This is a genomic window from Nitratireductor pacificus pht-3B (genome assembly GCF_000300335.1).
In the GTDB taxonomy this organism is placed as follows: Bacteria; Pseudomonadota; Alphaproteobacteria; order Rhizobiales; family Rhizobiaceae; genus Nitratireductor; species Nitratireductor pacificus.
In genome coordinates, this window is the sequence record NZ_AMRM01000002.1 from 229,283 (window position 1) to 285,142 (window position 55,860).

Annotated in this window: 56 protein-coding genes and 1 tRNA gene (2 of these 57 only partly in view); 27 read left to right on the plus strand and 30 right to left on the minus strand. The window is 65.0% G+C overall.

Translation table 11 applies throughout. From position 1 onward, the window contains the following. A protein-coding gene (locus NA2_RS02545; protein WP_008593829.1) for a polysaccharide deacetylase family protein crosses the window boundary here: on the plus strand, positions 1-833 show its 3' portion. The gene continues 94 nt to the left of window position 1, outside the view; 833 of the gene's 927 nt are visible here — the last part of the coding sequence; its start codon lies beyond the left edge, outside the window; its stop codon occupies positions 831-833. A gap of 14 nt (positions 834-847) precedes the next feature. Here NA2_RS02545 and NA2_RS02550 read toward each other — a convergent pair whose 3' ends face one another. The 4 genes from NA2_RS02550 to NA2_RS02565 form a co-directional block, all read right to left on the minus strand. After that, positions 848-1,480: an HAD family hydrolase gene (locus tag NA2_RS02550; protein WP_008593831.1), complete on the minus strand. Its 633-nt coding sequence runs from the start codon at positions 1,478-1,480 to the stop codon at positions 848-850. Further along, on the minus strand, positions 1,477-2,961 hold the full coding sequence (locus NA2_RS02555) for an FGGY-family carbohydrate kinase (protein WP_008593833.1): 1,485 nt from the start codon (positions 2,959-2,961) through the stop codon (positions 1,477-1,479). Before NA2_RS02555 ends, NA2_RS02550 begins: the two co-directional genes overlap by 4 nt. Positions 2,962-3,152: 191 nt before the next feature. Then, a complete protein-coding gene (locus NA2_RS02560; protein WP_008593835.1) occupies positions 3,153-3,953 on the minus strand; it encodes a BtpA family protein in 801 nt (266 codons plus the stop codon). Positions 3,954-3,989: 36 nt separating this feature from the next. Further along, positions 3,990-4,811 (minus strand): DeoR/GlpR family DNA-binding transcription regulator, encoded by an 822-nt coding sequence (locus tag NA2_RS02565; RefSeq protein ID WP_040676567.1) that lies wholly within the window; start codon positions 4,809-4,811, stop codon positions 3,990-3,992. Positions 4,812-4,928: 117 nt separating this feature from the next. Between NA2_RS02565 and NA2_RS02570 the strand changes: the two genes are divergently transcribed. From NA2_RS02570 to NA2_RS02590, 5 genes are all read left to right on the plus strand, one after another. Further along, positions 4,929-5,729, plus strand: a complete 801-nt coding sequence (locus tag NA2_RS02570; protein WP_008593838.1) for an SDR family NAD(P)-dependent oxidoreductase — start codon at positions 4,929-4,931, stop codon at positions 5,727-5,729. Positions 5,730-5,829: 100 nt separating this feature from the next. Then, positions 5,830-6,945 (plus strand): ABC transporter ATP-binding protein, encoded by a 1,116-nt coding sequence (locus NA2_RS02575; RefSeq protein WP_008593839.1) that lies wholly within the window; start codon positions 5,830-5,832, stop codon positions 6,943-6,945. A 5-nt stretch (positions 6,946-6,950) separates the two neighbouring features. Beyond that, on the plus strand, positions 6,951-7,748 hold the full coding sequence (locus NA2_RS02580; RefSeq protein ID WP_008593841.1) for a carbohydrate ABC transporter permease: 798 nt from the start codon (positions 6,951-6,953) through the stop codon (positions 7,746-7,748). Between the two features lie 59 nt (positions 7,749-7,807). Then, entirely contained in the window at positions 7,808-9,094 is a 1,287-nt protein-coding gene (locus tag NA2_RS02585; RefSeq protein WP_008593843.1) for an ABC transporter substrate-binding protein, read from the plus strand. Positions 9,095-9,281: 187 nt separating this feature from the next. Beyond that, complete coding sequence (locus NA2_RS02590; RefSeq protein ID WP_008593845.1) at positions 9,282-10,139, plus strand: carbohydrate ABC transporter permease; 858 nt, start codon at positions 9,282-9,284, stop codon at positions 10,137-10,139. Between the two features lie 100 nt (positions 10,140-10,239). Here NA2_RS02590 and gcvA read toward each other — a convergent pair whose 3' ends face one another. Then, a complete protein-coding gene (gene gcvA, locus NA2_RS02595) occupies positions 10,240-11,124 on the minus strand; it encodes a transcriptional regulator GcvA (protein WP_008593847.1) in 885 nt (294 codons plus the stop codon). Between the two features lie 193 nt (positions 11,125-11,317). Here gcvA and NA2_RS02600 point away from each other — a divergent pair, with 193 nt between their 5' ends. Further along, complete coding sequence (locus tag NA2_RS02600) at positions 11,318-12,724, plus strand: amidase (RefSeq protein ID WP_008593848.1); 1,407 nt, start codon at positions 11,318-11,320, stop codon at positions 12,722-12,724. Positions 12,725-12,736: 12 nt separating this feature from the next. Next, positions 12,737-14,002 (plus strand): MFS transporter, encoded by a 1,266-nt coding sequence (locus NA2_RS02605; protein WP_008593850.1) that lies wholly within the window; start codon positions 12,737-12,739, stop codon positions 14,000-14,002. 388 nt (positions 14,003-14,390) lie between these two features. Here NA2_RS02605 and NA2_RS02610 read toward each other — a convergent pair whose 3' ends face one another. From NA2_RS02610 to NA2_RS02620, 3 genes are all read right to left on the minus strand, one after another. Beyond that, a complete protein-coding gene (locus NA2_RS02610; protein ID WP_040676486.1) occupies positions 14,391-15,689 on the minus strand; it encodes a dicarboxylate/amino acid:cation symporter in 1,299 nt (432 codons plus the stop codon). Positions 15,690-15,846: 157 nt separating this feature from the next. Then, entirely contained in the window at positions 15,847-16,992 is a 1,146-nt protein-coding gene (locus tag NA2_RS02615) for a threonine synthase (protein ID WP_008593854.1), read from the minus strand. Beyond that, complete coding sequence (locus NA2_RS02620; protein ID WP_008593856.1) at positions 16,989-17,375, minus strand: RidA family protein; 387 nt, start codon at positions 17,373-17,375, stop codon at positions 16,989-16,991. Before NA2_RS02620 ends, NA2_RS02615 begins: the two co-directional genes overlap by 4 nt. A gap of 124 nt (positions 17,376-17,499) precedes the next feature. Between NA2_RS02620 and NA2_RS02625 the strand changes: the two genes are divergently transcribed. Then, positions 17,500-18,126, plus strand: coding sequence for a helix-turn-helix transcriptional regulator (locus NA2_RS02625; RefSeq protein ID WP_192814156.1), 627 nt, complete (start codon positions 17,500-17,502; stop codon positions 18,124-18,126). A 141-nt stretch (positions 18,127-18,267) separates the two neighbouring features. Here NA2_RS02625 and NA2_RS02630 read toward each other — a convergent pair. The 6 genes from NA2_RS02630 to fumC form a co-directional block, all read right to left on the minus strand. Continuing rightward, positions 18,268-18,344: transfer RNA gene (locus tag NA2_RS02630), tRNA-Arg, on the minus strand. Between the two features lie 167 nt (positions 18,345-18,511). After that, positions 18,512-19,966 carry a sensor histidine kinase gene (locus tag NA2_RS02635; protein WP_040676576.1) on the minus strand — a complete coding sequence of 485 codons (1,455 nt, stop codon included), beginning with the start codon at positions 19,964-19,966 and terminating at the stop codon, positions 18,512-18,514. Between the two features lie 151 nt (positions 19,967-20,117). Further along, positions 20,118-21,545 (minus strand): dihydrolipoyl dehydrogenase family protein, encoded by a 1,428-nt coding sequence (locus NA2_RS02640; protein ID WP_008593866.1) that lies wholly within the window; start codon positions 21,543-21,545, stop codon positions 20,118-20,120. A gap of 74 nt (positions 21,546-21,619) precedes the next feature. Beyond that, the gene (locus tag NA2_RS02645) at positions 21,620-22,360 is read right to left on the minus strand and encodes a TVP38/TMEM64 family protein (protein WP_040676578.1); all 741 of its coding nucleotides are present in this window, start codon (positions 22,358-22,360) and stop codon (positions 21,620-21,622) included. 248 nt (positions 22,361-22,608) lie between these two features. After that, positions 22,609-22,992, minus strand: coding sequence for a DoxX family protein (locus tag NA2_RS02650; protein WP_008593871.1), 384 nt, complete (start codon positions 22,990-22,992; stop codon positions 22,609-22,611). Between the two features lie 156 nt (positions 22,993-23,148). Then, positions 23,149-24,540, minus strand: a complete 1,392-nt coding sequence (gene fumC / locus NA2_RS02655) for a class II fumarate hydratase (protein ID WP_008593873.1) — start codon at positions 24,538-24,540, stop codon at positions 23,149-23,151. Positions 24,541-24,877: 337 nt separating this feature from the next. Between fumC and NA2_RS02660 the strand changes: the two genes are divergently transcribed. Continuing rightward, entirely contained in the window at positions 24,878-25,969 is a 1,092-nt protein-coding gene (locus NA2_RS02660; protein WP_040676580.1) for a calcium:cation antiporter, read from the plus strand. 85 nt (positions 25,970-26,054) lie between these two features. On the opposite strand, the gene groL is transcribed toward NA2_RS02660, so the two are convergent. The 3 genes from groL to NA2_RS02675 form a co-directional block, all read right to left on the minus strand. Continuing rightward, complete coding sequence (groL, locus tag NA2_RS02665; RefSeq protein ID WP_008593879.1) at positions 26,055-27,701, minus strand: chaperonin GroEL; 1,647 nt, start codon at positions 27,699-27,701, stop codon at positions 26,055-26,057. A 60-nt stretch (positions 27,702-27,761) separates the two neighbouring features. Continuing rightward, positions 27,762-28,058, minus strand: a complete 297-nt coding sequence (gene groES / locus NA2_RS02670) for a co-chaperone GroES (protein WP_008593881.1) — start codon at positions 28,056-28,058, stop codon at positions 27,762-27,764. A 176-nt stretch (positions 28,059-28,234) separates the two neighbouring features. Continuing rightward, positions 28,235-28,873, minus strand: coding sequence for a DNA-3-methyladenine glycosylase I (locus tag NA2_RS02675; protein WP_040676488.1), 639 nt, complete (start codon positions 28,871-28,873; stop codon positions 28,235-28,237). A 267-nt stretch (positions 28,874-29,140) separates the two neighbouring features. On the opposite strand from NA2_RS02675, the gene NA2_RS02680 reads away from it, so the two are divergent. Beyond that, the gene (locus NA2_RS02680; RefSeq protein WP_008593885.1) at positions 29,141-29,950 is read left to right on the plus strand and encodes a L,D-transpeptidase; all 810 of its coding nucleotides are present in this window, start codon (positions 29,141-29,143) and stop codon (positions 29,948-29,950) included. Positions 29,951-30,120: 170 nt separating this feature from the next. On the opposite strand, the gene glcF is transcribed toward NA2_RS02680, so the two are convergent. From glcF to NA2_RS02710, 6 genes are all read right to left on the minus strand, one after another. Continuing rightward, a complete protein-coding gene (glcF, locus tag NA2_RS02685; RefSeq protein WP_008593887.1) occupies positions 30,121-31,449 on the minus strand; it encodes a glycolate oxidase subunit GlcF in 1,329 nt (442 codons plus the stop codon). A gap of 35 nt (positions 31,450-31,484) precedes the next feature. Next, on the minus strand, positions 31,485-31,865 hold the full coding sequence (locus NA2_RS02690; protein WP_008593889.1) for a DUF4870 family protein: 381 nt from the start codon (positions 31,863-31,865) through the stop codon (positions 31,485-31,487). A 41-nt stretch (positions 31,866-31,906) separates the two neighbouring features. Next, positions 31,907-33,115: an FAD-binding protein gene (locus NA2_RS02695; protein WP_008593891.1), complete on the minus strand. Its 1,209-nt coding sequence runs from the start codon at positions 33,113-33,115 to the stop codon at positions 31,907-31,909. Further along, on the minus strand, positions 33,112-33,702 hold the full coding sequence (locus NA2_RS02700; protein ID WP_008593893.1) for an ASCH domain-containing protein: 591 nt from the start codon (positions 33,700-33,702) through the stop codon (positions 33,112-33,114). Before NA2_RS02700 ends, NA2_RS02695 begins: the two co-directional genes overlap by 4 nt. A gap of 2 nt (positions 33,703-33,704) precedes the next feature. Beyond that, positions 33,705-35,201 carry an FAD-linked oxidase C-terminal domain-containing protein gene (locus NA2_RS02705; protein WP_008593895.1) on the minus strand — a complete coding sequence of 499 codons (1,497 nt, stop codon included), beginning with the start codon at positions 35,199-35,201 and terminating at the stop codon, positions 33,705-33,707. A gap of 104 nt (positions 35,202-35,305) precedes the next feature. Continuing rightward, on the minus strand, positions 35,306-36,664 hold the full coding sequence (locus tag NA2_RS02710; RefSeq protein WP_008593897.1) for a DUF3422 family protein: 1,359 nt from the start codon (positions 36,662-36,664) through the stop codon (positions 35,306-35,308). A gap of 213 nt (positions 36,665-36,877) precedes the next feature. Here NA2_RS02710 and NA2_RS02715 point away from each other — a divergent pair, with 213 nt between their 5' ends. The 5 genes from NA2_RS02715 to NA2_RS02735 are packed head-to-tail and all read left to right on the plus strand — an operon-like array spanning position 36,878 to position 41,336. Beyond that, a complete protein-coding gene (locus tag NA2_RS02715) occupies positions 36,878-37,666 on the plus strand; it encodes a FadR/GntR family transcriptional regulator (protein WP_008593899.1) in 789 nt (262 codons plus the stop codon). Positions 37,667-37,711: 45 nt separating this feature from the next. Further along, complete coding sequence (locus NA2_RS02720) at positions 37,712-38,485, plus strand: (Fe-S)-binding protein (RefSeq protein WP_008593902.1); 774 nt, start codon at positions 37,712-37,714, stop codon at positions 38,483-38,485. Then, entirely contained in the window at positions 38,485-39,924 is a 1,440-nt protein-coding gene (locus NA2_RS02725) for a LutB/LldF family L-lactate oxidation iron-sulfur protein (protein ID WP_008593903.1), read from the plus strand. Before NA2_RS02720 ends, NA2_RS02725 begins: the two co-directional genes overlap by 1 nt. Continuing rightward, positions 39,921-40,592: a LutC/YkgG family protein gene (locus tag NA2_RS02730; RefSeq protein ID WP_008593905.1), complete on the plus strand. Its 672-nt coding sequence runs from the start codon at positions 39,921-39,923 to the stop codon at positions 40,590-40,592. The genes NA2_RS02725 and NA2_RS02730 overlap by 4 nt, the downstream gene beginning before the upstream one ends. Positions 40,593-40,595: 3 nt before the next feature. Next, positions 40,596-41,336 carry a metallophosphoesterase family protein gene (locus NA2_RS02735; protein ID WP_008593907.1) on the plus strand — a complete coding sequence of 247 codons (741 nt, stop codon included), beginning with the start codon at positions 40,596-40,598 and terminating at the stop codon, positions 41,334-41,336. 8 nt (positions 41,337-41,344) lie between these two features. Here the strand turns inward: NA2_RS02735 and NA2_RS21740 are convergent, their stop codons facing one another. Further along, complete coding sequence (locus NA2_RS21740; protein ID WP_086005949.1) at positions 41,345-41,485, minus strand: hypothetical protein; 141 nt, start codon at positions 41,483-41,485, stop codon at positions 41,345-41,347. A 150-nt stretch (positions 41,486-41,635) separates the two neighbouring features. Here NA2_RS21740 and NA2_RS02740 point away from each other — a divergent pair, with 150 nt between their 5' ends. Then, the gene (locus NA2_RS02740; RefSeq protein WP_008593909.1) at positions 41,636-42,262 is read left to right on the plus strand and encodes a hypothetical protein; all 627 of its coding nucleotides are present in this window, start codon (positions 41,636-41,638) and stop codon (positions 42,260-42,262) included. A 10-nt stretch (positions 42,263-42,272) separates the two neighbouring features. On the opposite strand, the gene NA2_RS02745 is transcribed toward NA2_RS02740, so the two are convergent. Next, complete coding sequence (locus NA2_RS02745; RefSeq protein WP_008593910.1) at positions 42,273-43,529, minus strand: Hsp70 family protein; 1,257 nt, start codon at positions 43,527-43,529, stop codon at positions 42,273-42,275. A gap of 238 nt (positions 43,530-43,767) precedes the next feature. Between NA2_RS02745 and NA2_RS02750 the strand changes: the two genes are divergently transcribed. The 6 genes from NA2_RS02750 to yidC all read left to right on the plus strand — a co-directional run bounded on the left by NA2_RS02750 (position 43,768) and on the right by yidC (position 49,575). Further along, positions 43,768-44,505: a 16S rRNA (uracil(1498)-N(3))-methyltransferase gene (locus tag NA2_RS02750; RefSeq protein WP_008593912.1), complete on the plus strand. Its 738-nt coding sequence runs from the start codon at positions 43,768-43,770 to the stop codon at positions 44,503-44,505. A gap of 129 nt (positions 44,506-44,634) precedes the next feature. Continuing rightward, positions 44,635-46,008, plus strand: a complete 1,374-nt coding sequence (locus tag NA2_RS02755) for a glutamate--cysteine ligase (protein ID WP_008593913.1) — start codon at positions 44,635-44,637, stop codon at positions 46,006-46,008. Between the two features lie 113 nt (positions 46,009-46,121). Beyond that, positions 46,122-47,027 (plus strand): DUF937 domain-containing protein, encoded by a 906-nt coding sequence (locus NA2_RS02760; RefSeq protein ID WP_008593914.1) that lies wholly within the window; start codon positions 46,122-46,124, stop codon positions 47,025-47,027. A gap of 216 nt (positions 47,028-47,243) precedes the next feature. Next, positions 47,244-47,378, plus strand: coding sequence for a 50S ribosomal protein L34 (gene rpmH, locus NA2_RS02765; protein ID WP_008593916.1), 135 nt, complete (start codon positions 47,244-47,246; stop codon positions 47,376-47,378). Positions 47,379-47,401: 23 nt separating this feature from the next. Then, entirely contained in the window at positions 47,402-47,767 is a 366-nt protein-coding gene (gene rnpA / locus NA2_RS02770; protein WP_008593917.1) for a ribonuclease P protein component, read from the plus strand. Between the two features lie 8 nt (positions 47,768-47,775). Further along, positions 47,776-49,575 (plus strand): membrane protein insertase YidC, encoded by a 1,800-nt coding sequence (yidC, locus tag NA2_RS02775; protein ID WP_008593918.1) that lies wholly within the window; start codon positions 47,776-47,778, stop codon positions 49,573-49,575. A 43-nt stretch (positions 49,576-49,618) separates the two neighbouring features. Here the strand turns inward: yidC and NA2_RS02780 are convergent, their stop codons facing one another. Further along, positions 49,619-50,257 (minus strand): TetR/AcrR family transcriptional regulator, encoded by a 639-nt coding sequence (locus tag NA2_RS02780; RefSeq protein WP_008593920.1) that lies wholly within the window; start codon positions 50,255-50,257, stop codon positions 49,619-49,621. Positions 50,258-50,364: 107 nt separating this feature from the next. On the opposite strand from NA2_RS02780, the gene NA2_RS02785 reads away from it, so the two are divergent. The 4 genes from NA2_RS02785 (at position 50,365) to yihA (ending at position 53,381) form a co-directional block, all read left to right on the plus strand. Beyond that, positions 50,365-51,246 (plus strand): NAD-dependent epimerase/dehydratase family protein, encoded by an 882-nt coding sequence (locus tag NA2_RS02785; protein ID WP_008593923.1) that lies wholly within the window; start codon positions 50,365-50,367, stop codon positions 51,244-51,246. Between the two features lie 35 nt (positions 51,247-51,281). After that, a complete protein-coding gene (locus NA2_RS02790) occupies positions 51,282-51,770 on the plus strand; it encodes an anthrone oxygenase family protein (RefSeq protein ID WP_008593926.1) in 489 nt (162 codons plus the stop codon). 200 nt (positions 51,771-51,970) lie between these two features. Further along, positions 51,971-52,609, plus strand: coding sequence for a CatB-related O-acetyltransferase (locus NA2_RS02795; protein WP_008593928.1), 639 nt, complete (start codon positions 51,971-51,973; stop codon positions 52,607-52,609). 166 nt (positions 52,610-52,775) lie between these two features. Continuing rightward, a complete protein-coding gene (gene yihA / locus NA2_RS02800; RefSeq protein ID WP_420798689.1) occupies positions 52,776-53,381 on the plus strand; it encodes a ribosome biogenesis GTP-binding protein YihA/YsxC in 606 nt (201 codons plus the stop codon). A 23-nt stretch (positions 53,382-53,404) separates the two neighbouring features. On the opposite strand, the gene msrB is transcribed toward yihA, so the two are convergent. The 4 genes from msrB to NA2_RS02820 form a co-directional block, all read right to left on the minus strand. Next, positions 53,405-53,914, minus strand: a complete 510-nt coding sequence (msrB, locus tag NA2_RS02805) for a peptide-methionine (R)-S-oxide reductase MsrB (protein ID WP_008593932.1) — start codon at positions 53,912-53,914, stop codon at positions 53,405-53,407. Positions 53,915-54,105: 191 nt separating this feature from the next. Continuing rightward, positions 54,106-54,660, minus strand: a complete 555-nt coding sequence (locus NA2_RS02810; RefSeq protein WP_008593935.1) for a fasciclin domain-containing protein — start codon at positions 54,658-54,660, stop codon at positions 54,106-54,108. A gap of 130 nt (positions 54,661-54,790) precedes the next feature. Further along, a complete protein-coding gene (locus NA2_RS02815; protein ID WP_008593937.1) occupies positions 54,791-55,528 on the minus strand; it encodes an anti-sigma factor in 738 nt (245 codons plus the stop codon). Next, positions 55,525-55,860: the 3' portion of a sigma-70 family RNA polymerase sigma factor gene (locus tag NA2_RS02820; RefSeq protein WP_008593940.1), read on the minus strand. It continues 204 nt past the right edge of the window; 336 of the gene's 540 nt are visible here — the last part of the coding sequence; the start codon falls outside the window, past its right edge; the stop codon is at positions 55,525-55,527. Before NA2_RS02820 ends, NA2_RS02815 begins: the two co-directional genes overlap by 4 nt.

Below are 55,860 nucleotides of genomic sequence, written 5' to 3' on the forward strand. Positions count from 1 at the left end.
AAAGTGAGCTTTCCATTCGTGGCTACGACAGGATCGCCCGTGAGTACGGTTTCCCCGTCACCTATTTCCAGCATCCGGAAGTAGCTCTTGCCCATGCGGACCTGATGCGTGAGTTGGAACGGGGCGGGGCGTGCATCGATGGCCTGCACCTGCATCCCTGGAAGTTCGACCGCGAACGCTACAACGCCCATTTCGGTGGCCTGAGCGCCAGCGACCAGTGCGCGATCCTGTCCGAAGGGAGCGCGCTGTTCCGGCATGCCATGGGCAAGCGCCCGAAATATTTCCGCCCTGGCACGTTCTCGGCCAACGACGACACTTTCCGCATCCTGAGCGAACTGGGCTTCGTCGGCGGTTCCGTTTCCGCGCCTGAACGCAACTTCGTCAGCCTGAACGCGATCTGGAACGGCGCGCCGAGGGACCCGCACCGGCCGGACGCGAATTTCCGGCAGAGAATCGGGGCCCTGCCATTCGCCAATGTGCCGCTGACCAGCGACTTCTCCTCGCTCGGGGAGCTCAATGGCCGCGCATACTTCCGCGACCTGCGCCCCGACTATGACGATACGCCTGAGGGTTTCCGCCGCGTTGTCGCAAATGTCATAAGCCAGGTGCGTGAGCGCAAGCCGCTGCTGCCGGTGGTCAATATGGTCACCCACAACGACAATCCCTACTCGGACCCGGACAATCAGGTCACCCGGAACTACCGGACCATTCTCGAGGCCATACACGCCATATGCGAGGCTGCGGGCGTTGTCGTGAAAGGCGTTCAGTTTGATGACATCTGCACGCAGTTCTTCGCCACCGGCGTGGCGAGACCGGAGGCCGAGCTGGCATAGAGCTGGCCTGCCGTTCAGGCGAACCAGTCGAGCAGTTCATCAAGCCGGCGGATCTGGCGGTCGGCGCCTGGAAGAGCGCCGCCGTCGGGAACAAACCCGGCCGTGGACAGGCCGGCGGCGCGGGCCGCCGCCAGGCCCGTGCCGCTGTCTTCGACGGCGAGGACAGCCTGCGCCGGCACGCCGAGGCGCTGCGCCGCGAGGAGATATCCCTCCGGGGCCGGCTTTCCGTTGGTAAGATCGTCCAGCGAGATCGCGCCTGCGAGGAACGGAGCAATGCCGAGGCGCGCGATGTTCGCGTCCACGACAGCCCGTCCGGAATTTGAAACGCAGATCTGCGGCACGCCCAAGCCTGACAGCGTCTCGATGACCCGCCGAGCGTTCGGCATGGGCTCGAGCGAGGACGCCGCCTCGCAATAGAAGCGGTTGATCGCCGTCTGCCAGCGCTCCCGGGAGAGGGATGGCGGGTAGAGTGGCTGGAGGGCCGTCCAGACGTCGTTCATATGCACCCCGACGAACCGATCCTTCGGATCGCCGGAGAGATCCACGCCGTGGGCGGTGCTTGCCGCAAGCAGCGCCCGGTGATGCAGGGGTTCGCTGTCGATCAGCGTGCCGTCGATGTCCCAGGCCACCGCCAGAAGACCCTTCATTTGTGAAAGCCTTTCAGGCGCTTGTAGAGCGCGCGGTAGCGCCGGTAACCGTCCTCGTAGACATCGCGGTGTGCAATGTTCGGCGCGATCGGTTCTTCCCTCGTGGTGAAGGCGGTGATGCCGTCCCAGTCGGTCAATCCTGCGCCGACCGCTGCCGTCCAGGCGGCGCCAAGGCAGGAGCCGGGATGCCCGCCCAGCCGCTGGAGCGGCGCGTCAAGAACGTCCGCGACGATCTGCATCCACACCGTGCTCGCGGCGCCGCCATCCGAGACGGTGAAATTGGTCACCGAATGGCCGATGTCGCGCAGCACTTCTACGTGGTGCAGCAGTGCGTAGGCATAGGCCTCGAGCACCGCGCGCCACAGGTCGCCAAGCGTGTGGGAGAGGGTCAGGCCCTCGATGACCCCGCGTGCGTCGGGATCGTGGATCGGCGTCTTCTCGCCGAGAAAGTAGGGCAGCACGAGCAGGCCGTTGGCCCCGGCCGGGCTTTGCGCCGCCTGTGCGTCCAGCCAGGCATGCGGCGAACCGTCGGCGCCGACGCGGTCCTTGACGAAGGTGTCGACGAACCAGTTCAGCACCGAACCGCCGGTCGACATGCATCCATTCGGCATGAACAGGCCGGGCACGAGGTGATAGTCGAGATAAAGGCGCGGATCGGGAACCACGCGACGGGTCGCGGTAAGGATATCGACCGCCCCGCCGAACTTCAGCAGCACGTCGCCATCGCTGATCACGCCGGCACCCAGAGCGGATGCGACCATGTCGGCGGCGCCGCCGACGACGGGCGTGCCTTCGGCCAGCCCGGTTTCCTCCGCGGCTTCCGCCGTGACATGGCCGAGGATCTCGTGCGAGCGCACGAGGGGCGGCAGGAGCGCCGGGGGGATGCCGGTTGATGCCGCTAGGTCGGGCGCCAGCGCGTCGGCCGCGACATCCACCACGCCGGCCTCCAGCGCCCAGTTCTGCTCGATGGCCCGGACGCCCGTCAGGCGCCAGTTGATGTAGTCATAGGAGCCGAACACCGTTCGCGCGCGGGCGTGGTTTTCGGGCTCTTGTTCGGCGATCCAGCGCAGCTTCGCGCCGACCAGCTGCTGGTTGATGCCGTTGCCCGCGCGGGACAGGAAGGCGCTCTCGTCGATCTCGCGGCGCATCTGCGCCACCTGCTGGCCGCAACGGCCATCGCTCTGCTGTATCGATGGGCGGACGAGATCGCCATTCTCGTCGAGCAGGACCACTGCCGGCAGCATGCCGGACACGCCGATGGCGGCGATTTCCGTGGCCTTGCGCCCTGACTCAGCCAGAAGGTCCGGCACGATGGCGGAAACGTTCTGCCACCATTGCTGCGGGTCTTCTTCCGCCCAGCCGGGGCGAGGCGAGGAGAGCCTGACCGGCCGGCTCGCCGTGGCGAGGACGCGATCGGGGAGTTCGATCAGGATGCCAATCGTCGAGGTTGTACCGATATCAAGCCCGAGTATGAGGGACATGCGTTTCCTTCCGGGTTCGCGCCTGCTTCAGCCGCCGTCGGGCATGGGAAGGAGGGGCGGGCGGGTGAACTAATACGGGTCCAGGCCGAAGCCTGGACTCGCCGTCTTGTTGAGACCTCAAGAGGTCCAAAGTGTTTCGCGGTAAGGTGAAATCACCGCGCGTCCGCGAAAACGTCGATGGCAGGCGCGGATCAGCGCAGCCCCTCGACCTTCTCCATGAAGCGGTTCACCCGGTCGGCATCGACGGCGTTCCAGGTGTTGCCGTCGACCTTGAAATGAGTGCCGATGATGCAGCCGTCCGCCACCGAGAAGATGTCGGCGATGTTGTCGATGTTCACGCCGGTATTGGCGAACACCGGCACATCCGGGAGCACCTCGGCCACCTTCCGCAGGTTCGATGCGTCGGCGGGCTGGCCGGTGATCGGGCCGGAAACGAGGATCGCGTCGGCGAGCGACGAGAAGACCGCGCTCTTGGCGCGCAGTTCGATCGGGCGCTGGTCGAGCGCATGGGCGAACTCGGCGTTGATGTTGAAGAACATCTTCATGTCGTCGCGGCGCAGATTGTGGCGCAGCCGCGATGCGCTGGCGCAGTCCGGCTCCCATATGCCCATGTCGGACGCGAACACGCCGGTGAATATCTCGCGTACGAAGCTCGCGCCGGTGACGGCGCCGATGGCGACCGAACTGACGGGATCCCAGAGATAGTTCACGCCGAAGGGAACCTTCAGCATCGGCTTGATCGCCTGGACGACGGCCGTCATCGCCGCGATGCTCTCGGGCGATCCCTTGAAGACATAGGGCCGGTCGTTCTCGTTGCCGAACATGATAGCGTCGACGCCGCCGGCCTGCAGCTTCTCGACATCGGCGGCAACGCCCTCGATCAGGCCGTCCAGGCCGCGGTCGGCATCGTAGAGGGGCGACCCTGGCAGTGCGCCGATATGCGCCATCGAGACCACGGCCTTGGATTTGTTGCCAAAGAAGTCAAAGATCATTCGTATCTCCTGCGAACTACAGACAAGAAAGGGACATCAGACCGCCGGAGCGATCTGCACATCGACCCGGGCCGCAGCCAGGGCCGATGCGATGTCGGAAGGGGGAGGGGCGTCGGTGATCAGCGTGTCGATGTCCTGGAAACCGCCGATGCGGACCAGCGACATCCGGCGGAACTTCGAAGAATCGCACAGGACCACGCGGTGCGCGGAGCGCTGCAGGTAGACCTGCTTCATCTGCGTGTCCTCGATTGAGTAATCGAACATGCCCTCGACCGTGAGGCCGGACAGGCCGATCAGCGCGACGTCGAAATAGAGCTGGCTGAACTGTTCCACCGCGATCGGACCCATCACGGAGCGCTCGTCTGGCCGCACCCGGCCGCCCGGGACATAGACCTCCAGATTGGTGGACGACATCTCCTCGGCGATGCGCAGACTGTTGGTGAAGACGCGGATATGCGCCAGGTCGCGCAGGCGCTGCGCCGTTAGGAACGTCGTGGTGCCGACATCCATCGCTATGGTGCGATGGCGCGAGACGATGGAGGCGGCGAGGTCGGCGATCCGGGTCTTCGCATCCTGATTGTGCCGCGAGCGGGCCTCGAAATTCGGCTCCACATCATCAAGCAGGCTGAGCGGTCCGCGCGACGGGGGAACCGCGCCGCCATGGACGCGCTCCAGAAGGCCGTCGCGCTCCAGCTCGGCCAGGTCGCGGCGCACCGTCATGTCCGAAACGCCGAACATGCGGGCGAGTTCGGTGACTGTGACCGCTCCGCCGTCATGCAGCCGCTCGAGGATTGCGGCCAGGCGCGCCTGAGCGTGCGGTCTTTCCTTCTCGATTGCCGATTTGCTGATGCTGGACATGGTTCCGACCGGTTTCTGCGGCTTGTTCACTTTCCTGCATAGACCGCACTTGCGACAAAATCAAACATGAATATCATAAGATTTGTTTGTTTTTGTTCATATGCGAAGGATGGTGTGATGAAACCGGATCAGTTGGCTGAGCAGAGCTACCCGGATCTGCGCGGCAAGCGGGCGCTTGTAACCGGCGGCGCGTCAGGCATTGGGCTGGCGATGGCGCGCGCGATGCATCTGCAGGGTATCGGCGTCGCGATCGCCGACCTCGACGGAGATGCGGCGGCGCAGGTCGCCGGCGGGCTGGGCGGGGATGCGATCGGCCTGCGCATGGATGTGCGCGACCGCGCCTCGGTCGAAGCGGCCACGGCGCAGGCGATCGAGCGTCTGGGCGGGCTGGAGATCATGATCGCCAATGCCGGCGTCTCTTCCATGCGTCCGGCGCTGGAACTGACGGATGACGACTGGAATTTCAACATGGACGTCAATGCCCGTGGTGTTTTCTACGCCAACCAAGCGGCGGCGCGGCACTTCGTGAAGGCCGGTACCGGCGTCATCGTGAATACGGCTTCACTGGCGGCCAAGGTCGGCGCACCGCTTCTGGCGCACTATTCGGCCAGCAAGTTCGCGGTGGTCGGCTGGACCCAGGCTCTGGCGCGGGAACTGGCGCCCAGGGGGATCCGCGTCAATGCGGTCTGCCCGGGCTTTGTACGCACCTCGATGCAGGAGCGTGAGGTGGCATGGGAGGCGGAGCTGCGCGGGATGACGCCCGACGAGGTGCGCGCCGACTATATTGGCCAGACGCCTCTTGGCCGGCTGGAAACCGCCGAGGACGTGGCCGGCGTCGCCGTTTTCCTGTGCTCCGGTGCCGCCCGTTTTATGACGGGTCAGGCAATCAACGTAACCGGTGGTGTGTACACGACGTAGCGTTTCGGATTATTCGAACAGAAAAATGTTTGAATTTTCTCTTGATAAGTTCTGAAATGTTCGTCTAGGCTAACCCTCCCAGCCAACAACGGACCCGCATATGGCCAGCATTACCCTCGAAAACGTCAGCAAGGACTACGGCTCCGGCGTTGTCGGGGTGAGGGACATGAATCTGACGATCGAGGATGGGGAGTTCATGATCTTCCTCGGTCCGTCCGGCTGCGGCAAGTCCACGACGCTGCGTATGATTGCCGGTCTGGAGGACATCAGCACCGGCAGGTTGCGCATCGGCGAGCGCGACGTGACGCGCGCCGCGCCGCGCGAGCGCAACGTGGCCGTGGTCTTTCAGAGCTACGCGCTCTATCCGCATATGAGCGTCCGGCAGAACATGGAGTTCGGCCTCAAGATGCGCGGCATGGCCCCGGCCGACCGGGCGGCCCGCATCGAAGCGGCCGCCGACATTCTGGGTCTCCAGCCCTATCTCAACCGGCGTCCCGCCGCCCTGTCCGGAGGGCAGCGGCAGCGCGTGGCGCTGGGCCGGGCGATGGTGCGCGAGCCGGACGTTTTCCTGATGGATGAGCCGCTGTCCAATCTGGACGCCAAGCTGCGCGCCGAGATGCGCCTCGAGCTGATCAAGCTGCATCGCCGGCTGGGGCGCACCACGGTGTTTGTCACACATGACCAGGTCGAGGCGATGACCATGGGCGACCGGATCTGCATCATGCGCGACGGCAATCTGGTGCAGGTGGGCAAGCCGCTCGAGGTCTATGCAAACCCGGTCGATACCTTTGTCGCGCAGTTTCTCGCCTCACCGCAGATGAACCTTGTTGAGGCGCGGTTGAACGGCAATGCCGGGGCGATCGAGCTGACGAGCGACATCCTCTCTTTCACGCTTCCCCGGTTTCTGCACGCCGCGTTCGCAAAGGCGCTGGGCCGCGCGGTCATCTTCGGCCTGCGCCCGGAAGACATTCACGCCGAGCCGAGGCCCGGAGCCGTTCCCTTCGAGGCGTCCGTCGTCGCCATCGAGGCGCTGGGCATGGAGAACATCGCCATTCTCGCCCTTGACCAGAGCGGCAAGCGCGAGCTCTCGGCGCGGCTGGGGCGTGATTTCAGCGCCTCCATTGGCGACCGGCTGACCTTTTACGCCGATGTCGCCCGCATGCATCTGTTCGATGCCGAAACGACGCGGGCCTTTCCGCGCGGCCGGATGGAATAGACGCCATGCTGCGTGTTCTGAGCCATCTCGGCCTTTGCCTCGCATGCCTGATCGTCCTGCTGCCGATCCTCTGGGTCTTGCGCACCAGTCTCGTGCCGGAAAGCCTGTCCTACAGCACGTCGATCCTGCCGGCCGTCACGTTCGAGAACTATGCGAGCCTGTTTGCGGACAACCGCTTCGGCACCAACTACATGAACTCGATCATCGTTGCTGCGGGCTCGGTCATTCTGGCGATGCCGCTGGCAGCGCCGACGGGTTACGCCTTTGCCCGGTTCCGCACCAGTGGCCGGGCCGGGCGCTTTGCTGTGCTTGCCACCCAGATGCTGCCGCCCGTCGCGCTCGCCCTGCCCATCTTCATGCTCTATCGCAGCCTCGGCCTGACGAACTCCCTGTTCGGCCTGACGCTCGTCTATACTGCCATCAATCTTCCCTTCCTGACATGGATCCTGATGGGCTTCTTCGAGGCTGTGCCGCGCGATCTCGAGGGCGCGGCGATGACCGATGGCGCGACGGCCTTCGGCGCATTCGTGCGCGTCGTGTTGCCGGTGGCCGCACCGGGCATTGCCGCCGCCGCCGTGCTGGGCTTCATCATTTCCTGGAACGAGTTCCTGTTCGCCCTGATCCTCGGCGGGCCGCGCACGGCGACCGTTCCCGTCGCGCTGGCGGCGCTCCAGACCTCGAACGGGGTGGAGATATCCAAGGTTTCGGCGGGTGTGTCGCTCGCCATCCTGCCGCTCATGCTCGCGTCCCGTTTCATCCAGAAATACCTGGTGCAGGGCCTGTCGTTCGGCAGCGTCAAATGACGTCACATCATCCGTAAATCCGGAAAGCCAAGCCGGAAAGCCAAGAAGGAGGAGAAAAAATGAGACAGACTGCAAAAAGGGGCCATCTCGCCGCCGGCGTCGCGCTGGTCGGCCTGCTGGCAGGAGCATCCGCCGCCATGGCGCAGGACATCACGCTGCATGCGTTGATGGAAGATGTGCCCGAAACACAGATCATCGAAAGCCTGCTGCCGGAGTTCGAGAAGGAAACCGGTATCAAGGTGGAATTCGAGAAGGTCGGCTATGGCGACATGCATGACAAGTTGGTGACCCAGCTCGTCAGCGGCGAGAGCTTTTACAACGTCCTGTCGGTCGATTTCCTGTGGGCGGGCGAGTTTCCGGCGGCAGGCTGGTTGACCGATCTGAAGCCGATGATCGACGAAAGCGGCTTCGACCTGAAGCCCTTCCTGCCCTCGATGATGGATCTTCTGGGCAGTGGCGGCGAGGCAGTGCCGATCCTTCCGATGTACAACTACTCCATGGGCCTGATCTACCGGACCGACCTGCTGCAGGACGAGAAGCTTGCCGCTCAGTACGAGAAGGAGATGGGTAAGGCACTCGCCCTGCCGGAAACGCTGGAGGACTACGTCGCGCTCGCCCGCTTCATGAAGGCCAATGCCGGCGTCAACGGCGCGGCGATGCAGGCGCAGCGCGGCGATCCCAACTCGATGGAGTTCTCCAACTACCTGTTCTCCGCCGGTGGCGCCTATCTGGACGACGAGCGCAAGGTGGTCCTGAACTCCGACGCGGCCCGCAGCGCGCTCGGCCTCTATGCGGACGCCGTCCAGAATGCGGCGCAGACCGGCGCTCTTTCGGCCACGCTCGACGACACGATGCGCCTGATGTGCAGCGGCGAGGCGTTCAGCATGATCACCTATTGGTGGATGCTGCCGCAGCTCGACGATGCCTCCAAATGTCCCGCCGTCGCCGGCAAGCTGGGGCTCGCGGTCATGCCGGGTGGCCATGGCGAAAGCGGTGGCTGGGGCTGGGGCATCCCCGCGAATGTGCCCGACGACGTTAAGAAGGCGGCATGGGCGTTCATCTCCTGGGTGCAGAGCAAGGAGATTTCCGTGAAGCGCGCCCTGCAGGGCCATGCGCCGGTGCGCGAGGACGTGTTCTCCGATCCGTCGGTCCAGGAGAAATATCCCTTCTACAAGCAGGGGCTCGACATCGTTGCCAGCGGAAAGTCCTTCCCGATCTTCACCTACACCGCGCAATACGAGGATGTTCTGGGCACCCAGCTCTCGCTGGCTGCCGGCGGCGAGCGCAGCGTGGAAGAGGCGATCGAAGCCGCTGCCAAGGGTCTTGAAGACCTGATGGCCAAGTAGGCATGACGAAGTGAACCGGGTCCCGGCCTTCGGGCTGGGACCCGCGCCCCAAGGCATTTTTTGCAGTCAGGCGGATTCGCCCGACGCCCGCACAATGCGGAAAAACATCGAGATAGACCCGTTCAGCGTTTCAGTGAAATGCTGAACGGGCCTGACGGAGAAGCAGCTCGTGAGAAATGGATCGCGCGTGACACGGACAGGCTGGGCTTTCGCGGCCCCGGGTCTCTCCGTTCTCGCCATCGTCATGGGCCTGCCGGTCCTTTACGCGGTGGTGATTTCCGTCTCATCGATGACGTTCCTGCGGCCGACGCTCCAGCCCTTCACGGGGCTGAGCAATTTCTTCGCCATCGCCGGCGAGGAGATCTTCTGGCACTCGCTTCTTCTGACGCTGCGCTATTCGGTGGTGACCGTCATCGGCGAGTTCATCATCGGGCTCGGGATCGCCCTGATGTTGCAGCGCACCCTCCGGCTGCGCCCCTTCTATTTCGCGATCCTGACCCTGCCGATGGCTATGTCGCCCGTCGCGGTGGCGCTGATCTGGCGAATGCTGCTGCAGCCTAATCTCGGCATCGTCAATCATCTGCTCAGTCAGCTAGGCATTCCCCCGGTGGACTGGCTGGGCTCCTCCAGCCTGGCGCTGTCGACGCTTGCCGGCATCGACATCTGGCAGCAGACGTCTTTTGTCGTGCTGCTCATGGCCGCGGGGCTGGCCTCTCTGCCGAAGGATCCCTACGAGGCGGCGCAGGTGGACGGTGCGAACGCCCTGCAGCAGTTCTGGTACATCACCCTGCCGATGCTGCGCCCCATCTCAGCGATCGCCATCGTCATCCAGCTCATCAACGAGTTCCGCACCTATGACCTGGTCTATGTCTTGACTAAGGGCGGACCCGGCACCTCGACGGAACTCCTGTCCTTCTTCGCCTACCGGCGGGCCTTTCAGGGACTGGCGGTTAATGAGGGCAACGCCGCGGCGTTGGTCCTGATGCTGATCATCCTCGGTATCACCGTCGTCTTCTTCGCCATGCTGGAGCGGCAGCGCGGTTGACCGTGCGACGGTCGGGTGCCTGAGCCATGGCGCTTGCAGTAGGGCCTCAGGTGACGAGGAGCAAATGGCGCGCGGGTCGCCAGCCCCCCCCCCCCCCACATCAATATGCTGTTTCTTCGAGAATCCAAGACCTGAACGCGGCGATCTTCGGTTGGATGTGGCTCGCTGCAGGATAGACGAGATAGTAAGCAAATTCATCGAGGAGGGCTGTATCTGCAAGCCGCATGAGGCGGCCCTCCTTAAGCTCCGTCTCAATCATTGCAGCGGGCAAAAGGCCTGCGCCTTGCCCACTTAGCACGGCTTTGAGGAGGAGACTCGAGTCGTCGAACGACGGACCGCGAGGCGCTGGGATGTTCTCAACGCCTTGCGCTTGGAACCAAAGATGCCAGCCCTTTCGCTCGGCATCGTGAATATGAGGCCAGTGGATCAAATCAGTAGCGGAGGTCGGCCTGCCTCTTTCGCCCACGAGCGAGGGGGCTGCCACCGGCACGATTTCCACCACAAGGACCCGGTGGCTATGGAGCCCCGGATATCGGCCGAGACCATGGCGGACCGCAACATCCACGCCGTCGCGGGAGAAATTCGCGAGGGCGCTGTTGGTGAGGACCCGCAGGTCAATGTCCGGGTGAGCGTCCTGAAATCGTTTCAGGCGCGGGACGAGCCACGTTGCGGCGAAGAAGGGTGTGACACTCACGGTCAGGGTCGTGTCCGTCGCGGTCGCGATGCGCTGTGTCGCCTCGGCCACCTGCCTGAACGCGTTGCGGACCGGAGGAAGGTAACTCTGCCCTGCTTCGGTCAGGAGGATGCCGCGATTGACGCGGTGAAACAATTTCGTGCCCAGATGCAGCTCCAGGGTCTTGAGCATCTGGCTGACCGCGCCCGGTGTCACGCACAATTCTGCAGCCGCATTCTTCACCGACAAATGTCGAGCGGTGGCCTCAAAGGCGCGCAACGCGTTGAGTGGCGGAAGATTGCCCAGAATCATTTAGATTTCCTAATGTGAAAGACGCAGAATTTCTGGTTTGTGCCTCTGAATTTTATGAGCTCATTTATAGGAGTGCTTCTTCCCCGATGCCAGGTAAATTTAGCTCAGCTCATTCAAAAGTGACGACGATGGCGGTGGCCGCGCGCGATTGCATTTCGATGAGCCAAGCAGGATCCAAACAAGAGAGATCGACATGAACGTGCTGTCCACCGCCCCTCACTACCTTGAACTCTCCGAACTTGCCGCGCGCCTGAGGACAGGGACTGTGTCGCCGGTGGACGTCACGCACACGCTGCTTGAGCGCATCTCCCGGCTGGATCGTTCGCTGAACGCATACGCTCTTGTCACCGCGGATGATGCGCTCGCTCAGGCCGAGCTGGCGGAGGCGGAAATCAAGGACGGCCGCTATCGCGGACCGCTGCACGGCGTGCCGCTCGCGGTGAAGGACCTGTGCTGGGTTGAAGGTCATCCAACCGCGGCCGGAATGTCGATACACCGGGATTTTCGCCCCACCGAAAACGCAACCGTGGTGCAGCGCCTCAAGGAGGCCGGCGCCGTCATCCTCGGCAAGCTTCAGCTGACGGAAGGCGCCTATTCGGATCATCATCCATCCATCACCGCGCCGAAGAACCCCTGGAATCCGGACTATTGGCCCGGCATATCGTCGAGCGGTGCAGGCGCAGCGACGGCTGCGGGCCTCTGCTACGGCGCGGTCGCCTCCGATACCGGGGGATCGATCCGCTGGCCCTGCGCTGCAAACGGCCTGACAGGCCTGAAGCCGACCTGGGGCCGCGTCAGCCGCCACGGCGTTTTCGAGCTTGCAGCGACTTTGGATCATGTCGGCCCGATGGCACGCAGCGCGCGGGACTGCGCCCTGCTTCTGGCGGCAATCGCTGGCCCTGACCCAAACGACCCGACTGCGCTGTTTGATCCCGTGCCTGACTATGCCGCTCTGGCCGGTCGGGGGGTGGGCGCGCTGCGCGTTGGAGTTGATCCTGGCTGGAATGGCGATGATGTCGATCCAGCCGTCAAGGCGGTGCTCTCCGAGGCGGAGGACGTCTTTCGCTCGATGGGTGCCACGATCGTGGAGGTCACCTGTCCCGATGTGACGCAAGCAATCACCGATTGGACTCCCAATTGCGCGGTCGAGGCAGCAGTCGCTCACGAAGCAACCTATCCGCTGCGCAAATCGGAATACGGTCCTGTGTTGGCATCGGTCGTTGAAGACGGCCGCGCACTCTCCGGTACGGACTACCAGAAAATCCTGCTGCGGCGCTTGGATCTGCGAGGCAGGATGGCCGCCTTGTTCGGCACGATCGACCTCCTGCTTACGCCGGTGCATCCCTTCGGCCCACTCAGTCTCGAGACGATACAGACTCTCGGAACGCAGCCCGACCTCATCTTTAAGCTCCAGCGCTACACCTGCCCCTTCAACATGACCGGCAATCCCACGATCACGCTCCCTGGCGGCTACACTGATACCGGATTGCCGATCGCGTTCCAGTTGGTGACGGCGCATCTGGACGAGCCGACATTGCTTCGTGCCGGCGCGGCTTTCCAGGAGGTTACCACCTGGCATCGCCGTCACCCGACCGCCTGACGGACAGCCATCATGAGCAGCATATCCATCGGCTCCCGTTCCGGCATTTTCTACGGCTGGTTCGTCGTTGCCGCCGCTTTCACCGTAACCCTGCTTGGTTTCGGCAGTGCCTATACCTTCAGCGCCTTCTTCGAGCCGCTTCAAAGGGAGTTCTCGGCTTCAAGGGGCTCGACTTCGCTCGTGTTCTCGCTGGCCGGGTTTCTGTATTTCGGCATTGGTGTGGTTAGCGGGCCGCTCTCCGACCGGATTGGTTCACGCGCCCTGGCTGTCATCGGCATGGTCCTGCTCGGGGGCGGACTGGCCTTGGCGGGCGCAGCCCGCAGTTTAACGGAGGTCTATCTGGCATACGGTCTTGGCGTCGGGCTCGGCGTCGGGCTCTCCTACGTGCCGGTCCTCGGCACCGTGCAGCGTTGGTTTACGCGTCGTCGAGGCTTCGCATCGGGGATTGCCGTGAGCGGGATAGGCGTCGGAACGCTTGTCATGCCGCCGCTCGCATCCTGGCTGATTGGCCTTCTCGATTGGCGCACAAGCTACTTCCTGCTGGGCGGCCTCGCCGCGGCGATCGGCGCCGGTATGTCCTTCCTGATCATCGACGACCCTCGTGATCGCGGGGTCGCTCCGGATGGCGATCCCATCCTGTCCCGGCAGGATCCGACCCCGCCGCAGGGCGCGTCGATAGGCGATGCGGTCCGGTCGCCGCGTTTCATTGCGCTCTATGTCGCATGTCTGCTTTGCTCGTTCGGGGTGTTCGTTCCGTTCGCTCATCTCGTGCCCTATGCCCTTGATCACGGCATTCCGAAAGCTTCCGCTGTACTGATTTTTGGAGCAATCGGTGTCGGCAGCACCGCAGGGCGTTTCCTGCTCGGGGACTTGGCGGACCGGCTCGGGCGGCAGGCGTCGCTGTTGGTGATGTTTGTCGGCATGGCGCTCGCCATGGGTGTTTGGGCGCTATCGACACAGGCATGGCAGCTCACCATGTTCGCACTGGTGTACGGGCTCTTCTATGGCGGCTGGGTGGCGCTACTCCCGACCGTGGTGATGGATGATTTTGGCGGGCGAAACGTCAGCGGGATCATCGGGATCCTCTACACCAGCGTCGCATTTGGAACTCTGGCTGGTCCGAGCGCTGCCGGTCTCGCGTTTGATCTCACGCAAAGCTACACGCTGCCCCTCCTGGCAAGCGTGTGTGCCAACGTGGCAAGCGCCTGCATTGTCGCGGTCGCATATCGTTCTGTGATGTTCCGGAAGAAAGTGCCTTCGGACCGCCTGGACAGGTAATCGGCAGCATTGGTGGCTGCGCCCGGGATAGGTGGTGCCGACGAGCCCGCAATGAAACGGGCCGGGGCGTTTTTTGATGCCCGGATTTGCACGCACCCGCTTCCATCGACTACTGCGAAAAGACGAAGGATTGGCCTCGAGACCACAATGAGACTGGGCCTTGGTCGCGATTGGCTGCAGCGTTCCCGTCGCGTTACTAAACCCGGTGATGCAACCGCCCGTCATCTGAAGAGAGCCGGGAAAATCCGTCCTTGGGCAATCCAAAGCCCGGTCTCAACGCCAAAGGCCAGGTCATTGCATGACGAACCGCTCCGACGGTGCGGAGCGGTTCATGCGGTGGTTCGGTTTTTCATTCGCCGAGCTTAACAAATGAACCGGGTACAGTCTCTCAACTGCTTTCGAATTTCGGCGCTGCCAATACATGCGGTGTGTTGAAGGCGTCGAGATCGATCTCCCCCTCGGATTTCGCAACGAGAACGGTGCATGCGCAATCTCCCACCACGTTGAGCGTCGTGCGCGCCATATCGAGAATGCGGTCGATGCCCGCGATGATCGCTACGCCTTCCAAAGGCAGCCCGACTGAAGTCAGCACCATCGACAGCATGATGAGGCCGCCGCCCGGAACTCCGGCCGTGCCGATCGAGGCGAGTGTGGCAGCGCTCACGATCGTTAGGTAATCTGCGCCGGAAAGGGTCACGCCGAAGGCTTGCGCGACGAAAACCGCCGTCACGCCTTGGTAGAGGGCAGTGCCGTCCATGTTGATCGTCGCGCCGAGCGGCAGGGTGAAGCTTGCCACCGTATTCTTCACACCGAGATTGCGGGTCGCAGCCGCCATCGTTACCGGCAAAGTGCCTGCGCTTGACGTGCTGGTGAAGGCGACGATCGCGGGTTCGACAACTCCCTGGAAGAAGCGGGTGGGATTGAGCCGTGCCACGAAGGTTATCAGTCCGCCATAGACGACGACCGCATGGATGAGAGAGCCGACATAGACGGCAAGAATGATCAGGCCGAGCGGCAGGAGCAAATCGAACCCGTATGTGCCGGCAACCCAGGTCATCAGCGCGAAGACGCCATAGGGTGCAAAGGAGACCACGATTTCAGCGAGCTTCATTATGACGGCGTTGAGCGCATCGAAGAAGCTGCGGATCGGGCGCGCGACCTCGCCAGCGAGGTTGATGGCAAGGCCGAAAACGATCGCAAAGAAGATGATCTGCAGCACATTGCCGTCCGTGGCTGCTGAGACTGGATTGGTCGGAATGATACCGACGAGAAGTTCACCGAAGTGCGGCGGCTGCTTGGTTTCCGCAGTGGCATCGGCAACGAGTGCAACCCCGGCGCCTGGTTCAAACACAATGCCGAGCGCCAGGCCGATTGCGATGGCAAAAGCCGTGGTACCGAGATAGAAGGCGAGCGTTTTGACCCCGATGCGGCCCATGCGGCCGATCTCGGCGATCGAGGTCATGCCGCACACGAGCGAGACGAAAACCAGTGGCACGACAAGCATCTTGATTGCGGCAATGAACGCGCTGCCGATGAGCTTGATAGATCCTGCAATGGCAGCGTTGCCGCTCATGTTGAGGGCTACCCCGAGCGCTAGCCCAAGCACGAGCGCTAGAGCGATCTGCTTCCACAGAAGCATCCGTGTCCAGAACGAGAACGGGCCTGCTGCCCTTGTTTGTGTTGTCATCTGAATTCCTCCCTTTGTGACACCTCACGTTTTGATGGTGTTGACCCTCCCGCCTCCAGCCCACCGCAACAGGTACGAGCATCCCACGCCCGGCCGCCAAGCCAGGACATCATCGGTTAGCCTGTAGGATTGCGCGCAGCGGCGCAGACAGCGGCGGTCAGCCGAATTGTTCGGCGTAGAACTGCGTTGCCTTGAGGCCGGAGCCGGTCAGGATCACAACCGTCTCCTCGTCGCGCCCAATCCGGCTCATTTCAACGAGCTGCCGTAGCCCCGCTATCGAGTGGGCCGAGGTCGGCTCCGTGTAGAACCCCTTTGCAGCGAGGCGCTTCGCCGTGGAGATGATATCCGCCTCCGCCACAACGGCGCTATCACCTCCCGTTCCACGAATTGCGGCAATCATTTCGTCGATCCGGATGGGGTTGCGGATTGCCGTTCCCTCGGCAACGGTTGCCGAATATTCAGGTGCTCTGCCTCCCAGAAGATCTGGGTAGAGAGCATGGTGCACCGGACTGCAGTTCTCCGGCTGTGTGACGAATATTCGAGGCATCCGTGCGATCTCCCCCGCGGCGAGGAGTTCACTGAAGGCGATATGGCAGCCGAGCACGTTGCTTCCCGCTGCTGCCGGAATGACGATGTTGTCGGGCGCGCGGAAACCGAGATCCTCCCAAATCTCATAGCCAAGTGTCTTTGTGCCCTGCAGGAACATCGGATGCCAGTTGTGGCTGGCATAGTAGGAATGCTCAGCCTCCAGGATGGCGGCTGCCTCCGTGTCCTGCCGCGTACCGGGCACAAGCGTTACCCGGGCCCCGTAGGCGCGAAGCTGAGCAATCTTGGCGGGCTGGGTATAGTCCGGCACGAAGATTCCGACCGCCATGCCTGCGGCGGCGCCATAGGCGGCGATCGCTGCGCCACCGTTGCCGGAACTGTCTTCCACTACTGAGGTGATCCCGAGTGAGCGCAGATGGGAAATCAGCACCGATGCGCCGCGGTCTTTGAAGGAACCCGTCGGTGCGAACCATTCGAGCTTCAGGCGGCAGGTAAAACCGTCGATGTCGGCGGTGACGAGCGGCGTCATTCCTTCACCGAGCGAGACCGGCGCCGCAATCTTGACTGGCAACGCTGCAGCATAGCGCCAGATCGATCGAAGTTCCGTGCGGATATCGGTGCGACTGATCCCTCCGAGATCAGTGACCATGAATGGGTTCCCGTCCGGAGAGCGCCAGGCGAGCGTATCGATTCCGAAGAGCTTGCCGGTGCGCGGGTCGATGAAGGCAGGGGGTTGGGCGTGGGGCACAGTTTTCATCCTTTGACGGCGGCGATCAGTTCGATTTCGACATCGAAGCCGTGATGAAGGGCGGGAACCGGGATCACCGCGCGTGCTGGCCTGTGGTTGCCTACGAAGCGGGCATAGCGGGCATCGAAGCTTGTCCAGTTGGAAATGTCGGTCATGTAGATCGAGACCTTGACGATATCGGCGACCGTGGCGCCGGCTTTGCTGAGAATCGCGCCGGCATGGGCGAGCACGAGATCGACTTGCTCGTCGAATGGCCGCACGGCGAGAGTGTCGCCGTCTAGTGCCACGGGGAGGATGCCCGACAGGTACAGCGTGCCGCGATGGGCCGCGGCCTGGGAATAATGACCAAGCGGCAGTGCCGCCTCCGCAGTCTCGATCAGATCTATCGTCATTCGATTCCATTCCTTGTGCGCAGCAGCGGGAAATCTTCCCGTGGTGAGCCGTGCCTATTGACTGGATAAACAAAATGTCAAAAGCTGACTTAATGTCAATAACAAAATGTGGAAATTAGACAAAGTGTCAAAATTGCCCGAGCGTGACCTGATCCTTCGCGAGGCCGCCAAGATTGCAGATGCACTGGCGGAAACCTTCGCGCCGATCTGTGAGGTGGTGGTGCACGATCTGACCAATCCGTCGCATGCGATCGTCAAAATCGAAAACAACATTTCTGGAAGATCTGTCGGCGATCCGGCCACAGAACTCGGCCTGACCCGTATCGCCAAACCCGATTTTCCGGACAAGCTGGTGAATTACGCCAACAGGCTGAGCGACGGCCGGGTAGTCAAGAGCACTTCCATTGGATTGAGAGACGGAGCCAACCGTTATGTCGCGGCAATCTGCCTCAACGTTGATGTTTCCTACCTGAACGGAATGGCTGATTACATCAGGAACCTGACAGCGATTAAGGATGTAGAGGGCGTCTCCGAGCGCATTCAGGCACCGCGGTCCGACGACATCGTCAAATTCATCCGCGATTACGCGCTTGCCCGCAACAAAGATCCGAAATCGCTAAACACTGCTGAGAAGCGCGACTTGATGGCGGGATTGCAGGAAAGGGGGCTGATGTCGTTGAAAGGCTCAATCGACGAGGTCTCGAAGGTCCTCGGTACTTCGCGTAGCAGCATCTACTACTATGTCAAGTGAGACGTTTCAGGGGGCAATTCTATAATTGGCCGCCAGTTCGCGCCAATCCCCATCCCATCTATTGTCGTGATAACAGTGTGCTGGTCGCATGCTGTGGCACCCGCAGGCGACGGAGAAAATCGTTGGATTTCCGATGAGAAATGGCGCGCCCGAAAGGATTCGAACCTCTGACCCCCAGATTCGTAGTCTGGTGCTCTATCCAGCTGAGCTACGGGCGCCTGGTTGCCGGCAAAGGTCAACCGCGCCGACAGTGGATGACTGCCGACCGCGGTTACCTAACGAGTGACGAGCATAAATGCAAGCGCCCTGAAACGAAATTTCGCACATGCGCACAGGGACCCCGGCCGGTCGGGTTCCCTCGCGCAGTAGCCTGCTCCGTCGCGGGTCAGGCAGCCGCGACCTGGTCGGGGATGGTGATCGCAAACACGGTGTGCCCGCCGACGCTTTCCACCAGCTCCAGGTCGCCGCCATGCGCCCGCACGAGTTCCTGGGCGATCGCCAGGCCGAGGCCCGTGCCGCCGCTTTTGGCGGAGCCGCGAAACGGCGCGAAGAGGTTTTCGCGCGCCTTCTGCGGCAGGCCGGGACCGGTGTCGGTGACAAAGATGCGCGTCGTCTTGCCCTCGCGCTCGGCGGCGATGGTCAGCCGGCGGATGACGTTGGGATCCTTCTCGCCCGCCATGGCCTGGATGGCGTTGCGGCAGAGATTGGCGAGCACCCGGAAGAGCTGCTCCGAATCGGCGTCGATCTCCAGCTCAGGCTCCACCGCGTTGACGAAGCCGATGCCGCCATCCGCGTCGAGCGGCAGGATGCTCTGCACGTCGTCGACGATCTGCCGCAGCCTGAGCCGCCGCCGCCGGGGAGCGGCCTCCTGCGTGCGGCCATAGGTGAGCACCCCCTCGGAATAGGTGACTGCCCTGTCGAGCGCGCGCAGAAGGCGCGGCGCCAAAGATTTCACGGCGGGATCGTCGATCATGCTCAGCCGGTCGGACATCAGATGCGCCGAGGCGAGCATGTTGCGCATGTCGTGGTTGATCTTCGATACGGCAAGGCCGAGATCGGCAAGCCGCTTCTGCTCGCCGAGCGTCTTCTGCAGCGCCGCCTGCATGCGCGCCAGCTCATGCTCGGCCACGCCGATCTCGTCGCCGCGTCGCTCCGGCGTGATCACGCGGCGCGGGTCGTCAGGCCCCGCCGAAAAGGACAGCATCGAGCGGGTCATGGCACGGATCGGCCGGATCATGATGCGGTTGATGGCGTAGAAGACCAGCGTTGCCGTGAACAGCGAGATGATCAGGGAGAGCAGGGCGACATTGCGCGCATAGACCAGCATGGCGTTGCGCAGGCCGGCGTCGGGGATGAGGATCTCGAACACCTTGCCGCTGTCGCCGACAGTCCCGAAAATGCGGAAGACACGGTCGCCGCCGAAGAACAGCGTCCCGAAGGTCTCGGCGATCGCCGCCATGGGCGTCATCGTGTCGAGATCGACATGCGCGTCGACCTGCGGCGGCATGTCGGAGATGACGAGGATGCGGGAGATGTCGGCGTCGCGCACGGCGATCGCCTTGACCCCCGTCGCCATCAGCACCTCGTCCCGCACGGTGGGAGCGAGGCTCTCGTTCCCGCCCTCCATCAACACGACGCTGACCGCCGCCGCATTGGTGAGCCGCTGCATCATCCACTGCATGCCGAAATTGGCGACGGACGGGATGAAGATCAACACCTCGGCGATCAGGACGAACAGGATGGTCAGGACCAGCAGCTTGGTGGACAGCCCGCGCGTCAGCGGAACCGAGCCGGTAATGGTCGGCCCGTCATCCGTCTCGCCCGCTGTTCTCTCTGCCATCGTCTGCTGCCTTTCGCGACCGCGCGCCCGATGGCGGGCAGCCATCGGCGCAGGCTATAGCGTTTTGCCGTCAGGTGGAATCACCTGACGTCCGCATAAACGCGGAAAAACAGAGAGATAGGCGCTCCGGGGATCGATCTTGGCGCAGGCGTCAGCCGAAACGGCGCAGGAAGCGCACCAGCCGGCGCACCAGCGGCTTGCGGGGGGCTTCCGAATAATAGGTGATCGCGGCGCGCTTGCCGATCTCCGTCATGGTCGGATAGGGCGCGACATAGCCGGCGACGTCGCGCACGCCGAGCTTCTGCGAAACGGCGAGCGCCCAGAAATTGATCATCTCGCCGGCGTCCGCGCCGACGATCGATGCGCCGAGGATGCGGCCCTTGCGATCGGTGACGAGCTTGATCAGGCCGCCGGTCTTACGCTCCGCCTGGGCGCGGTCGTTCTCCGCATAGGGCCAGCGCAGCACGCTGACATTCCGGTGGCTCTTGCGCGCCTCGACCTCGGTCAGGCCGACATGGGCGATCTCGGGCTCGGTGAAGGTCGCCCACGGGATGATCGCGCGGTTCTCCCTTGCGGGCAGGCGGAACAGGAGCGCGCGCACCACCAGCCCCGCATGATAGCCCGCCACATGGGTGAACTGAAGGCCGCCCGCCACGTCGCCTATGGCGTAGACGCGCCGGTTGCTGGTGCGCAGCTTGTCGGAAACGGCAATCCCCTTGCGGTCGTGCGCGATGCCCGCCTTGTCCAGATCGAGTGCGGCGAGGTTCGGCGTCCGCCCCGCGGCCACCAGAAGATGCGTGCCGTCGATCGTCTCGGCGCCGGCGGCGCTCTCGACGGAGACCCGCACGCCCGAACGTCCGTGTTTCTCGACATGCGTCACCTTGGTCTGTTCCCGAATGACGACGCCCTCGGCGCGGATCCGTTCCAGGGCGAGAGCGGTCAGCTCCGGATCGTCCTTGCCGAGCGCCGCTGCGGCCTCGATGACTGTGACCGCGGACCCGAGCCGCCGGTGCGCCTGCGCCAGCTCGATGCCGATCGGCCCGCCGCCGATGACGATCAGGTGGCCGGGCAGGCGGGTCTGCTCGAAGATGCTTTCGTTGGTCAGGTAGGGCACCGTGTCGATGCCGGGAATCGGCGGAATGAAGGGAGAGGAACCGGTGGCGACGACAAAACGGCGGGCGCGGATCGTCCGGTCTCCCGCCACCACGGTCCGGCGGTCGATGAAGCGCGCCTCTTCCTGGATGACTTCTACGCCGAGGCTGGTGAAGCGCTCGACGGAATCGTTCGGCGCAATCGCCGCGATGGTCTGCTGGACGTGTTTCATCACGGCGCGGAAATCCACATCCGCCGTGGCGGGCGCAACGCCGAAGCCGCCGCCCTGACCCATCAGATGCGCCTGCCTGCCGGCGGCGATGAGCGCTTTCGAGGGCACGCAGCCGTAGTTGAGGCAGTCGCCTCCCATCTTGCCCTTCTCGATGAGCACGACAGGCACGCCGAAGGCCGCGGCCGCGGCCGCCACCGTCAGACCGCCGGAGCCGGCGCCGATGACGCAGATGTCGGGAGTGAGTGTGGTGCTCATTGCATGCTCTCGGATGTTGAACTGGGGAGACTATAGCATTCCGGGATCAGGCGGCGTCCGCGCCGAAGCGATCCCTATGCACTGCGGCGCAGCTTCTTCAGGACGATCGGGATCAGCGCCACCACGGCGAGCGCCGCGAAGGCGATTGTCAGCTGCGGCGTGACGAGATCGGCAAGCGTCACCGCCCGTCCCGACTGCGCCGCGGCTGTCAGGACGCTGTCCAGCCCGTAGCCGAGATAGGCATAGGCGAAGGTTCCGGGCAGGATGCCGATGAAGGTCGCCAGCGCATAGGTGCCGAGCCTGACATTGAACAGGGCAGGGGCGATGTTGACCACCCAGAAGGGGAAGATCGGCGCCAGCCGCAACACCAGGAGATAGCCGAACGCGTCGTCCTCGAAGCCCCTGGCCATCTGCGACACCCGGCCGCCGAGGCGACGGGAGAGGACGTCGCCCAGCGCGGTGCGCGCCGCAATGAAAAGCGCCGAGGCGCCGGCGGTGGCCGCGACCGCCACCACCGCGCCGCCCACGAGCCAGCCGAACAGGAAGCCGGCGAACAGCGTCAGGACGGACGCGGCCGGGAAGGAGAAGGCCACGGCGAGCGCATAGAGAACGGCGAAGCCCGCCGGCGCGAGGACCGGATTGGCGGCCACATGGGCGCGCAGCGCATCGCGGCTTTCGGCCAGAAAGGTGAGCGAGAGATAGTGGTGCAGCCCCAGCGCGTAGCCGGCAATCAGACCGCCGAGCACGATGACGATCGGCAATGCGCGCCAAGCTAATCGGCGCCGTCCCGCCGGATTGTTCCTGTCAGAAGACATCTGCATCGCCGTCATGTGGTTCGACCTCGTGCCGAAACGCCCCTTGTTCCGTCCATGACGGTCTAAATGCGCCCTGCCTTCGCCCGGCGCAATGCCGCAGCGGCCGTCTCACCGCGTTTTGAGGCCGCGCCGCGGCTCGATCAACCATCCGTGAAGGCCAGCGCGAAGACGCAGATCGCGCCGGCGCATGCAAAAAGGCCCGCTCGAAAGCGGGCCTTCTCGAAGCGCTCGGATGTACCGGAAATGCTTTATGTCTTGCTGCGCTCGACGGAGAGGGCGCCGGGGCCGAAGGCTGCTAGAACCAGAAGCCCACCGGCCATCGCCAGGTTCTTCATGAACTGGATGCTCTGCATCTGGTCCGCGAAGTCGAAATGCGCGACCACGGCGGAGGCGACGCAGAACAGCGCCAGGAGCAGCGCGGCGATGCGGGTCTGGAAGCCGACGAGGACGGCAAGGCCGCCGATCAGCTCGAGCAATGCAACGACCCAGGCCGTGATCATCGGCATCGGCAGGCCGACGGAGCCGAAATAGCCGGCGGTTCCGCCGATATTGGTCACTTTGCCGAAGCCGGAGACGATGAAGATGATCGAGATCAGAACACGACCGAGAAGAACAAGCGTGCTTGCAGGCATTGGGATATCCCCCTGTGAGAAAAGGTGCGCCCCTATACACGAAAACATTGTACGGGAGAACAAGTCCAGTGTTTACGCTGTGTTCTTAAATCGAAGACAATCAGAGCAGGTTTGCCGGCCGGGTTACCGGCCGGAACCTGCGGGTTGCTGCACACCCTATGCGGGCGAAATCATCTTCTCCGGCCGCACGAGGCGGTCGTAATCCTCTTCCGAGACCAGGCCGCTCTTCAGCGCCTCCTCGCGCAGCGTGGTGCCGTTCTTGTGCGCCGCCTTGGCGATCGCCGCAGCGTTGTCGTAGCCGATGGCCGGCGCGAGCGCCGTGACCAGCATCAGCGAGCGCTGCATCAGGTCCGCGATGCGGGTCTCGTCCGCCTCGATGCCCTTGACGCAATTGTCGGCGAAGGAGCGCATGGCGTCCGCCAGGATGCGGATCGACTGGAGCACGGCGTTGGCGATGACGGGCTTGAACACGTTCAGCTCGAAATGACCCTGGCTGGCGGCGATGCTGACGGTCGTCTGATTGCCCATCACCTGCGTCGCCACCATGGTCAGCGCCTCGGCCTGGGTCGGGTTGACCTTGCCGGGCATGATCGAGGACCCGGGCTCGTTCTCCGGCAGCTTCAGCTCGCCGAGGCCCGAGCGCGGGCCGGAGCCGAGGAAGCGGATGTCGTTGGCGATCTTGAACAGGTCGCCGGCGAGCGCGTTCAGCACGCCGTGGAAGGCGTTCAGCGCCCCGTGGCTGGCCAGCGCCTCGAACTTGTTGTCCGCCGTGCGGAAGGGCAGGCCGGTGATCGCCGCGACGCGGGCCGCGAAATCCTTGTCGAAGCCGGCCGGTGCGTTGAGGCCGGTGCCGACGGCGGTGCCGCCCTGCGCCAGGGCATGAACGTCATGCAGCGTATCCTCGATCCGCTTGGCGCCGAGCTGGAGCGCGGCCACATAGCCGGAAAATTCCTGGCCGAGCGTCAGGGGCGTGGCGTCCTGCGTGTGCGTGCGGCCGATCTTGACGATCCCGTCGAACGCCTTCGCCTTCTCTTCGAGCGCATCCGTCAGGTAGGCGAGCGCCGGCAGAAGGTCCGCGGCGGCCTCGCGCCCGGCCGCGATGTGCATCGCCGTCGGGAAGGTGTCGTTGGAGGACTGGCCCATGTTGACGTGGTCGTTCGGATGAACCGGCTTCTTCGAACCCATCGTGCCGCCGAGCAGTTCGATGGCCCGGTTCGAGATCACCTCGTTGGCGTTCATGTTCGACTGCGTGCCCGAACCGGTTTGCCAGACGGCCAGCGGGAAGTGATCGTCGAGCTTGCCTTCGACCACCTCGCTGGCCGCGGCGACCATCGCCTCGCCGAGCTTCGCGTCGAGCTTGCCCGACTTGATGTTCACCTCCGCGGCCGCCTGCTTGACGATGCCCAGCGCCCGCACCAGCGGCACGGGCATCTTCTCCGTCCCGATCTTGAAGTTCGACAGGGAGCGCTGTGTCTGGGCGCCCCAATAGCGGTCCGCGGCAACTTCCAGCGGGCCGAAGGTATCGGTCTCGGTACGGGTGTTGGACATGCGATAGTGCTCCATTGTCAATTCCTGCGCCGGGGTGGTCGTCACACAGGGATCCCCGAGCCGCGCCGCCGTTTAATGGCGCGCGCGGGGGGATTTGGCAATGGGGAAGACCGATGCTGTTCCAGCGTCCCGCCGGCACCCGACCTGTTGCGGGCCGCGCGGCAGGGCGATGCGCCGGCCGCCTGCGCCACGGCAGTGTCGACGAAAAGCAGAAAAGAATGCTGTTCATTGTTATGCTGCAGAAGTTGAGTGCAGCCGGATTAGCTGATTGGAATTGTCTCTTTTTTGATGATTTTACCCGGAACCTTGCATGGGTTCCGGTGAAGGGGAGCGTTTCATGCACCATACCATCCTGCCGCCATGGCGCGCATCGATCCCGCCGCTTGCCGCGGCCCTGCTGGTCCTTGCCGTCCATGCCGATCTGCTGGACGTGCGTGCGCCGCTGCTCCTGGTCCTGGCAGGCGTTCTGCTTGTCGCCAGCGTTTTCTCCGCCGTCCATTTCGCCGAAACCGTCTCGCACCGCGTCGGCCAGCCCTTCGGTTCGATCGTGCTGGCGCTTGCCGTGACCGTCATCGAGGTGGCGCTGATCGTCTCGATGATGCTGTCGCCGTCCGAGGGCGATACGACGGTCGCGCGCGACACCGTCTTCGCCACGGTCATGCTGGTGCTGAACGGCGTCGTCGGGCTTTGCCTGCTGGTCGGCGGCCTTCGGCACAGGGAGCAGTCGTTCCAGAGCCATGGCGCGGCGGCGGCGTTCGGCGTTCTCGGCACGCTTGCCACGCTGACGCTGATCCTGCCGAACTTCACCCTCGCCGTGGAAGGGCCGCACTATTCCACGGTCCAACTGGCATTCGTCACCGTGGTGTCGCTGATCCTCTACGGCACCTTCCTGTTCGTGCAGACGGTCCGCCACCGCGGCGACTTCCTCGACATCGTCACGACCGAAGAAGCGGGTGGCCATCCCGTCCCGACGAATGGAGAGGCGGCGATTGGCGGCGTCTTCCTCGTCGTGTCGCTGCTGATGGTCATTCTTCTCGCTGAGATGCTGGCGCCCAGCGTCGAGGCGGGCGTTGCCGGCATCGGGTTCGCCGAGGCGTTCGTCGGCGTCATCATCGCTGCCGTCATCCTCCTGCCTGAGGGAATGACGGCGCTCCGCGCCGCTGCGTCCAACCGGTTGCAGACCAGCCTGAACGTGGCGACGGGCTCGGCGCTCGCCAGCATCGGCCTGTCGATCCCGGCCATCGCCGCCGTCTCGTTCCTGATGGGCCGGCCGATCACGCTGGGCCTCGAGCGCGAGCACATCGTGCTGCTCGTCCTGTCCCTTTTCGTCGGGACGCTCACGCTGGCGACGGGCCGAACCACCATCATGCAGGGCGCGGTGCATCTGGTGATCTTCGGCTGCTTCGTCCTGCTCGCAGCCGTGCCCTGACAACGGGCGTGAACCGCCGTTCCAAAGAAGAAGGGCGCCCCTCGCGGAGCGCCCTTCCTTTATTCTCAAGCGGTGATGGCTTGGCTTAGAAGCCCATGCCACCCATGCCGCCCATGCCGCCCATGTCGCCGCCGGGCATGGCCGGAGCGTCCTTCTTGGGCAGCTCGGCAACCATCGCCTCGGTGGTGATCAGCAGGCCGGCGACCGAAGCCGCGTCCTGCAGGGCGGTGCGCACGACCTTCATCGGGTCGACGATGCCCATGGCGATCATGTCACCATACTCACCCGTCTGGGCGTTGTAGCCGAAGGTGACGGCCTTCTCGTCGAGGATCTTGCCGACCACGACCGATGCTTCCGCGCCGGCATTGGTCGAGATCTGGCGAGCCGGGGCCTGCACGGCGCGGCGGACGATGTTGACGCCGGCGTCCTGGTCGGCGTTCTCGCCCTTGGCGCTGATCGCCTGCGAGGCGCGCAGAAGCGCGGTGCCGCCGCCGGGAACGATGCCTTCTTCAACGGCAGCGCGGGTCGCGTTCAGGGCGTCGTCGACGCGGTCCTTGCGCTCCTTCACCTCGATCTCGGTCGAGCCGCCGACGCGGATCACGGCGACGCCGCCGGCGAGCTTGGCAAGGCGTTCCTGCAGCTTCTCGCGGTCGTAGTCGGACGTGGTCTCGTCGATCTGCTGCTTGATCTGGGCGACGCGGCCCTCGATCTCGCCCTTCTGGCCGGCGCCGTCGACGATGGTCGTGTTCTCTTTCGAGATCGAGACCTTCTTCGCACGGCCGAGCATCTCGAGCGTGACGTTCTCAAGCTTGATGCCGAGGTCTTCGGAGATCACCTGGCCGCCGGTGAGGATCGCGATGTCCTCGAGCATGGCCTTGCGGCGGTCGCCGAAGCCCGGAGCCTTGACGGCGGCGATCTTCAGGCCGCCACGCAGCTTGTTGACGACGAGCGTGGCCAGAGCCTCGCCTTCGACGTCCTCGGCGATGATGAGGAGCGGCTTGGACGACTGAACGACCGATTCCAGGACCGGCAGCATGGCCTGCAGGTTGGACAGCTTCTTCTCGTGGAGAAGGATGTAGGCGTCCTCGAGGTCCGCAACCATCTTTTCCGGATTGGTCACGAAGTAGGGCGACAGGTAGCCGCGGTCGAACTGCATGCCTTCGACGACTTCCAGCTCGGTCTCGGCAGTCTTGGCTTCCTCGACGGTGATGACGCCTTCATTGCCGACCTTCTGCATCGCCTCGGCGATCATCTGGCCGATTTCCTTCTCGCCATTGGCGGAGATGGTGCCGACCTGGGCAACCTCGTCGGAGGTGTTGATCTTCTTGGCGGCCTTGGTGAGGTAGGCGACGACGTCGTCGACGGCCTTGTCGATGCCGCGCTTCAGGTCCATCGGGTTCATGCCGGCGGCAACTGCCTTGGCACCTTCCTGGACGATGGCCTGGGCCAGAACCGTCGCGGTCGTCGTGCCGTCACCGGCGATGTCGTTGGTCTTCGAAGCGACTTCGCGGACCATCTGGGCGCCCATGTTCTCGAACTTGTCTTCCAGTTCGATTTCCTTGGCGACCGTGACGCCGTCCTTGGTGATGCGCGGGGCGCCGAAGGACTTGTCGAGAACGACGTTGCGGCCCTTCGGGCCAAGCGTCACCTTCACCGCGTCGGCGAGGATGTTGACGCCGCGCAGCATGCGCTCACGCGCGTCGCGGGAGAACTTTACTTCTTTTGCAGCCATGTTTCTCTAGCTCCTGAGCTTCCTGGAAGCTCTGTTACCGTTTCGATCTGGTGGCGATGATCAGCCGATGATGCCCATGATGTCGGATTCCTTCATGATCAGGAGATCCTCGCCATTGAGCTTGACTTCGGTGCCGGACCACTTGCCGAACAGCACCCGGTCGCCGGCCTTGACGTCCAGCGGAACGAGCTTGCCCGCTTCGTCGCGCGCGCCGGAACCAACGGCGATGATTTCGCCTTCCTGCGGCTTCTCTTTAGCGGTGTCGGGGATGATGATGCCGCCAGCCGTCTTTGCTTCGGATTCGACCCGGCGTACGACCACGCGGTCATGGAGCGGGCGAAAATTCGTGTTGGCCATGTTCTGAACCCTTGATTCGGATGATGAATTAGGCTTTCCCTCCGTCCGGCGACGCCGGACGTCGATTAGCACTCTCTCAGAGTGAGTGCTAACGCGGCTTTGAGATAGTCACGCCCCTCATGCGAGTCAAGTTTTTCCGGACAGGTTTGTGATCGCCCGCCCCGGTCGGCCGCGAGTCAGGACGGACGGCGCAGGGCCTTGCGCAGGTCCTCGACCTTGGCGCGGCAGGCGCAGCCCTCGATGTGGTCGTTGACGAGGCCCATCGCCTGCATGAACGCATAGACCGTGGTCGGCCCGACGAAGGACCAGCCCCGCTTCTTCAGGTCCTTGGAGATGCGCGTCGAGATTTCCGTCTTCGGATTGGCGATCAGCGTTGGATAGTCGACCGGGTCCGGGCGCTCGTGCGGCTGCGGCTCTTGGCGCCAGAAATAGGCGGCCAGCGAACCCTCTTTTTCGCACAGCTCGATGGCGCGCTGCGCGTTGTTGATGGTCGAGCGGATCTTGCCGCCATGCCGCACGATGCCCGGATTGCCGAGCAGCCCTTCCACGTCCTTCTCGGTGAAGCGCGCGACCTTCTCGAAATCGAAACCGGCGAAGGCTTCGCGGAAATTCTCCCGCTTGCGCAGGATGGTCAGCCAGGAGAGGCCGGACTGGAACCCCTCCAGGCACAATTTCTCGAACAGGCGATGGTCGTCGGTGACCGGGCGTCCCCATTCATCGTCGTGATAGGCCAGATAGTCCGGCAGGACGCCTGGCCAGAAGCAGCGCGTCAATCCATCCGAGCCGACGATCAATCCGGTCTTTTGCTCACTCATTCGCTCGAAAATCCTTGGTTAATGGGCAATCAGGCCGATTTAGCGATACGTTCACCAGCTTTCTGAACCGGACGGTAACCACGCCAAATGGTTTTCGCCGAACATTGCATTTTATGAAAACGGATTCACCATTCGGTTGCAGCTGTCCGGCAGCATCCTGACATGGACCGCATCTAAAGGGCGAGTTCCTGCCATCGCCACCCGGTTCCTGAAAGGAGCCCCCGGCGAGGCCGAGTGATCGTGATGAGCAACAGAGAGTGAAGTCTCATGAAGTCGATGACGTATGCCGCCGGCATTGCCGCCGCGCTGCTGATCTCCTGGGGGGCCCATGCCCAGGACCGTTACGTGGAGCCACCGCCGGTTCTCGTAAGTCCTGACCTGTCCGCCCCATGGGTGATGCAGTTGCGCCGTGGGCAGGCACCGGCCGCGACGCAGCATCGCCAGGGACAGGTTCAGGAATACCGCGTCTATCAGCAGGCGAGGGGGCGGACCCGCCAATCCCTTGGGCGCCCGCGCGTCCAGCAGGACTATCGGGCGAACCGCCGGGCCGTCGCGCCAGTTCAGCAGGTTCAGCCCGCCGCCTACAATGCGGTGCCGAGCGACCGTTCCTGGAGCATGAGCGACCCGAAATGGCTGCCGCAGGTGGTCGCCTATGACGGCAAGCATGCGCCGGGGACGATCATCGTCGACACCAGCCAGCGGTTCCTGTTCCTCGTCCTGAAGGACGGCCAGGCGCGGCGCTACGGCGTCGGCGTCGGCAAGGAAGGGTTCGGCTGGACCGGAACGGAGAAGATTTCGCAGAAGCGCGAATGGCCCGACTGGCGCCCGCCGGCGGAGATGATCGCCCGCGAGAAGGCCAAGGGCCGCATCCTGCCCGCGCACATGAAGGGCGGACCCGCCAATCCGCTGGGCGCCCGCGCGCTCTATCTCGGTTCGACGCTCTATCGCATTCACGGCACCAATGCGCCCTGGACCATCGGCCGCGCCGTGTCGTCAGGCTGCATCCGGATGCGCAACGAGGATGTGATGGACCTCTACAACCGCGTGCCGGTCGGCGCGAAGGTGGTGGTCATCTAGAGCATTCCTGCGGTCAGGTGGAAGCACCTGACGTCCGCATGAATGCGGAGAAGCACAGAGCAGGGACCCCTCCGAGAGGTGGGGCCTGTCCGAATGGGGGAAGCCCGGCTGGGGACCGCCGGGCGTGTGGAGAAGGGTGGCGCTTGGGGGAGCGCCACCCTTTTTCCGTTCTATTCGGCGGCCACCATTTCCAGCGCGGCGACGTCCGGAAGACCTGCCGGCTTCGGTCCGCCATAGGCCCAGTCGAGCAGCGCGACCGTATGCACGATGGGCATGTCCGTTCCCGTGCCGATCTGCGTCATGCAGCCGATGTTGCCCGTGGCGATCACCGCAGCGCCCGTCGCCTCGATATTGGCCACCTTGCGCTTGCGCAGCTTCGCCGCGATCTCCGGCTGGAGGATGTTGTAGGTGCCGGCCGAACCGCAGCACAGATGCCCTTCGCGCGGCTCGCGCACGGTGAACCCGGCCTGTTTCAACAGCGTACGCGGCTCGCGTGTGATCTTCTGGCCATGCTGCATGGAGCACGCCGAGTGATAGGCGACGGTGAGGCCGGGGGCGATGGCCGGTGCGGGCAGGTCGAGCGTCGCGAGATACTCGGTGACGTCCTTCGCCAGGGTCGAGATGCGCACAGCCTTCTCCGCATAGCCGGGATCGAGCCGCAGCATGTGGCCGTAATCCTTGACGGTGGTGCCGCAGCCGGACGCCGTGACGATGATCGCATCCAGCCCGCCCGCATCGATCTCGCGCGTCCACGCATCGACATTGCGCCGTGCGGCGGATAGGGCGTCCTCCTCCCGTCCCATATGGTGCACCAGCGCGCCGCAGCAGCCTTCGCCGGCGGGGTTCTGCACCACCTCCACGCCGAGGCGCGCGAGCAGGCGCGCGGTGGTGGCGTTGATGCCGGGATCGAGCACGGACTGGGCGCAGCCGGTGAGGAGGGCGACGCGCCCGCGCCTTGCGCCCTCCGCGGCGATCGGCTCCGCGGGGCGGGCGGCGGGGATGCGTGACGGCGCGAGGTCCAGCATCGCCGCGAATGGCGCAAGTGCCGCGACCCTGCGCAGAAGCGGCGCAAGGGGGCGCCCGAACCGGGCCAGCCTGAGTGCTGTGCGAAAGCGCCCGGGATAGGGCAGGACCTGCGCCAGGACGGAGCGGGTCAGCCGGTCGATCAGCGGCCGGCGATAGGTCTTCTCGATATGCGCGCGGGCATGGTCGACCAGATGCATGTAGTCGACGCCCGAAGGGCATGTGGTCGTGCAGGCGAGACAGGACAGGCAGCGATCGACATGGGTGACGATCTCCTTGTCCGCCGGACGGCCGTTCTCCAGCATGTCCTTGATCAGGTAGATGCGCCCGCGCGGGCTGTCGAGCTCGTTGCCGAGCGTCACATAGGTCGGACAGGTCGCCGTGCAGAAGCCGCAATGCACGCATTTGCGCAGGATCGCTTCCGCTTCCGCCACGCGCGGATCGGCAAGCTGTTGGGGCGTGAATGTGGTCTGCACGGTGTCCTGTCTTCTTGGTGGGTAAGGTTGTGACCCTAGATAAGCCAGCTCTCGGGATTCTTGATCGGCTCGCTGCGGCCGACCGCCTGCAGGCCGATGACGCAGCGCACCACCACCCAGATGGCGACGGCGATCATCAGCAGGAAGCCGATACCGACGACCATCAGCAGTGCGGAGACGAAGGCGAACAGCAGCGCCATCCAGAAGGTGCGGATCGCCCATGTGTAATGGGTTTCGACCCAGCCGCCGGCCTTGCCGCGGTTCATGTAGGCGATGACGACGCCGACAAGCGCCGAGATGCCGATGACGAAGCCCACCAGATACAGGATGTAGATTACCTGGATGTTGGTCGGCCCGGGATCGAGCCAGCCATCGGTCTTCCGGCCCTGGGTCGGTTGCGGTTCCATTTCGCTCATGATTTTGGCCTCCGGTTTGCTCGCGGCAATCTATCACAGCGTCATGCGAATGCCATGCGGCCGGGGTTGAGGATGCCCTTCGGGTCGAATTGTTCCTTCAGGCGGGCCGAGAGCGCGGCGAGCGGAGCCGGCTGCGGCTGGAACACCGGCGTCGCGGCCCGCACGGCAAGCGGCGCGCGCACCAGCGTGGCGTGGCCGCCGCCGAAATGGGCGATCGCCCCGCGCAGCGTCTCGGCCTCGGGATCGGCTTCCATGCGCAGCCAGATCAGGCCGCCCTGCCAGTCGTAATAGGCATTGGCGCCCGCCGCGCGGCGGAAGGCATCGACCATAAGGTGGCCCTCGGACGGCGCCATCGACACCCGCCAGACCGGCGCGGATGAGCCGTCGGCGAAGGGATGGCAGTCGCGGATCTCGCGCCACAGGCGGCGGGATGCGGGTTCGTCCAGTGTTTCCGCCGTGCCGAACGGTTTCAGGAGCCGGTTCAGGAGATCGATGCGATAGGCGACGGACGGGCCAAAACCCTCGACCCGCAGCACGGTTCGCGCGCCGCCCTTGAGAGCGCCATCGATGAACCGGCCGGCAACCCCCTCGGGCAGATGCGCCGCGCCCGAAACCTCGCCGCTCGAACCCATGGCCCCGGCCATCGCTGCGCTCGCCTGTCCATCGTCGAGGCCGGTGAGGACGAGACTGGTTTCGGTCTCGGCCGCCGGCAGGACCTTGAACGTCACGTCGGTGGTGACGGCGAGCGTGCCCCAGGACCCCGCCAGCCCCTTGGACAGGTCGTAGCCGGTCACGTTCTTCACCACGCGCCCGCCCGACTTGAAGGTCTCGCCGCGCCCCGAAACGGCATGGACGCCGAGCACATGGTCGCGCGCCGCGCCCGCCCTGATGCGGCGCGGGCCGGCAAGATTGGCCGAAAGCAGGCCGCCGATCGTGCCGCGTCCGGCCGCGCCGCCGAGCAGCGGGCCGTAGTTCATCGGCTCGAAGGCGAGCTCCTGATTGCGGGCGGCAAGTGCGGCCTCGATCTCGGCGAGCGGCGTTCCCGCCCGGGCCGAAAGTACAAGCTCCTCCGGCTCGTAGAGCGTGATCCCGGCTAGCTTCGAGAGATCGAGCGCGTGTCCGGTTTGCGTCGGCTGGCCGATGCCACGCTTCGAGCCGTGGCCGATGACCTCCAGCGGCGTTTCCTCGGAGACGGCCCACTGGATGGCGTCGAGCACGTCGCGCGCGGAAGAGGGCGTGAAAACGGTCAACTCCGGTCACCTCCAAGAAGGCGCAGGGCTTTCTCGCCGCGCGGCGACAGGCGGTAGCCGGTGTCCAGGCTTTCCGTCAGTCCGAGTTCCTTCAGCTTGCGCACATCGCGCTTGAATTTCAGTTTTTCTACCCCGAGGCCTTCGGCCAGGAGCGCAGCCGCGCTCGCCGGCGCTTCGGCGATCCGCGCCAGGATGCCGAGGTGGTACCCTTCGGAGCCGGCGGCGGCATCCCATCGCGCAAGGCGCTGCGCGAGCGCGGCGAGGGCATCGGCGTCGAGCTCATCGTCTTGGCGCAGGGAAACCCGCCCATCGGCTTCGATGCCGTCAATGTCGATGCGGTAGAGGCTCCGCTCGGCGCCATCGCGCAGATCATCTTTCAGCGCTGCCAGGGAGGGAAAGCCTGCATTCTTGGCCATGGGTTCGTCGAGCTGGGTTTCGGCAACCGGAGCAACGCCGGAAATGCGCACCACCCCCAGCGCCGTGCGCAGGCGCGAGCCGGCCATGATGGTCGGCTTCTTCCAGCGGCGGAAGGCGAGGGTGATCTCGCCACTTGCGATTCCCTCGAGAACGGCCCGCTTGAACTGCACGCTCAGAACCTCTCCAGTTCCGGAAACGGCACCTGGCCGCGATGGATGTGCATGCGGCCGAGTTCGGCGCAGCGGTGCAGTTGCGGAAACACCTTTCCGGGGTTGAGCAGATGGTTCGGGTCGAAGGCGCATTTGACGCGGATCTGCTGGTTGAGGTCGTCCTCCGTGAACATCTCCGGCATCAGGTCGCGCTTCTCGACGCCGACGCCATGTTCGCCCGTCAGCACCCCGCCGACCTCGACGCAGAGCCGCAATATGTCGGCGCCGAAGGCTTCCGCGTTCTCGAGCTCCCCCGGCCTGTTGGCGTCGTAGAGGATCAGCGGGTGCAGGTTCCCGTCGCCGGCATGGAACACATTGGCGACGCGCAGGCCGTACTTCTCCGACAGCGCCCGCATGCCGGCGAGCACCCGCGGCAGCTCCTTGCGCGGGATGGTGCCGTCCATGCAGTAATAGTCGGGCGAGATGCGCCCGACGGCCGGGAAGGCCGCCTTACGCCCGGCCCAGAAGACGGCGCGTTCCTCGTCGGAGGTCGAGGCGCGGCTGGTGGTGGCGCCGTTGCTCCGGGCAATCGCCTCCACCCGGCCGATCAGATGGTCCACCTCGGCGCCCGGACCGTCCAGCTCGACGATCAGCAGGGCCTCCACGTCGAGCGGGTAGCCCGCATGGACGAAGTCTTCCGCCGCGCGGATCGCCGGGCCGTCCATCATCTCCATGCCGCCGGGAATGATGCCCGCGCCGATGATCTCGGCCACGCAATGGCCCGCTTCCTCGCTGGAGGGAAAGCCGATCAGCAGCGCACGGGCGGTTTCCGGCTTCTGCAGGATGCGCACCGTCACCTCGGTGACGACGCCGAGCAGGCCTTCCGAGCCGGTCATCAGGCCGAGCAGGTCGTAGCCCTCGGCGTCCAGATGCTTGCCGCCGAGCCGGATCACGTCGCCGTTCATCAGCACCATTTCGATGCCGAGCACGTTGTTGGCCGTCAGCCCGTATTTCAGGCAGTGCACACCGCCGGAGTTTTCAGCGACATTGCCGCCGATGGAGCAGGCGATCTGCGACGACGGGTCCGGCGCGTAGTAAAAACCTTCCTGCTCGACGGCGTGGGTGATGCCGAGATTGGTGACGCCCGGCTGGGCGACCACGGCGCGGTTGGCGTAGTCGATATCGAGAACGCGGTTGAAACGGCTCATCACCAGCAGGACAGCGTCCTCCAGCGGCAGCGCGCCGCCCGACAGCGAGGTGCCGGAGCCGCGCGGCACGACGCGGATATCGCGCTGATGGCAATATTTGAGGATGCGCGCCACTTGGGCCGTGGTCTCCGGCAGCACCACGACCAGCGGCAGCTGGCGGTAGGCCGTCAGCCCGTCGCTCTCGAAGGCGCGCATCGCGTTCTCCGCATCGACAACGCCTTCGCCGGGCACGATGATGCGCATGTCGGCGACGATGTCGGCGCGCTTCTTCAGGGTAGCCGCATTGGCTTTCGGCATGATCGGGCCGGACATGCGCGTTCCTCCACTGGTCCAATCTATTTACCAGTGTGTTTCCAGTCCTGCAAATGCTGCTCGGGAAAGGCCCCTGCGTCAATCCGCCTCGGGCGAGGCGATTGCTATTCCATGCCCGCATCTTCCCTGGCGTGGCCACGGCGGATGCGGCGAACCAGCAGCCAGATGCACAGGACCGCGACAGGCACCGCCGCGGCGGTGATCGTCTCGGCGGAAATGCCCGGCAGGCCGTGGCCGGCGCCCTTGGCGACGTAGCCGACGAGACCGACCACATAGTAGGAAATGGCCGCAACCGACAGACCCTCGACGGTCTGCTGCAGACGCAGTTGCAGCTTGGCGCGGCGGTTCATCGAGGCGAGCAGATCCCGGTTCTGGCGCTCCACCTCGACATCCACCCAGCTCCTGAGCAGGTTGGCGGCGCGCGTCAGCTTGCGCGAGAGGTTCGCCTGCCGTTCCTCGACGGAGCGGCAGGTGCGCATGGCCGGCGCCACGCGCCGCTGCAGGAAGGCGGCCCATGTCTCGTAGCCGGAAACCGCGGCCTCGTTCAGCGTCTCCAGCCGCTCCTCGACAATCCCGTGATAGGCGCGGCTGGCGCCGAAGCGGTAGAGGCTGGCGGCGGCGTCTGCCTCCAGCCCGGCGGCGAGTTCGGTCAGTTCGGAGAGCAGCGCCTGGCTGTCATGCTGGTCGCGCTTGCGCATCCGCGCCGTCAGCACCGCCAGCTGGTCCTCCATCCGGCGCAGGCGCGGCGACAGGGACTGGGCCAGCGGCAGTCCCAGCATGGCGAGCGTGCGGTAGGTCTCGATGTCGATGAGGCGCTGCGAAAGCGCGCCGATGCGCGCCGGCGACAGGCCGTTCTCCAGGATCAGGATGCGCGTCAGCCCGTCGCCATCCTGGCGGAAATCGGTGGCGACGGCAGCCCGGCCGCCCTCGACCACTGAATAGCCGAGGCTCGCCGGATCGAAGGCTGCGATCAGCCGCTCGGTTGCCGCCGACCATTTGCGGATCTCCACGCGGGTGCCGGAAATCGCCGTGCCCGGCGGGCTGAAACCGTTGCCGAAGGGCGATTCCTCCAGCGGCTTGCCGTTGCGCGGTGAGAGGGGGCAGTCCCATTGATAGCTGGAGAACTCCGTGTGCCGCTCCCAGCGCAGCGTGCCCTTGCCCCAGCGCATTGCATGGTGGCGGGCATGCCCCTGCGGCGCGGCCACGCCCAGCCGCCGCGACAGGTCCGCCAGCACCGCCTGGTCGACCACCGAGCCGCCCTCGGTCATGAAGGAGAGCTGTACGATCAGGCGCGGCGCCTCCAGCAGGGCATGCGGCCGCGCATGCACCTCGCCCAGCGCGCCGGCACGCCCTTCATGGGCGGGGAAGCCGAGCACGGTGCCCGTTACCAACGTGTTGAGCGCCGCGCCGGCATCATCGACATCCTGCCGCGCGTCTTTGTCTTCGGTGCTCTTCTGGTCCATTGGCCTTGCCGTCTGCCTCGGAAGCGTCCGCAGACAACTATGCTCCGGCCTTGCCCGGCAGCGCAATGTGCCGGGCCTCTCGGAGATTTGTCGCATGATTGGACAAGGAAATTGACCAGTTGCGTCCGGTGGCGCTATTCTGTCGTGAAGGCCGGGGGCTGTCCCGGCATGCAATGCGCAATCGAAACAGAGCGCAATCGAAACAGCGGGCCGGTGAAGACAGTCTTTTCCAGAATTGCGCACGGGCGCACCGCCGATGGCGTCGTTCGGCAGATCGAGACACTGATTCTCGAAGGCGTGCTGCGCGATGGCGACCGGCTGCCCGGCGAGCGCGAACTGGCGCGCCAGCTCGACGTCTCGCGCCCGATCCTGCGCGATGCGCTGAAGGCGCTGGAGGAGCGCGGCCTGATCCTGACACGCCATGGCGGCGGCACCTATGTGGCCGACGTGATTGGCCAGGTCTTCTCGCCGCCGGTCAGCGCACTGATCGCCTCGCATCGCAAGGCGACCGCCGACTATCTGGAGTACCGGCGCGAGATCGAGGCCATCGCCGCCGAATATGCCGCCCGCCGCGCCACGCCCGAGGACCTCGTGCTGCTCGAGGCGATCATGGAGCGCATGAACGCCGCCCACGCTGCAGAGGATTTCGAGGCCGAGGCCGCCAGCGACATCGAGTTCCACAACGCCATCGTCGAATGCGCGCACAACATCGTGCTGCTGCACACGCTGCGCGCCTGCTATCGTCTCCTGTCGGATGGCGTCTTCCTCAACAGGACGCGCATCTATGCGATGCCCGATGCGCGCAACACGCTGCTCGGCCAGCACCGGGCGATCTACGATGCCGTCGTCGCCGGCGATCCCGCGGCCGCGCGTGCAGCGGCGATCGCCCATATCGATTTCGTCGAAAAGGCAACGTTCGAGGCCGAGCGCTCCGGGGACTGGCAGCGCATCGCGCGCCTGCGGCTCAACCAGCGTGGCGGAACGGAACCATTACAGCCATGAGGATGCGCCACGGCGCGCGCCCAACAGCCAGTGAGAGATGACCTTTTGAAAGAAGACACCAGGAAAACACCCCGCGTCGGCCTTTTCGTTACCTGTCTCGTGGACCTGTTCCGGCCGACGGTCGGTTTTGCCGCCGTCAAGCTGATGGAGGAGGCGGGTTGCACGGTCGAGGTGCCGATGGCGCAGACCTGCTGCGGCCAGCCGGCCTACAATTCCGGCGACCGCGAGGATGCCGCGGCGATCGCGCGACAGACCATCGAGGCCTTCGAGGGCTTCGACTACGTGGTCGCGCCGTCCGGGTCCTGCGCCGGCATGCTGAAGAAGCACTACCCGACGCTGCTCAAGGGCACCGCATGGGAAAGCCGCGCGGATGCCTTCTCGGGCCGGGTGCACGAATTGGTGAGCTTCCTGGTCGACGTGCTCGGCGTCACGGCGGTGCCCGCGGCCCACAGGGGCAGTGTCACCTATCATGATTCCTGCTCGGGCCTGCGCGAGCTGAACGTCCAGAAACAGCCGCGCAAGCTGCTTGCCACGGTCGAGGGGCTGGACCTGAAGGAGATGGCGAACCCGGATGTGTGCTGCGGCTTCGGCGGCACTTTCTGCGTGAAATATCCCGACATCTCGAACAAGATCGTCGAGGAGAAGACGGCCTCCATCGCGGCGGCCGGCGCCGAGACGCTGCTTGCCGGCGATCTCGGTTGCCTGATGAACATGGCCGGCAAGCTGCACCGCCAGGGAAGCCGCATCAAGGTGCGCCATGTGGCCGAGGTCCTGGCCGGGATGGATGACACGCCGGCCATCGGCGGGGGAGGACGCTGATGGAAGTCACTTCCCCGCAGTTCAAGCAGAAATCGCGCAAGGCGCTCGCCGACGAGCAATTGCAGCGCGCCATGGGCAAGGCCAAGTCCGGCTTCATCGGCAAGCGCAAGAAGGCCGTCGAGGCACTGCCGGAGTTCGAGGCCCTGCGCTCCTCGGCCCGCGCCATCAAGGACCATACGCTGGCGCATCTCGATCTCTATCTGGAAGCCTATGAACGCCAGGTGGTCGCCTCGGGCGGCCGGGTTCACTGGGCGGAAACCGCCGAGGATGCCCGCCGGGCGGTGCTCGACATTTGTCGCAGCGTCGGCGCACGCACGGTGACCAAGGGCAAGTCGATGATCACGGAGGAGATCGCCCTCAACGATTTCCTCGAGAAGGAGGGCGTGCGTCCGGTCGAAACCGATCTCGGCGAATACATCATCCAGCTGCGCGGCGAGCATCCAAGCCACATCATCGGGCCGGCGCTGCACCTGAACAAGGAGCAGGTGGAGGAGGATTTCCGCCGCGTTCACACGGAGTTGCCGCAGGCACGCGACCTGTCGCAGCCCGAATCCCTGCTCGGTGAGGCCCGGCAGATCCTGCGGCCGCAGTATTTCCAGGCGGATGTCGGCATCACCGGCGCGAATTTCCTGATCGCCGAGACGGGCACCTCGATCATCGTCACCAACGAGGGCAATGGCGACCTGACGCAGACGCTGCCGCGCGTTCACGTCGTGGTCGCCTCGATCGAGAAGGTCGTGCCGACCCTGGAGGATGCGAGCCAGATCCTTCGGGTGCTCGCCCGCTCGGCCACCGGCCAGGACATGAGCGTCTACACGACGTTTTCGACCGGGCCGCGCCGGCCGGGCGACCCGGACGGTCCGGAGGAATACCACGTCGTTCTGCTCGACAACGGGCGTTCCTCGATGCTCGGCACCGAGTTTCACGAGATGCTGCGTTGCATCCGCTGCGGCGCCTGCATGAACCATTGCCCCGTCTATCATGCGGTCGGCGGCCACGCCTATGGCTGGGTCTATCCCGGCCCGATGGGGGCGGTGCTGACGCCCTCGCTGGTCGGCGTCGAGAGATCGGGGCACCTGCCCAACGCCTCGACCTTCTGCGGCCGCTGCGAATCCGTCTGCCCGATGCAGATACCCCTGCCGCGCATGATGCGGCATTGGCGCGAGCGCGAGTTCGAGCGTGGGCTGAACCCGGCGACGCAGCGCTTCGGCCTCGGCCTGTGGGCCTTCTTCGCCCGCCGTCCAAAACTCTACCGTCTCGCCACGTCGCTGACGATCCCGGCCCTGTCGGGCCTCGGCGGACGGCGCGGCTGGTTCCGTTCGCTGCCGCTGGCCGGCGGCTGGACCCGGCACCGAGACCTCCCGGCGCCCGAGGCGCGCACCTTCATGCAGCAATGGCGCGACCGCGATACGCGCAAACAGGATGGAGGCGCGGCATGAGCGGGCGCGAAGCGATTCTCGGCAAGCTCAGGAACGCCGTCGGCGGCGCGTCCGATCCGGCCCGTCAGGAGGCGGTCGAAAAACGCCTCGCCAGGCCGGCGCGTGGGCTGATCCCGGCGCGTGGCCAGCTGGAAGGTGAGGCGCGCGTCGCGCTCTTCTGCCAGATGGCCGAAGCCGTCACCGCGACGGTCGCCCGCGTCGGCAAGGCCACGGATGTGCCCGGCGCCGTGACGCACTATCTGCGCTCGCGCAACCTGGCGCCGCGCGTGCGCATGGGCGCCGACCGCCGGCTGAAGGGAATGGACTGGGCGAGCCAGAAATCGCTGGAGGTGACGCACGGTCCGGCAACGCCGCAGGACGAGGTCGGCGTTAGCCATGCCTTCGCCGGCGTCGCCGAAACAGGAACCGTGGCGCTGGTGTCCGGCAAGGACAATCCGACCACGGTCAACTTCGTCCCGGAGAACCACATCATCATCGTCGACGCGAAGGACATCGCCGGCGATCTGGAGAGCGTCATTTCCCGGCTGCGGCGCAAATACGGTCGGGGCGAGATGCCGCGCGTCCTCAATCTCGTCACCGGTCCCTCGCGCTCGGGCGATATCGAGCAGACCATGCTGCTCGGCGCGCACGGGCCGCGCGCGCTGCACCTCATCGTGGTCGACGGGTGAGGCATGGGCGCCGGGGTCTCTTACAGCGAGGCTTCGACGCCCGAGGGCATGCGCCTCTACGCCATCGGCGACGTGCATGGCGCGCACGCGCTGATGGCGGCGCTGCATGCGCGCATCATGGAGGAGATCCTGCATGACAGGCCGGACGACTGGCGCATCGTCTATCTGGGCGACTACGTGGATCGCGGGCCAGCGTCGCGCGGCGTTCTCGAACAGCTTGTTCGCCTGACCGAAAGCGATCCGCGCGTCGTCGCGCTTGCCGGCAACCATGACATCGGCTTCCTCGATTTCCTCGAAAATCCCAGCCCCTTCGGCCTCTTCGCCATGAACGGCGGCTTCGAGACGGCGCTGTCCTACGGGGTCGAGATCGACTTCACCTCCGAAGCCGCGACGCGGCGCGGACATGGCGAGCTGGTCGCGCGCATGCCGCAGCGCCACAAGGCGTTTCTCGCCGCGCTGCCGTTTTCCGCCGGCTTCGGCGATTTCTTCTTCTGTCACGCGGGCATAAGGCCGGGAGTTCCCCTCGAGGCGCAGAGTCCCGACGATCTGACCTGGATCCGGCGCACCTTTCTCGCCCATGACGGCCTGCACCCGAAGCTGGTGGTGCACGGGCACACGCCGGTGGACGCGCCTGAAATCCGGGCGAACCGGGTCAATCTCGACACGGGCGCATGGCGCACCGGACGCCTGACGGCGCTCAGGATGGAGGGGCGTGAAAAGAGACTGATCGAGGTTTCAGCCTGACGGGCGGGTCACCGCGCGGCGGCGGTTATCCCATAGCCGTCGACCGGATGATGGCTGCCGGCGGCGCCGGCGGAAAGCAGGCGGGCGCCGACAAATGTGAATGCGGACACCATGATCAGAAACAAAAAGGTAGCGCGTGCAACGGTCATCCGGCTGCATTCCCCAAACTTGTATAAATCGGCACGCGGGTCCCCACCTGCGCGACAGCGCTATAAGCACAATCAGCGTAGGATTGAAACAGATTATCGGCCAGTAACCCCGCTTCTTTGTAACTGTTGCCGAAATGTCGGAGAATTGCCGTGCCGCTGCAGAACCGTGTCGATCCTTTCGGTGAAATCCACGCCGTGCAGGCCCGCGGCCTGTTCACCGGCAATCGCGGCGTGATCCACGATCCCGCGACGAAAACACTCCTGAAGCGCCGCTGGACGACCAGGGCCTGGATCGTCTGCGTCTGCGCCTTCAAGGGGCGCAGGCGCGCCGTCATGGGCCGCAATGCGCCGTCGGGCGGGGCTGGCTGGACGGAGCTTTTCTTCCTCGACGAAGTGACCGCGCTGGCGGCCGGTCATCGCCCCTGCTTCTATTGCCGGCGCGCGGCGGCGCGCGATTTCATGGACCGCTTCGCCACGGCTGCCGGCCTGCGCGCGCCTAAGGTGGCCGATCTGGACGGCCGGCTGCACGCCGAACGCCGCGCCACAGGCGCCCAGGGACGGAGCATTTCGGGCGAAGCCGCCCGTTCTCTGCCGGACGGCGCGATGGTGGCCCAGGACGACGCCGCCTATGCGATCCGCGACGGCAAGGCACTCGCCTGGCGTTTCGATGGTTATGAAGCGGCGAGCCTGCCGGCAGCGGTGACGGTTCTGACGCCTCGGACGACGCTCAACGTGCTTGCAGCGGGCTACCGGCCGGTCTGGCACGAGAGCGCCTGAACACCAGCCCTCAGGCGAATTTCCGCCGTGCGTCGAGCGCCAGCCCGGTGCCGACGCTGCCCAGCCGGTCGCCGTCGACGATCCGGGCATTGGGCAGCAGGGCGGCGATGTTCTTCTGCAGTGCGGGGATTGAGCTTGAGCCGCCGGTGAAGAAGATCGTGTCGATTGCCCCGGCGCCGACGCCGGCCGTCGCGAGAAGGCCGGACACCGCACCGGTGACGCGCTGCAACGCCTCCCGCACCACGTCGTTGAACGCATCGCGCGTCACGGTGACGTTCATCCCGCCGATGAAGTGGGCCAGCAGGATTTCGGCCTCCTCGGCGTTGGTCAGCTCGATCTTCGTTCGTTCGACGGCCAGCGCCAGCGAATGGCCGCGCCGCTCCTCGACGATCTGGATCAGCCGGTCGACGAGGTCGCGCCGCGCCGCCTCGTAGCGGATCTGCCGCAGCTCGTTCATCACCTCGCGCGTGTAGAGCGCGTTGATGCGATGCCAGGTCGCCAGATCGTTGAAATGCCGGTTCGGCAGAAGCCGCTTTCCGTCGCTGGTGGAAGATCCCATCCCCAGATGCGGCATGACCTCAGCGATGCTCAGAAGACGGTCGAAATCCGTGCCGCCGATATGCACGCCGCCATTCGCCAGGATGTCGTCCTGCCGGTCGGTCTTGCGGGCACGCTCGGGCGAGACGCGGACGATGGAGAAGTCAGACGTGCCGCCGCCGATATCGGCGATCAGGACCAGTTCCTCGCCCGCCGTGCTCTGTTCGTAGTCGAGCGCGGCGGCGATCGGCTCGAACTGGAAGTCCACATGGCGAAAACCTTGACTGCGGGCGATCTGCTCGAGCATCGCCTGCGCCGCCATGTCGGCCTCGTCGTTCTCGTCGACGAAGCGGACCGGCCTGCCGAACACCGCCCGGTCCGCCGTGCCGCCTGCCTGCGCCTCGAGCTGCCGGCGCAGATGGCCGATGAACTCGCCGAGAATGTCGGCGAAGGTCATGAAGCGGGCGCGGATGCGTGTCTTCTCGTGCATCAGGGACGAGCCGAGAATGCTCTTCAGCGAGCGCATCAGCCGCCCTTCCTCGCCCTCCACATAGGCGTCGATGGCCGAGCGCCCGAACTGCACGCCGTCATCGGCGAAGCTGAAGAACAGGGCACTCGGCAGCGTCACCCGGTCACCCTCCAGCGGCAGCAGGCGCGCATGCCGGGCGTCGCTGACGCCGACCGTGGAGTTGGATGTCCCGAAGTCGATTCCGCAAAACACATCGTTCATGGGGCAGTCCGATCCGCGATAGGCCGGCCATGCATCGCGCGCAAACGGCGCGCGGTTCCCCTTTCGGGACCCCGATGCATCCGGCCAGATGATTGAAACGAGCCGGTGCCTATAAGCGGCTGCGGCACGGGGAACAAGGCCGGACAGGGCAGTTTTCCGAAAAACCTGCCGCTCCGGCCATGAAGCCGACCACGGATGCCCACTTGACGCGCCTCCGGCAATCCACCATCAGGTCGCCATGCGCGCAAACTACAAGCTGCAACGCCTGTTCATCGATGCCCCGCTCGCCGCCGATGCGATGGTGGAGACGAGCCGCGAGCAGGCGCATTACCTGACGCATGTGCTGCGCATGCGCGAAGGCGCCGAAGTACTGCTGTTCAACGGCCGCGACGGCGAATGGTACGCCGAGCTGGCCGAGGCGGGACGGAAGTCCGTACGGTTGCGCGTCACCCGACAGGCGCGGCCGCAGACGCCCGTGCCCGATCTTCTCTATTGCTTCGCACCCCTGAAGAAGGGCCGTCTCGACTATCTGGTCCAGAAGGCGGTGGAGATGGGCGCCGGCTGCCTGCAGCCGGTCATCACGCAGCACACCCAGGTGGCGAAGGCCGCGACGGCCCGGCTGGAGGCGAATGTCATGGAAGCCGCCGAGCAGTGCGGCATTCTCGCGATCCCCGCCGTCCGCGAGCCGGTCAGGCTCGACAGCCTGCTGGAAGGATGGGAGCCGGACCGCCGGCTGATCTTCTGCGACGAGGACGCGGCGACCAACAACCCGATGCAGGCGCTTTCCGGCATCAAGGAGCGCAAGATCGGCCTGCTGGTTGGCCCCGAAGGCGGCTTTTCGGATGCCGAACGGGCGCAGCTCAGGGCGCGGCCTTTCGTCACCGCCATACCGCTCGGCCCCCGTATCCTGCGCGCCGACACGGCGGCGGTGGCCGCACTTGCGGTCATTCAGGCGACCGTGGGCGACTGGGGCTGAGGCGGGCGTCCGGGCCCGGTGGGAAGCGCGGGTCAAGAGAAGTTGACGCTACCATCAGCAGTTTTTACTTGAAGGACATTGTCAGCATGGTCCATCAGTCGCTGGCATAGAATGGCAGGAGACACGCCCATGGCCCGTGACACCACCGACAATAGGCCGATCGAGCGGGTCGAAGACCTCGTTGCCGACATCGCCAAGGGATGCAAGCCCAGGGAAAAATGGCGGATCGGCACCGAGCACGAGAAATTTCCCTTCTATGTCGATGGCAACCGGCCGGTGCCCTATGAGGGCGATCGCGGCATCCGGGCGCTTCTCGAGGGGATGCAGCGTACTCTGGGCTGGGACCCGATTGACGACGCCGGCAACATTATCGGTCTGGTCGAGCCGACGGGGCAGGGCGCCATCTCGCTGGAGCCGGGCGGTCAGTTCGAACTGTCCGGCGCGCCCCTGGAGACGCTTCACCAGACCTGCCGGGAAGGCAATGCCCATCTGGCCCAGTTGCGCGAGATCGCCGAACCGCTCGGCATCCGCTTCGTCGGCCTCGGCGGCAGCCCCAAATGGACGCTGGCTGAAACGCCGAAAATGCCGAAATCCCGCTACCAGATCATGACGAACTACATGCCCAAGGTGGGCAGCCAGGGCCTCGACATGATGTATCGCACCTGCACGATCCAGGTGAATCTCGATTTCTCCTCGGAGACGGACATGCGTCGCAAGATGCAGGTAGCGCAGCGCCTGCAGCCGCTGTCGACGGCGCTGTTCGCCAACTCGCCCTTTACCGAGGGCCGCCTCAACGGCTTCCAGTCCTGGCGCGGCGAGATCTGGCGCGACACGGACAACCAGCGCGCCGGCCAGCTTCCCTTCGTCTTCTCGCCCCGCTTCGGCTTCGCCGACTATGTGGAATGGGCGCTCGACGTGCCGATGTATTTCGTCATCCGCGACGGGCGCTATCACGACTGCACGCATGTGACTTTCCGCCATTTCATGGCCGGCGCGCTGAAGGACGAGGTCTCCGACGGCTGGCCGACCATCGGCGACTGGTCGAACCATCTGTCGACGCTGTTCCCCGATGTCCGGCTGAAGCGCTTCCTGGAAATGCGCGGCGCCGATGGCGGCCCCTGGCGGCGCATCTGCGCGCTGCCGGCCTTCTGGGTCGGGCTGCTCTATGACGACGCGGCGCTCGATGCGGCGGAGGAACTCACCGGCGACTGGACCTTTGAGGAAGTGGTCGCCATGCGTGACGCGGTGCCGCGCAGCGGGCTTTCGACGCGCTTCCGCAACCATCAGCTGCGCGAGACGGCGCGCGAGGTGCTGGCCATTTCGCGCCTCGGCCTGACCAACCGCCGGCGGCTCAATCGGGAGGGGTATGACGAGGCGAGTTTCCTCAGCCCGCTGGACGAGGTCGTCGCGCGCGGGACCACCAGTGCGGAAGAGCTGGCCAACGCCTTCAACACGCGTTGGGGCGGTTCGATCGAACCCGTGTTCCTCGAACAGGCCTATTGAGGCGAGGCGACCGCACCGGCGGGCTTCGCCGTTCCACTGTTCCCCAAATTACTCTATCGTCTGCCGGCGGCGCCTGACGCCTGTGTCTGCAATTGCCTCAGGAGGAGAAACCGATGCTTCCCTTGTTCGAAATGCTCAACAATGCCGGGCAGGGCCAGGGCATGGAGCAACTGGCCAGACAGTTCGGCCTTTCGCAGAAGCAGACGCAGGAGGCCATGGAGGCGCTGCTGCCGGCGTTCAGCCAGGGCCTGAAGCGCAATGCCTCCGATCCCTATGGCACCGGCAACTTCCTGGGCGCGCTCGCCTCGGGGCAGCACGCCGACTATTTCGAGAACGCCGCGAAGGCCTTTTCTCCGGAAGGCATGGCCGAAGGCAACGGCATTCTCGGCCATCTGTTCGGCTCGAAGGAGGTCAGCCGCGCCGTTGCCGACCATGCCGCGCAGGCGACGGGCATCGGCCAGGACGTGCTGAAACAGATGCTGCCGGTCCTGGCGTCGATGATCATGGGCGGGCTGTTCAAGCAGTCGACCGGACAGATGCAGGCGGCGCAGCAGGCGCAGGCCGGCGGGGGTGGCGTCCTGGGCGACCTGATGGAGCAGATGATGCGCCAGATGGGCGGCCAGGGCATGCCGCAGGGCCGCGCCCCGACGCGCCGGGCACCCACCGGCATGAACCCGTCGGACAATCCGCTCGGACAGATCCTCGAGGGCATGTTCGGCGGCGGGGCGGCGCAGCAGCGGCAGGCTCCCGGCAGGCAGGCCGACAATCCTCTGGGGCAGATCTTCGACGAGTTCCTGCGCAACGCGCAGGGTGGGCAGCGGCAGAGCGAGCCGCGCCGTGCGCCCGAGCAGCCTTCCCGTCCTGAGACGCGCGTCAATCCGAGCGGCCGCGAGCGCAACCCCTATGACGACCTGTTCGGCCAGATGTTCGAGACCGGCCGCAAGTCGCGCGACGACTACGAGCGCGGCGTCGAGAACATTTTCGAGCAGTTCCGCCAGGGGCTGGAACGCCACCGCTGAGACCCCGCAAGGGACCCCGCAGGCGGCGGGGCGCGACAAACCGCGCCTTGCCGCCTCGTTGATTGACTTTTTCCATCCCCCTCCCTATAAGCCCGGCCACGCTTGGGTCTTGTGTCCGGCGGCGCAAAACTGTGCCTCCGACGGGACCCGCGAAACCAAGCTCCTGTGCAAATGCAGCAGTATGAAGAAGGGCCGCACTCCGCGGTATTAAAATAAATGAAGCGCACCTATCAGCCCTCGAAGATCGTCCGCAAGCGCCGGCACGGCTTCCGCGCCCGCATGGCCACCACCGGCGGCCGTCGCGTCATCGCGGCTCGCCGCAACCGTGGCCGCAAGCGGCTGTCCGCCTAAGCCTTGCAGGCAAGGCCGGAAATATGGTGGACCGGCCAGTCGCACACCCTCCGGCGCGTCTCAGGAAGCGCGCCGATTTTCTGGCTGTCCGCCGCGGTGAAAAACGGCGTGGACGGCTTTTCCTGCTTGAAGTTCTGGATCGCGGCGACAACGACGCGCCGCGGCTCGGCATTACGGTCACCAAGAAGGTCGGCAATGCGGTCGTGCGAAACCGCATCCGCCGACGGTTGAAAGAAGCCTGCCGCACCCATGCAGCCCATGACATGGCGGACGGCAGGGACTATGTGATTGTGGCGCGGCGCGCGATACTCGATGCGCCGTTCGCCTCCCTGCAGGACGAGCTTTCCCGCCGCATCGGCGAGGCCGGTCGCGGGCGTGAAAGGGACTAAGGACCTTGATGGACAACAACCGGAATTTTCTCATCACGATCGCGCTCTCTGTGCTGATCCTGACCGTTTGGCAGGTCTTCTACATGAACCCGCGCATCGAGGCGCAGCGCGAGGCCGCGCGGATCGAGGCCGAACAGGCCGCCGAGACGACGCCGGGGACCGGCACTCCGGGTGGTGAGAGCATCGGCATTCCGACGCCGGGTGCAGGCGCCGGCTCCGCCGCGCAGACCCCGCCCGATCGCGCGACCACGCTGGCCGCCGCCGAGCGCGTCAAGATCGAGACGCCGCGCCTTTCCGGCTCCATCAACCTGATGGGCGCGCGCCTCGACGATCTTCTGCTCAAGGATTACCGGGTCACGGTGAAGAAGGATTCGCCCAACATCCAGCTTCTGAACCCGTCCGGCCAGCCCGACGGCTATTATGCCGAGATCGGTTACGTGACCGACGCGGCCAATGGCGCGGTGCCCGGCCCCGAGACGGTGTGGACGCTGGCGGAAGGCGACGTGCTGAGCCCGACGAGCCCGGTCACGCTGACCTACACCAACGACAAGGGCCTGACCTTCACCCGCCGGATCGCCGTCGATGGCAACTACATGTTCACCTTCACCGACACGGTGCAGAACGCCAGCGGCGCTCCGGTCGCCCTGCGCAATTACGGCCGCACCACCCGCATCGGCACGCCGGAAACCTCCGGCATCTACATCCTCCATGAGGGCCTGATCGGCGTGACCGGCGAGGAGGGGCTCCAGGAACTGTCCTACTCGACGGTCGAGGAAGACAAGCGCATCACGCCCGGCAAGTCGTCCGATGGCTGGCTCGGCATTACCGACAAGTACTGGGCGGTGACGCTGGTGCCGCAGGCGGGTCGCGAGTTTCAGCCGCGCTTCTCCTATTCCGCCGACAACACGGCGCGCTACCAGGCCGATTACCTGACGGACGAGATCACCGTTGCGGACGGCGCCACCGCCGGCACGGAGACCATGGTCTTCGCCGGCGCCAAGGAAGTGGGCATCGTCGATGCCTACGAGACGGACCGCGGCGTCCGCCAGTTCGAGCTGCTGATCGACTGGGGCTGGTTCTACTTCATCACCAAGCCGATGTTCCATCTGATCGACTGGCTCTTCAAGCTGCTCGGCAATTTCGGCCTGGCCATTCTGGCCACCACGGTCGTCGTCAAGCTCATCTTCTTCCCGCTCGCCAACAAGTCGTACAAGTCGATGGCGAACATGAAGAAGGTGCAGCCTGCCATGATGGAAATCCGCGAGAAGTTCGCGGACGACAAGATGAAGCAGCAGCAGGCGATGATGGAGCTGTACAAGAAGGAGAAGATCAATCCGATCGCCGGCTGCTGGCCGGTGCTGATCCAGATTCCGGTCTTCTTCGCGCTGTACAAGGTGCTCTACGTCACCATCGAAATGCGCCACGCGCCGTTCTTCGGCTGGATCCAGGATCTGTCGGCGCCCGATCCGACCTCGATCTTCAACCTGTTCGGCCTGCTTCCCTACGACGTGCCGGCCTTCCTGATGATCGGCGTCTGGCCGCTGATCATGGGCATCACCATGTTCCTGCAGATGCGCATGAACCCGACGCCGCCGGATCCAACCCAGGCGATGATCTTCACCTGGATGCCCGTAGTCTTCACCTTCATGCTGGCGACCTTCCCGGCCGGTCTGGTCATCTACTGGGCGTGGAACAACTTCCTGTCGATCCTCCAGCAGGGCGTGATCATGAAGCGCCAGGGCGCCAAGATCGAGCTGTGGGACAATCTCGCGGGACTGTTCAAGAAGAAGCCGAAGCCGGCGGAATAGCCGCGGCGGGTGATTTTGGAGCGGGCGCCATCGGCGCCCGTTTTCATTTGCGAGCGTCCGGGCCGCCGAGTTCCCTGGTCGCGATCCTGATATACTCGTCGACGATCGCCCGTCCTTCCGCCGCTTCAAGCTGTATGGCCAGCCGCATCGTCGCCTCGCCGAGATGGAAGATGAGGAACGCGGAGCGCTCCGCCGCGTCGCGATCGCGCCCGGGCATGGCGCGCAGCATGGCCTTTGCCAGAGCCCGGCCGTTTTCCCGCGCATCCTCGAGGTCGAGCGCACAGAGCGCCTTGTCGGCCTGCATGCCCGACCAGACGTCGCGCATCACCGGCTCCTCCAGGAACATCCCGTAATACTCGTCCACCAGGGCGGCGAAGGCCGCCTGCAGGTCTTCCGGCGTACGCACCTTGTCCAGCGCATCACCGATGCAGTGGCGTCCGAGCGCGTAGTAGTGCTCGGCGAGCGTTCGGATGATCGCCGCCTTGTCGGGAAAGTACTGGTAGAGCGAACCGATCGAGATATCGGCGCGCTGGGCGACCTCGCTCATCTTCATCGCCTCGCTGCCGCTCTCCGCGATGATGTCGCGCGCCACGTCGAGAATGCGTTCGACGCGTTCACGCGCACGCTTCTGCAGGGGTTGCTTGCGGGCCGCCGGCAGGTCTGGAACGCCGATCTCGCTCATGTCGCGCCTTTTTATGAGGGTTTCTCACTTTTTGATTGACTCCAATAATATGAGCTTTTATCACTTTTGCAAATATGAGTGATGCTCACATTAATAGGAGGCAAGACATGTCGAACACCGGTTCCCGCAATCCAATCCTTCCCGACGCTGACAGCCCCGTTCTGGTCACCGGCGGCACGGGCAAGACCGGCCGCCGCATTGCCGAGCGTCTGACCGCCGCCGGACGGAACGTCCGCGTCGTCTCGCGCAACACGCCGGTTCCTTTCGACTGGGAGAACCGCGCCACGTGGGATGCGGCGCTTGAAGGCATCGGAGCGGTCTATCTCTGCTATTTTCCCGACCTGGCCGTTCCCGGCGCGGCTGAAACAGTTGCTGCGTTTGCCCGTCATGCGGTCGGGAAGGGTATCCGGCGACAGGTGCTTCTGTCGGCCAGGGGAGAACGGGGCGCGGAGCATGCCGAGGCGCTGTTCAAGGCGAGCGGCGCGGCGTGGACGATCCTGCGGGCCGACTGGTTCAACCAGAATTTCAGCGAAGCCTTCTTCCTCGACGGCGTCCTTGCCGGCGAGGTGGCGCTTCCTGTCGGCGACGTGCGCGAGCCCTTCATCGACGCCGACGACATCGCCGATGTCGCCTTCGCGACCCTGGCCGAAGAGGGGCATGTGGGCAAACTCTACGAACTGACGGGCCCGCGCCTGATGAGCTTTCAAGAGATGGTCACGGAGATCGGAAGGGCCACCGGCCGCGACATCCGGTTCAGCCGCGTGCCTGCCGAGGAATACGTCGCCGGCCTGCATGCCCAGGGCATTCCGCAGGATTTCATAGACCTGCTCCACGAGCTCTTCACCGAAGTGCTCGACGGGCGCAACGAGAGCCTGACGGACGACGTTCAGCGGGTGCTGGGGCGGCCGCCACGCGATTTTTCCGCCTATGTGGCAGCGACGGCGGCGACCGGGGTCTGGGACGAGTCGAAAACGTCCGTCGAAGCTTGAGAATCAGCTATCCACAAACCAACGGAGACGATGTCATGTCCGATCGCATCTTCCTTGTCCTGACCTTGCTGGCTACACTGAGCGCCGGGCTTATGGCCGGGTTTTTCTTCACCTTTTCCAACTCGGTAATGCAGGCGCTGGCGCGCGTGCCCGTGTCGGCCGGCATCCAGACCATGCAGGCGCTCAACGTCACGGTGCTGAACCCGCTTTTCTTCGCCGGCTTCTTCGGCACGGCGCTGCTCGGCATCCTGCTGGGCGTGATGGCGGTGCTGAACTGGACGGTGCCGGGAAGCGCCTATCTGGTCGCCGGCGGCGCCCTGTACATGGTCGGCGTCTTCCTGGTGACCGTGATCTTCAACGTGCCCATGAACGAGGCCCTGGGCACGGTCGACCCGGCCAGCGTGCAGGGCGCCGAGATGTGGCGCGACTATCTCTCGCGCTGGGTCGCCTGGAACCATGTGCGCACGCTCGCCTCTTTCGCGACGTTCGCAGCCTTCGCGATGGCCCTGATAAAGCGGGCGTGAAAAACGCCATCCGCCGGCCGGTTCTTGCCCCCGGCGGAATTTCGTCTATAAAGGCGCTCCCCGATCAGGAGACCGCATACATGATCCGATAAGAGGGACCGCGCATTCAGCACGCCGCCGGGGACAGGTCCGCCCCAGCATTCCGACAAGTCGGACGCGGCCGTGTCACGCTCCCTTATCGACGATCATGGAGGTCCCTCATGCACGGGCCCAATCCCTCGACGCCCTATCCCATGGCGGGGTTTCCCCGCACCGTGTTCCTGAAGAACTTCATCACCCGCCCGAACATCGAGGTGGGCGCCTACTCCTATTACGACGATCCGGGCGGCGCGGAACGGTTCGAGGACGAGAACGTCCTCTACCACTACGAGTTTCACGGCGACCGGCTGATCATCAAGAACTTCGTCGCCATCGCGCATCGCGCCACCTTCATCATGAATGGCGCCAACCATCTGATGTCCGGCTTTTCCACCTACCCCTTCAACATCTTCGGCAATGGCTGGGAGAAGGATTTCGACGCTTCCGCCTATCTGGCGGCGAGCCGTGGCGACACGGTGATCGGCAATGATGTCTGGATCGGCCGCGAGGCGCGCATCATGCCGGGCGTGACCATTGGCGACGGTGCGGTGGTCGGCGCCCATGCGGTGGTTGCCGGCGATGTGCCGCCCTTCGCCATCGTGGCCGGAAACCCGGCGCGCATCGTGCGCCGGCGCTTCGACGACGCGACGGTGGCGAACCTGCTCGACATCGCCTGGTGGTACTGGCCGGCGGAGAAGATCACCCGCAATCTCCCGGCCATTCGCGGCGCCGACCTGTCGGCGCTGCGCAGCGCCGAATGAGCGTGCGCGGGGCCGCGAGCATGTTTCGGCTGTTGACAAACGTCGCCGCAGTCTTGATGCCGTGCAGGACGAGACTGGAGAGATCGGCGTGACAACGACAGGACAGGATGCCGCTGCTGGCGGCGCGAAACTCGACCGGACGGTTTTCTCCCGGCCGTGGACGTTCATCCGCGGCGCGCCCGCCATGAAGTTCCTGCCGCCGGAGGGACCGCCGGAAGTGGCCTTTGCCGGCCGCTCGAATGTCGGCAAATCATCTCTGATCAACGCGCTCCTGTCGCGGCGCGGGCTGGCCCGCACGTCCAACACGCCGGGCCGCACGCAGGAACTGAACTTCTTCGTGCCGGAGGGCTATTCCGGCACCGATGGCGACCTGCCGCCGATGGCGTTGATCGACATGCCGGGCTACGGCTTCGCCAAGGCGCCGAAGGAGCAGGTGGACGCCTGGACGAAGCTGGTCTTCGACTATCTGCGCGGCCGCGTGACGCTGAAGCGCGTCTTCCTGCTGATCGACGCGCGCCACGGCATCAAGAAGAACGACGAGGAGGTGATGGACCTGCTCGACAAGGCCGCCGTGTCCTATCAGGTGGTGCTCACCAAGGCCGACAAGATCAAGCCGCCGGCGGTCCTGCGCCTGCTCGGCGAGACCGAAACCAGATTGAAGAAGCGCGCCGCCGCCTATCCGCAGATCGTCGCCACGTCCTCGGAAAAGGGCGAAGGGCTGGACGAATTGCGCGACGCCATCGCCCTTGCCGTCAACGGCGGTCGCGCCTGATCCACTTCGAGGATCGATAAGGTTCAGCTCGCTTGCGTCGCGCCCGGCTTGAAGGTCATCGCCACGCCGTTGATGCAATGGCGCTTGCCGGTCGGAGGCGGGCCGTCGTCGAAGATGTGGCCGAGATGCCCACCGCAGCGGCGGCAATGGCATTCTGTGCGCGTCATGAAGAGCGAATTGTCTTCCTTCGTGCCGATGGCATCGGGCACTGCTTCCCAGAAGCTCGGCCAACCGGTGCCGGAATCGAACTTCGTCTCCGACGAATAGACTGGCAGGTCGCAGCCGGCGCAGTGGAACAGGCCGGCGCGCTTCTCCTCGTTGAGCGGGCTGGTGAAGGCGCGCTCGGTCGCTTCCTCGCGCAGCACGGCGAACTGCTGCTCGCTCAGGATCCGGCGCCACTCGTCTTCGGTTTTGGTGATCTCGAAGGTCTCGGCCATGGCTTTCCCGCCGGGCCGGTTGCCGACGAGGAAGGCGCCGCCCGCCAGCGCGGCGAAGGCGCCCGTGGTGCAGTAGAGGAAGTTGCGGCGGTTCATGGTCTTGCTCCTTGCATGCCGGGCGGCGGTCCGCCCGATGGGACGTCAGATCGCGCTCACACTAGGGGAGGGAACCATCACCACCAAGTCAACGAGCCGTGAGCGCGCGGGGAGGTGGCAAGAGGGTTTGGGGGCGGCGGTGCGCCGCCCCCAATGGCCTTCACGGCCTCAGAGCCCCCGGCTGAAGCCGATCAGGCCTTCGGCAGAAGCACGGTGTCGATCACGTGGATGACGCCGTTCGACTGGTCGACATCGGCGATGGTGACGGTCGCCACATTGCCGTTCTCGTCGGTCAGCGTGATGTTGTCGCCGTCCATCTTGGCCGACAGCATGCAGCCGCCGACTGTCTTGACCGGGTGGTCGCCGCCGTCATCAGCGATCATCTTGCCGATCGCGTCCGACATGGCATCCACCGCCACCACGTGGCAGGTCAGCACCTTGGTCAGCTGATCCTTGTTTTCCGGCTTGAGCAGCGTGTCGACCGTGCCGGCCGGCAGCTTCTCGAAAGCGGCGTTGGTCGGAGCAAACACCGTGAACGGACCTTCGCCCGACAGCGTCTCGACCAGGCCGGCAGCCTTCACCGCGGCGACCAGCGTCGTGTGGTCCTTCGAGTTGACGGCGTTCTCGACGATGTTCTTGTCGGCATACATGGCTGCGCCGCCGACCATCGGGTTCTCGGCCATCGCCGAACCGGCGAAGGCGAGGGCGACGGAACCGGCGAGAAGCGAGAGAGTGATCTTGCGCATGTTTAAACTCCTTGGTTCGTTTCATGGCCGCCTTGATGGCCGGCCTGATTGGGAACGGGTGGAGTTACGAGGAGAGGGCGAAAGGAGTTTCAGAAAAAATGCGGAAAAAATGAATCCGGGCGCCGACGGCTCAGATTTCCCTTAAGTCGCCAAGCGCCACAACGGGTCCCGTCGGCGCGCCGGAGGGCGAGCCGCCGAGCGGCTCCGTGGTGATGGCAAACACCGCGCCTCGTTCGATGGCCTTGCCAAGCGCTTCGCTGAGCGCGAGATGAACGCTGGAGCCCGTCGGGATGACACCCAACGAAACCGGCGGAGCGTCGCCTTCGATGGTCCAGAGCTCGAAATCGCGGCCCGCCGGCCGATCGCCTGCCACATGCGACAGCGCCACGTCACGCTTGGCGCCGTCATAGATGACGAGATAGCGGACATCCGTATCGTCATGGGCGAGCGATGCGATCAAGCGCTGCGCGCCGCCCTGTTCCTGGCCGGGCTGCTGGAACAAGGGCAGGGACGTATAGGTAAGCCCAGCATAGACCGCCAGCGCCAGCAGTGCGGCCACCGCCAGGCCGCGCCACAGGGCAAGGCTCGACCAGAGGCCGGGACGGGACGCGGCAGGCGCGGAGGCAGCGAACAGACGCCGGTCGATCGCCTGTTTCAGTGCCGCCGGCGGCTCGACCGGCTGATAGGCTTCCGCCATTGGCGCCAGTCTGCTCTCCCAGGCATCGACCAGGCGTGCGAAATCGGGTTCCGTCGCGATGCGCTGCGCGACGGAGGCGCGCTCGTCGGCGGGCAGAACGCCGAGAACATACTCGGCGGCGACCATGTCGTCGTCGCGCCTTTCCGGTCCGTTGTGTTCCGCCGTCGTCATCGTTCCAGGCATTCCCTGAGGCTGATCAGGCTGCGCCGCAGCCAGGTTCGCATCGTGTTGAGCGGCACGCCGAAACGCGCCGCGAGCTCGGCGTAGCTGTCGCCGTTAAGATAAGCGCCGCGCACCGCCTTTGCACGGTCCGTCTCCAGTTCCTCCAGGCAGGCGTCGATCCGCCGCCGCTCGCCGCCCGCGACCGCCATCGTCTCGGGATCGGGCGCCGGGTCGGCGATGTCGGTCGCCTCGTCCAGTTCCCGCGCTGGCTTCTTGCGCGCCCTGAGCCGGTCGATGGCGTGATTGCGCGCGACCGCCACCAGCCAGGAGATGGGGCTGAG

Excerpts from the sequence above, each read along its gene's own strand:
- NA2_RS02610 (WP_040676486.1), bottom strand. The coding sequence starts at position 15,689 with ATGACAACACAAACAAGGGCAGCAGGCCCGTTCTCGTTCTGGACACGG.
- NA2_RS02580 (WP_008593841.1), top strand. The coding sequence starts at position 6,951 with ATGCTGCGTGTTCTGAGCCATCTCGGCCTTTGCCTCGCATGCCTGATC.
- NA2_RS02650 (WP_008593871.1), bottom strand. The coding sequence starts at position 22,992 with ATGCCTGCAAGCACGCTTGTTCTTCTCGGTCGTGTTCTGATCTCGATC.
- NA2_RS02755 (WP_008593913.1), top strand. The coding sequence starts at position 44,635 with ATGGCCCGTGACACCACCGACAATAGGCCGATCGAGCGGGTCGAAGAC.
- NA2_RS02690 (WP_008593889.1), bottom strand. The coding sequence starts at position 31,865 with ATGAGCGAAATGGAACCGCAACCGACCCAGGGCCGGAAGACCGATGGC.
- NA2_RS02550 (WP_008593831.1), bottom strand. The coding sequence starts at position 1,480 with ATGAAGGGTCTTCTGGCGGTGGCCTGGGACATCGACGGCACGCTGATC.
- NA2_RS02575 (WP_008593839.1), top strand. The coding sequence starts at position 5,830 with ATGGCCAGCATTACCCTCGAAAACGTCAGCAAGGACTACGGCTCCGGC.
- NA2_RS02760 (WP_008593914.1), top strand. The coding sequence starts at position 46,122 with ATGCTTCCCTTGTTCGAAATGCTCAACAATGCCGGGCAGGGCCAGGGC.
- NA2_RS02600 (WP_008593848.1), top strand. The coding sequence starts at position 11,318 with ATGAACGTGCTGTCCACCGCCCCTCACTACCTTGAACTCTCCGAACTT.
- NA2_RS21740 (WP_086005949.1), bottom strand. The coding sequence starts at position 41,485 with ATGACCGTTGCACGCGCTACCTTTTTGTTTCTGATCATGGTGTCCGCA.
- NA2_RS02790 (WP_008593926.1), top strand. The coding sequence starts at position 51,282 with ATGTCCGATCGCATCTTCCTTGTCCTGACCTTGCTGGCTACACTGAGC.
- NA2_RS02635 (WP_040676576.1), bottom strand. The coding sequence starts at position 19,966 with ATGGCAGAGAGAACAGCGGGCGAGACGGATGACGGGCCGACCATTACC.
- NA2_RS02725 (WP_008593903.1), top strand. The coding sequence starts at position 38,485 with ATGGAAGTCACTTCCCCGCAGTTCAAGCAGAAATCGCGCAAGGCGCTC.
- NA2_RS02680 (WP_008593885.1), top strand. The coding sequence starts at position 29,141 with ATGAAGTCGATGACGTATGCCGCCGGCATTGCCGCCGCGCTGCTGATC.
- NA2_RS02705 (WP_008593895.1), bottom strand. The coding sequence starts at position 35,201 with ATGTCCGGCCCGATCATGCCGAAAGCCAATGCGGCTACCCTGAAGAAG.
- NA2_RS02615 (WP_008593854.1), bottom strand. The coding sequence starts at position 16,992 with ATGAAAACTGTGCCCCACGCCCAACCCCCTGCCTTCATCGACCCGCGC.
- NA2_RS02710 (WP_008593897.1), bottom strand. The coding sequence starts at position 36,664 with ATGGACCAGAAGAGCACCGAAGACAAAGACGCGCGGCAGGATGTCGAT.
- NA2_RS02675 (WP_040676488.1), bottom strand. The coding sequence starts at position 28,873 with ATGAGTGAGCAAAAGACCGGATTGATCGTCGGCTCGGATGGATTGACG.
- NA2_RS02585 (WP_008593843.1), top strand. The coding sequence starts at position 7,808 with ATGAGACAGACTGCAAAAAGGGGCCATCTCGCCGCCGGCGTCGCGCTG.
- yidC (WP_008593918.1), top strand. The coding sequence starts at position 47,776 with ATGGACAACAACCGGAATTTTCTCATCACGATCGCGCTCTCTGTGCTG.
- NA2_RS02660 (WP_040676580.1), top strand. The coding sequence starts at position 24,878 with ATGCACCATACCATCCTGCCGCCATGGCGCGCATCGATCCCGCCGCTT.
- fumC (WP_008593873.1), bottom strand. The coding sequence starts at position 24,540 with ATGTCCAACACCCGTACCGAGACCGATACCTTCGGCCCGCTGGAAGTT.
- NA2_RS02780 (WP_008593920.1), bottom strand. The coding sequence starts at position 50,257 with ATGAGCGAGATCGGCGTTCCAGACCTGCCGGCGGCCCGCAAGCAACCC.
- NA2_RS02795 (WP_008593928.1), top strand. The coding sequence starts at position 51,971 with ATGCACGGGCCCAATCCCTCGACGCCCTATCCCATGGCGGGGTTTCCC.
- NA2_RS02645 (WP_040676578.1), bottom strand. The coding sequence starts at position 22,360 with ATGTCTTCTGACAGGAACAATCCGGCGGGACGGCGCCGATTAGCTTGG.
- NA2_RS02785 (WP_008593923.1), top strand. The coding sequence starts at position 50,365 with ATGTCGAACACCGGTTCCCGCAATCCAATCCTTCCCGACGCTGACAGC.
- rpmH (WP_008593916.1), top strand. The coding sequence starts at position 47,244 with ATGAAGCGCACCTATCAGCCCTCGAAGATCGTCCGCAAGCGCCGGCAC.
- NA2_RS02560 (WP_008593835.1), bottom strand. The coding sequence starts at position 3,953 with ATGATCTTTGACTTCTTTGGCAACAAATCCAAGGCCGTGGTCTCGATG.
- NA2_RS02555 (WP_008593833.1), bottom strand. The coding sequence starts at position 2,961 with ATGTCCCTCATACTCGGGCTTGATATCGGTACAACCTCGACGATTGGC.
- NA2_RS02570 (WP_008593838.1), top strand. The coding sequence starts at position 4,929 with ATGAAACCGGATCAGTTGGCTGAGCAGAGCTACCCGGATCTGCGCGGC.
- NA2_RS02735 (WP_008593907.1), top strand. The coding sequence starts at position 40,596 with ATGGGCGCCGGGGTCTCTTACAGCGAGGCTTCGACGCCCGAGGGCATG.
- NA2_RS02620 (WP_008593856.1), bottom strand. The coding sequence starts at position 17,375 with ATGACGATAGATCTGATCGAGACTGCGGAGGCGGCACTGCCGCTTGGT.
- NA2_RS02815 (WP_008593937.1), bottom strand. The coding sequence starts at position 55,528 with ATGACGACGGCGGAACACAACGGACCGGAAAGGCGCGACGACGACATG.
- rnpA (WP_008593917.1), top strand. The coding sequence starts at position 47,402 with ATGGTGGACCGGCCAGTCGCACACCCTCCGGCGCGTCTCAGGAAGCGC.
- NA2_RS02640 (WP_008593866.1), bottom strand. The coding sequence starts at position 21,545 with ATGAGCACCACACTCACTCCCGACATCTGCGTCATCGGCGCCGGCTCC.
- msrB (WP_008593932.1), bottom strand. The coding sequence starts at position 53,914 with ATGAACCGCCGCAACTTCCTCTACTGCACCACGGGCGCCTTCGCCGCG.
- gcvA (WP_008593847.1), bottom strand. The coding sequence starts at position 11,124 with ATGATTCTGGGCAATCTTCCGCCACTCAACGCGTTGCGCGCCTTTGAG.
- NA2_RS02565 (WP_040676567.1), bottom strand. The coding sequence starts at position 4,811 with ATGTCCAGCATCAGCAAATCGGCAATCGAGAAGGAAAGACCGCACGCT.
- NA2_RS02810 (WP_008593935.1), bottom strand. The coding sequence starts at position 54,660 with ATGCGCAAGATCACTCTCTCGCTTCTCGCCGGTTCCGTCGCCCTCGCC.
- NA2_RS02745 (WP_008593910.1), bottom strand. The coding sequence starts at position 43,529 with ATGAACGATGTGTTTTGCGGAATCGACTTCGGGACATCCAACTCCACG.
- groL (WP_008593879.1), bottom strand. The coding sequence starts at position 27,701 with ATGGCTGCAAAAGAAGTAAAGTTCTCCCGCGACGCGCGTGAGCGCATG.
- NA2_RS02750 (WP_008593912.1), top strand. The coding sequence starts at position 43,768 with ATGCGCGCAAACTACAAGCTGCAACGCCTGTTCATCGATGCCCCGCTC.
- NA2_RS02605 (WP_008593850.1), top strand. The coding sequence starts at position 12,737 with ATGAGCAGCATATCCATCGGCTCCCGTTCCGGCATTTTCTACGGCTGG.
- NA2_RS02730 (WP_008593905.1), top strand. The coding sequence starts at position 39,921 with ATGAGCGGGCGCGAAGCGATTCTCGGCAAGCTCAGGAACGCCGTCGGC.
- groES (WP_008593881.1), bottom strand. The coding sequence starts at position 28,058 with ATGGCCAACACGAATTTTCGCCCGCTCCATGACCGCGTGGTCGTACGC.